Source organism: Streptomyces sp. NPDC006516, assembly GCF_040611875.1.
In the GTDB taxonomy this organism is placed as follows: Bacteria; Actinomycetota; Actinomycetes; order Streptomycetales; family Streptomycetaceae; genus Streptomyces.
In genome coordinates, this window is the sequence record NZ_JBEXPD010000004.1 from 394321 (window position 1) to 451000 (window position 56680).

Below are 56680 nucleotides of genomic sequence, written 5' to 3' on the forward strand. Positions count from 1 at the left end.
TTCCAGGACCTCTGCAGAGCATGGTCTTCAGGAGCGCTGATCTGCCCGCACTCTTCCACCACACGGACGCCGTCGCCGTCGCACGTCAGCGTGAGGCGGTCAACACCACCCGTGGCCAGCTCGCCCTGCTCGTCCTGGGCACCGTACCCGCCGCCCTGCCGTGGCACATCACCGTCGGGGCCGACGTACAACTCCTCGATGGCATCGCGGTGTTGGCGTATCTCGGTGTCCTGATCACGACCTACCTGGCCACCCGGCGCAAAGCAAAGTCGCATTGGCAACTCAACCGCTCCGCAGCGGAGTTCATCAAGTCCAACTGCTGGCGCTACGCCGTGCACGGTTCCCCCTTCGACACCGGCACCCAGCACCCGGAGGCGGTGTTCGCCAGCCGACTGGAGGAAGGGCTCCAGGAGTTACGGAAGGTGGGGTGGGAGGACCCCAGGGAGGACATGGCGGACTCGGGCGGCGGTCTCATCACCGCGTCCATGCGTGAGCTGCGGGACAAGGCCTTCACCGTACGCAAGGAGACGTACATCCGGGACCGGCTGATCGAGCAGCGGCGCTGGTACCGCAGGCGCAGGCTGGTGTCGCGGCGTGGGGCGCTCGTGTGGTCGAGCACCATCGCCGCACTGACGCTCCCCGCGCTCGTCCTCGCCGTGCTGCAGACCTTCGGCAGCGCGGGTTCGTTCGGGCTGACGGGCACGCTGTCCGCCGCCGCCGCCGCGTGCCTCGCCTGGAACGAGATGCGCCGTCACCATCCCCTGGTGACCGCCCACTCGCTGGTCGAGGACGACCTGGAGAACATGCAGGCCGCGATGGAGACGACCCTGACCGAGCGTCAGTGGTCCGCGGCCGTCTTCGAGACCGAGCGGATCGTCTCACCGGAGCACACGGACTGGCTGGTCAGGCACCGGATGTGAGCGCCCTGGGGCTCAGCGCTCCACTCCGTCGAGCCAGATGACGGTGACCGGCCGTCCGACGCTGCGGGCGTAGGTCACGATGTCGCCCGTGCCGCCGAGTCCCCGTGCGGGTCGGCCGTCCCACACCGCGATCAGCCGGTCGCAGTGGTCGGCGATGTAGGTGCCCGCCGCGTAGTACGCCTCGTCGGTGGAGTGCGGGAAGTCCAGCAGGACCTCTCGGGCCGCGCGGGCCTTGAGCTTCCGGTAGCGGACGAGCTCCCTCTCGTCGAAGCCCGCCTCGTAGTCACCGCTGGGGATGACCACCGTCAGCTCGGCTCCGTGGGCCAGCGCGAGGTCGGCGAAGAGCTGGTCGGCGCCGACCGCCAGACTGGAGAGCGCCTCCAGAGAGCCTTCGTGGCCGCACAGAGCCGCCTGCAGCCCTTCCAGCACATGGGCCTGTGCTTCATGGGGGATGGAACGGTGACCGGTCACTCCGATGCGTTTCACGGACCTGGGACCCCCTGGTGTCGACGGGGGTCCCGGAGGGCGCCCCTCCGGACCGGCGCAGCGTCCGCCCCCCGTGATTCCTCTGCGACCGACCGTCCTGACATTCTCTCAAGAGCTGTGGTCCGAACGGGAGCCCCCGCCGGGGATCGGCGGGGGCTCACGGGAGTGCGGCGGTGTCCGTCCGGGTCAGAACACGCTGACGCCGTACGCGCTCAGTGCTTCGGTGACCGGCTGGAAGAAGGTCGTCCCGCCGGTGGTGCAGTTGCCGCTGCCGCCCGAGGTGAGGCCGATCGCCCGGGTGCCGGAGTAGAGCGGGCCGCCGGAGTCGCCGGGCTCGGCGCACACGTTGGTGCGGATCATGCCGTAGACGATGTCCCCGCCGCCGTAGTTGACGGTGGCGTTGAGGCCGGTGACGGAGCCGCTGTGGGTGCCCGTGGTGGAGCCCCTGCGGGTGACGGACATGCCGACGGTGGCGTCGGCCGCGCTGGTGATGTCCTGGCTGCCGACGGTGCCGGACTTGGCGACGGAGGTGTTGGTGTAGCGGACGATGCCGTAGTCGTTGGTCGGGAAGCTGGAACCCGTGGTGGTGCCGAGCACCGTGCTGTGGGCCGAGTTGGACCACCAGGTGCCGGCTCCGTCGGTGCAGTGACCGGCGGTCAGGAAGTAGTAGGTGCTGCCGCTGCGGACGTTGAAGCCGAGGGAGCAGCGCCAGCTGGAGGCGTAGATCGCGTCGCCGCCGGAGATGAGCTTGCTGAACTTCCCGGAGGTCCGCTCGATGCGCAGAGCGCCCGCGTCGGCCCCCGCGGACTGCTTGATCTCGTCGATCTCGGCCTGGGAGACGGTGCTGTCCACCGTGACCACGAGCCGCCCGCTCGCGGGGTCGACGTTCCAGGCGGTGCCGGCGACGTCGGCCTCGAGCACGGCCGCTCCCGCCGCGGTGAGCTGGTCCGCGCTGAACGTTCGGGCCTGATCGGCGTTGGCCGCGGGGACGGCGAGGGCCGCGACGGCCACGAGTCCTGCGGTGACAGCTGTGACACGGCTACGTCTCGCCGAGCCACCGTTGCGGGGGTTGGTGCGCTTGATCCTCACTTTTCGTTCCTCCCGAGGGGAATCGGGGGCCCGCCTGTGGGGTGGCCGGACCCGTGAGGCGCGGTCGGGGACACGCCGCTCACCGGAAGGTGCTCCCATTCCGGATGCGTCGTGGGGTCCTGACGAGCGCTGCTCGGGAGTATTCGGGCCGTCAACCGGCCGCACAAGGGCGCATTTCGGCCGGGTGGGCACGGCTCGGGGCGCCGCCCCGACAGCCCTGATGCTGGTGGGGCTGCCGGGGCCGGCGCCGCGTGCCCGGGTTCCGGTGGGGCGGTGGCCGGATCGCCGCCTGCCGGACGGCGGGCGGGGCGGGTCACCGTGGCGGGCAGGGCGGCGCGTGTCCGGGGCGGGGCGGGTCAGCCGTCGATCCGGTTCCGCTCCCCCGCCGGGACGGCCACCGTCAGGGTGTTCCCGGGGGGCGGGAAGGGGCAGATGAAGTGATCGGCGAACGCGCACGGGGGCAGCAGCGCCCGGTTGAAGTCGACCCGGACCCTGCCCTCGGCGTCGGGCGCCTCGGGCCGCAGGAAGCGGAAGCGGTAGCTGCTGTCCCCGCTGGTGGCGTCGGCGAAGACGGCCCAGAGCGAGCCGTCGGGCTCGACCGCCACCTGGAGCGTGTGCTCGGCTCCGTCCACGGTGAAGGCGATCTCGCCGGCGAGTCCCAGGCCGCGCTCGCGGCCGTCGGCGTTGGCGACACGGATGTTCCGGTCGCTCTCGTACGGCCGGAAGGTCCCCTCCAGCGTCCAGCGCGGGTCGTACGGGGTGGCGTCGATGGTCCTGAAGGCGTTCCGGGCCGGGGACCGGGGGTCGAAGTCCCGTACCGCCCACAGGCCTTCGCGGCTCAACACGACCAGTCGGCGCTCCCCCCGGGCCACCCGGGACGTGTCGACGGGACCCCGGTCGGCGCCGAGGCGGACCTCGCCGTCCAGCGGCTTCGCGTCGACGGTCAGCCCGTCCTCGGGGCCGGCGGTGAGCACCACCTCCCCGCCCTCCTCGCGCCACAGCCCCGGCACGGCCGGAATTCGACCCTCCGGGTGGTCGGCGAGCCAGTGGGTGCCGGTGAGGGAGAGCGGGCCGTGCGGCGCGGCCACGGCGACGATGCGTCCCTCGTGCCAGCGCTGCCAGGCGTGGAACTCCTCGCTGTCCTGCTGTGCGTCCGTGCTCATGCGGTCAACCTTTCCATACCGGCTCGGCCAGGCCGAGGTGCGACCTCAGCGTGGAACCGGCGTATTCGGAGCGGAAGGCTCCGTGCTCCTGAAGGAGCGGGACGACCCGGTCGACGAAGTCGTCGAGGCCGCCCGGGGTGAGATGCGGTACGAGGATGAAGCCGTCGGCGGCCTCCGTGTCGACGAACATCTCCAGTTCGGCCGCGACCGTCTCCGGCGAGCCGATGAAGGACTGCCGGGCCGTGGACTCGATGGCCGTCTGGCGGATGGACAGCCCCTTGGCCTCCGCGAGCGCCCGCCACTTCGCGGCCACGGCGAGCGGGTCGGCGACCCGCACCCGGCCCTGGACCAGGTCCGAGCCGGGATCCGGGTCGACGTCGGGCAGCGGCCCGTCGGGGTCGCAGGAGGAGAGGTCGCGGCCCCAGACCTGTTCGAGAGCGAGGATGGCGTTCTGCGGGGAGACCTGTTGCCGGCGGATCTCGGCGGCCTTCTCCTGGGCCTCCGCGTCCGTGTCACCGACGACGACCGTGACCCCGGGCATGATCTTCAGGTCTCCGGGCTGTCTGCCGTACTTCTCCAGGCGTGCCTTGACGTCGGCGTAGAAGGTGCGGCCCGCTTCCAGGGTGCCGTGCCGGGTGAAGATGACGTCGGCGGCCGACGCGGCGAATTCCCTGCCCTCGTCGGAGTCCCCGGCCTGGATGACGACGGGGTGCCCCTGGGGCGAGCGGGGGACGCTGAACTCTCCCGAGATCTCGAAGTGCCGCCCGGAGTGCGCGAAGGGCCGCGATTCGCCGTCCGGCGTCCAGGAGTCCCACAGCTCACGGGCGGTGGCGACGAATTCCGCGGCCCGGGTGTACCGGTCGGCCCTGTCGAGATAGCCGCCGCGGCGGAAGTTCTCGCCGGTGAAGGCGTCCGATGAGGTCACCACGTTCCAAGCGGCCCGGCCCGCGCTGAGGTGGTCGAGCGTGGCGAGACGGCGGGCGAGTTCGTAGGGCTCGTTGAAGGTGGCGTTGACCGTGGCGGCGAGCCCGAGCCGGTCGGTGACGGCGGCGAGCGCGTTGAGGAGGGTGAGGGACTCGGGGCGGCCCACCACGTCCAGGTCGTGGATGCGGCCGTTGTGCTCACGCAGCCGCAGTCCTTCCGCGAGGAAGAAGAAGTCGAACTTCCCGCGCTCGGCGGTCCTGGCCAGGTGCTCGAAGGAGGTGAAGTCGATCTGGCTCCGCGAGCGGGGATCGGTCCACACGGTGGTGCTGTTGACGCCCGGGAAGTGGGCGGCGAGGTGCATCTGTTTCATGACTGGGCCCCTGAGGTGTCTGCGAGCGCGTAGCGGTTGGCCGGCCGGCCGAGGCCGAGGTGCTCGCGGAGCGTGCCGCCCGGGTAGAAGGTCCGGAACAGGCTGCGGTGCTGGAGCAGGGCCACGGTGCCGTTGACGATCCGTTCGAGGTCGCGCTCCGGTGTGATGGGGGTGAGGTGGAAGCCGTCCACGGCCCCTCCCCGGTGCCATTGGATGACGAGTTCGGCGAGGTCCACGGGCCCGCCCCGGAAGTAGGTCCCCCGTCCGGCGAGCTGCGGGCCGCTCTCCAGCCCTGGTTCCGGGGCGGTCTCGGCGTCACCGAGGTCGACGGTCAGGGCGACCAGGACCCGCAGGCTGTCGGGGTCCCGGCCGTGGGCGGCGGCGCGGCGGCGCAGCTCGTCGGCGAGCGAGGCCGCCTGCTCGGGGGACGTGGCCCGCACGTGGACGACGTCAGCGTGCCGGGCGGCCGGCTCGCGGGCGGGACCGCTCGTGCCGTCGATGACGGTGACGGGCCGGCCCTGCGGGGGCCGGGGCACGATGGCCGGGCCCCGGACGGAGAAGGTGCTGCCCTCGAAGTCGACGTAGTGCAGTTTGTCGCGGTCGATGAAGCGGCCGGTGGCGGCGTCCCTGATCTCCGCGTCGTCCTCCCAGCTGTCCCACAGCCGTGCTCCGGCGTCGGCTGCCTCCCCCGCTTCCCGCCACAGCGCGGTGGCGGGTGCGGCCGGGCGCCGGCCGAACAGCCGGGCCTCGGCCTCGGTGCTCGACACGTCGGCCTGCCAGCCGGCCCGGCCCTTGCTGACCCAGTCGAGGGTGGCGACGGCGGAGGAGACGTGGAAGGGCTCGGTGTGGGTGGTGGTGACCGTCGGCACGAGGCCGATCCGGGTGGTGGCCGGGGCGACCCGGGCCAGTACGGCGAGCGCGTCGGGGCCCGGGCGCGCGAAGGAGTCGTTCAGGGTGACGTAGTCGAGCGCCCCTCCTTCGGCGAGGCGGGCCAGAGCGACGTGGGAGCCGGCGTCGTAGCGCGGCGGGCCGCCGATCTCGGCGGCGAGGTGGAGGGGCCTGGTGGAGGACATGCGGACCTCTCGGGTCAGTTCTCGGTCTTGGGGAGGCCGGGCGGGTTGATCTCGGACTTCTCGACGGCCTCGTTGGTCAGACCCCAGCGCTTCAGCACCTCGGCGTACGAGCCGTCCTGGATGATGTGGTCGATCGCGGCGCCGTACGCCTCGACCAGGCCGCTGTCCTTCTTGGTGGTGGCGGCGATCTTGCCCTGGACACCGTCACCGCCGCCGGAGAGCGTGCCGACGATCTCGGACTGCCCGGCCGACGCGACGTGGTAGTTGACGGAGGGGCTCGGGCCCAGGTAGGCGTCGATGCGGCCCGACTGGAGGGCCAGGTAGTAGTCGGTGTCCTTCTGGAAGTACTTGATCTCCACCGGTTCGCGTCCGGCCTTGACGTTCTCCTCGCTCCAGTCGACGAGGATCTTCTCCTGGTTGGTGCCGGAGGCGACGGACACCGTCTTTCCCGCGACGTCCGCAGGGCCCTTCACCTTCCAGCCGGAGCCCTTCTTCGCCTCGAAGGCGATGTTGTCGAGCCGGTAGGTCGCGAAGTCGTACTTCTCCTTGCGCTCCTCGGTCACCGTGACGTTGGACAGGACCCCGTCGAACTTCGAGCTGTCCAGGCCGACGAAGAGGTTCTCCCAGGAGACCTCCTCGAACTCGGGCTTCAGACCGAGGGTGTCCGCGATGAGGGTCGCGAGGTCGATCTCGCTGCCGATGCGGGTCTTGTCGTCGGTCGCGTAGAAGCCGAGTGGCGGTGAGGCGTCGGCGCTCGCACCGAACCGGAGGGTGCCGCGTTCGCGGATCGCGGCAGGCACCTCGGCGGCGATCTCCTCCACCTTCTCGCCCCTGATCCTCTTCTGGTCGGGGCCGATGTTGATCCCGGTGTCCTTCCGGCCCTCGGGTCGGATCACGTCCTCGGTGGCGCCGCTGGTGCCGCACGCGGTGAGCAGCCCTGCGGCGGTGAGGGTGACGAGGGCGGCGGTGAGGGTGCGGTGGACGGGCACGTGACTGCTCCTTGATCGCGGGGACATGCTCAGAGGACCTTGGAAAGAAAGGCGCGGGTGCGCTCCTGGACCGGGTGGTCGAGGACGTCGGCGGGCGGGCCCTGCTCGACGATCCGTCCCTCGTCCATGAAGACGACGGTGTCGGCGACTTCACGGGCGAAGCCGATCTCGTGCGTGACGACGATCATCGTGGTGCCCCCCTGGGCCAGGTCCTTGATGACGTCGAGGACCTCCCCGACCAGCTCGGGGTCGAGGGCCGAGGTCGGCTCGTCGAAGAGCAGCAGTTTCGGCTCCAGGGCGAGGGCGCGGGCGATCGCGACGCGCTGCTGCTGGCCGCCGGAGAGCTGCTTGGGGTAGGCCCCGGCCTTGTCCGCGAGCCCGACCCGTGCCAGCAGTTTCCCGGCCGCGGCGACGGCGGCCTTGCGGGGACGGCCGAGCGCGGCGATCGGGGCCTCGATGACGTTCTCGAGGACGGTGAGGTGCGGGAAGAGGTTGAAGTTCTGGAAGACGAAGCCGATCGCGGTGCGCTGGCGCAGGACCTCTCGCTCGCGCAGCTCGTACAGCTTGTCGCCGGACCTGCGGTAGCCGACCAGGGTGCCGTCGACGCTGATCCAGCCCTGGTCGACCTTCTCCAGGTGGTTGATGGTGCGCAGCAGGGTGGACTTCCCCGACCCGGAGGGGCCGATGATCACGGTGACCGCCCCCGCGCGTACGGTCAGGTCGACGCCGCGGAGCACGTCGAGCTGACCGAAGCTCTTGTGGACGGCCCTGATCTCGACCATGGCGTCGGTCCCGGTGGCTTCTTCCGTGGCTGCGCTCATCGCACTGCTCCCTTGGCGTAGTGACGTTCGACGTAGTGCTGGAGAACGGAGAGCGCGGTGGTCAGGAGGATGTACCAGACCGTGGCGACCATGAGCAGGGGCACCACCCGCCCGTTGCGTCCGTAGACGACCTGGACCTGGTAGAAGAGTTCACCGATCGCCATCACGGAGACGATCGAGGTGCCCTTGAAGAGGGAGATGATCTCGTTGGCGGCGTTCGGCAGGATGGAGCGCATGGCCTGCGGGAGGACGATGCGCCGCAGTTGCCGCAGCCGCGGGATCCCGAGAGCCGCCGCGGCCTCCGACTGACCGCTGTCCACGGCCAGTACGCCACCCCGCACGATCTCCGCCGCGTACGCGGCCTGGTGCAGGGCGAGCCCGAGAACGGCGGCACTCATCGCGCCGACGAGGTTCATCGTGTCGAAGGAGACGAATCCGGGTCCGAAGGGGATGCCGAACTGCACCTCCTTGTAGAGGTAGGCCAGGTTGAACCAGAACAGCAGCTGGACGATGAGCGGGATCGAGCGGAACGCCCAGATGTACGCGTACGAGACCGCCCTGAGGAACGGGCTGGCGGACAGCCGCATGAAAGCCAGGACGATGCCGAGCGCGAAGCCGAGGACCGTGCCGTAGAAGGTCAGCTGGAGCGTGACCCACACGGCGCGCAGGATGGTCTCGGTGGTGACGAACCGGGCGAAGACGTCCCACTCCCAGCCGGGGTTGGTGATCAGGCCGTTCAGGAACTGTGCGAGCAGCACCGCCGTGGCGGCGACGGCCACCCACCGCCACGGATGGCGTACGGGGACGACGGTCAGGGCCGCGTAGGCGTCGGCGGACGTCTCCTCGCGGGAGCCGGCTTCGGCCGGTGAGTGGACGGGTGGATCGCTGGTGAGCGACATGGCGGGGTTCCTTCTGCGACGGGGGTGCGGTACGGGTTGCCGTGCTCAGACGGTGAGGCGGTCCCGACAGGAGAGGTCGCGCAGGAACACGAGCGCCGTGCGCGCGGTGGCGTCGTTCTGGCGGAAGGCGGGACCGCCGGTGCGGGGCCGGGTGAACGCACCGCTGGAGCGCGCGGTGGTGTACGGGCCGAGCGCGAAGCGGCGCGGGTGGGGGCGGCCGTCGCGGTACAGGACACGGCCGTCGGCGGGGTCGACGGAGAGCAGCCCCGTCCCGGTGCCGGCCGCGCCGTCCTCGTACAGCCCGGTCAGCAGCGCGCTGCGCGTCCTGCGCAGCGAGGGGTCGGGCAGCCGGGCCTCGACGAGTGCGCGGGCTTCGACGGCCGCGCCCGGGACGGTGGTGCTGCGGGCCCGGAAGACGCCCTGGGCCTCGTCGGACTCCACGGTCATTCCGGCTCCGGCGAAGCGGACGACTCCGGCCCTTGACAGGGCGAGCAGCTGGCGCAGCCTGGGGCCGGGAGGGCCCGATGCGAGATAGCTGAAGAAGCCATGCCACTGCTCCCCGATGTCGCCGAAGCGGGTCAACTGCCCGTAGACGGACAGCAGTCCGAGGAAGACGGCGAGGTCGGGGCTGTGGCGGGGGTCGTGCCGTCGTTCGAGGTCGGCGGTGATGTAGGCGCGCAGCCCGTCCTGCAGGGAGTCGTACGAGGCGTAACGCACCCCGTCGAGCGGGCGGTCGAGGGCGTCGAGGTCGAGCCGGTCCGCGGGGTCGGGGACGGCCGATGCGACGAGTGCCGCGAGCTCGGGGCTGCCGGGCTCGGTGACGGCGTACTTCTCCTCGAAGTCACGCCGGTCGACCGCGGTGCGCTCCGGGTGGGCGGTGAAGAGCCGGTGGTAGTGGGCATGGCCCAGCTCCCTGGCGACCAGCGGCCACAGATCGCGCCGGAAGTCCACGGGGCCGGGGCGGTTCAGGATCTCCTCGGCCTGGGCGGTCGCGAAGTGGTGGGGCAGCGGCGGGCGTTCACCTTGCCAGGTGTAGCCGATCTTCGAGTGGTACGGGACGCCACGCCGCGAGCCGACGTACAGGACCGGCTCCCTGCCGGACGGGATGTAGATGCCGTCCTCGTGGCGCCCGCCACGTCCCTCGGTGAGCAGCACCATCAGGTCGATGAAGGCCAGCCCGAAGCCCCGGACGAGGACGGGTTCGCCGGCCGGGAGCGCCGTCAGGTCGGTGTCGGCGGTGAAGTCGGGCGGCAGGTGGACCAGTCCGTGGCGTGCGGCGAAGGCGCTGAGCTCCTTCTGCTCCGCGTCCGGTTCGGCGTCGAGGTGGCCGACGGTGAGGACGACGAGGTCGGCGACGAGCGGCTCGGCGCGCCCCTCGATCCGGACGCGCTGGCGGCCGTCGCGGGGCCCGGAGACCCGCAGGGCGTGGCCGGTGTGTTCGTGGACGGTGATGCCGGGCGGGAGCGCGGCGAGTGTCTGCTCGTACACCCAGCGGAGATAGGCGCTCTGGAGTCGCCGGCTGGGGAAGTCCTGGTCCCCGAGGCCGTGGATCTCCTCCAGGACGGCCGGGTCGCCGAGGACGCGGGTGCGCCCCTCGCGGACGTCCGCTGCCCAGGTGTGCAGGGCGGGTCCGGGGCGGACCGGGCCGTCCAGTGGGACCGTCTCGTCGGTGAACATGGTGACGTCCTCCGCCATGGAGTTCATCCACAGCAGCGGGGACTGGTCCTGCCGCCAGATCCGGCCGCCGCCCGGCGGGTGGGGATCGACGAGGTGGATGTCCAGGGGGAGGCCGTCGTACAGCTCGGCGGCGTTGGCCGCGATGCGTTCGAGGACCCCGGTGCCGCGGGGTCCGGCGCCTATGACGACGAGTGCCGGTGTACCGCTCATCGGGGGCCCGCCGTGCCGCGCGCGTAGTGGCGTTCGACGTAGTACTGGCCGATGGACAGGAGCGAGGTCACGGCCGCGTACCAGAGGGTGGCGACCAGCAGGAGCGGGATGACCTCGTACGTGCGGTGGTAGACGAGCTGCACCGAGTACAGCAGGTCCCGGACGGCGATGATGCTGACGATCGAGGTGCCCTTCAACGTCCCGATCAGCATGTTCCCGGCCGGCGGGACGATGGAGCGCATGGCCTGCGGCAGCACGATCCGCCGCAGCCGCCGCCAGGGGCCGAGGCCCAGCGACTGGGCCGCCTCCAACTGTCCGCGCTCCACGGAGAGGATGCCGCCGCGGACCACCTCGGCGGCGTACGCGGCCTCGTGGAGCGTCAGCCCGATGACGGCGACGACGACGGGGCTGAGGAGGTCGACCGTCCGGACGCCGAGGATTTGGGGGTAGAGGGCGCCGATGTTGAACCAGAAGAGCAGCTGGACCAGGATCGGCGTGGACCTGAACAGCCAGATGTATCCCCAGCCGACCGCCTTCAGCACGGGGTTGCCGGAGAGCCGGAACACCGCGAGGAGGGTACCGAGCGCGAAGCCCAGCACCATGACGAGGCCGGTGAGCCACAGTGTCAGGCCGAGCCCTCGCAGCACGGAGTCGGTCGTGAGGTAGGCGCCCACGACGTCCCATTGGAAGGCGTCGTTGCGCACGACGGACACCAGCGCCCCCGCCAGGAGCAGCAGGACGGCAACGGCCGCTGTCCAGCGGCCTGTTCGGCGTACGGGGACGATGCGCGGGACCGGGCCCCCGGCGTCCTTGCGGGGCGGGGCGGTGATGACGGGGGAAGGGCTGTCTGTCTGCGCGGACATGCGAAGGCTCCGTGGATGCAGAGATCGAACACGGGGCGTGCCTTCAGCGCGAACACAACGTGGACCGGGCCCCTCAGCGCCGGTCCGCTCCTGAGAAAAGCCCCAACCGGCCTGTGTTGTCAAGCGTGTCCACAGTGTGAGCCGTACGTCTCACTTCGGTTGACGTGCAACCGGATGCCTGTTCCACTTGGGCCATGTATTCGCAGCAGTGGCTGGTCACCCGCTCCCACATCGACTTCGGTCGCGTGTGGTCCTCCTCCTGTTGAGCTGACCCCCCTGCGTTTCTCTCTCCACCCGCTCGCGCCCTTCCGGCGCTGGAGCATCCTCCGCAGCGTTCCTTCGCGTACACGACACCGCTCGGCCCTCCCCTCGTACCGCTGATCTCCCGCCCCGCCGCTCCGTGCCCTTGCGCACGGGAGCGCGGTCGACGAATCCGGAGAAACTTTGTCATGCCCCGAACCCGGCACACCGCTGCCTTCGCACTGATCACCGTCGCCGCGCTCACGCTGACCGCCTGCGGATCGGGTGATCCGGCGACCGCCCCGGCCGGGGCCGGGTCCGCCGCCAGAGGGAAGACGCCGACGACCGACGTGGTCTCCGCGGTGAAGAGGAACGACGCCGCGGCGAAGCTGCTGCCCGCAGGAGTCCGCACCTCGGGAACCCTCTCCCTCGCGTCCAGCGTGGGCGCGCCACCGGGGGCGTTCTACGAGGAGGACGGAAAGACGCTCGCGGGCGCGGACATCGACTTCGCCGACGCGGTGGCCCGGGCGCTCGGGCTGAAGCTGAAGCGCGAGGTGGCCTCCTTCGAGGCGATCCTGCCGGCGCTCGGCAGCGGGAAGTACGACGTGGGGACCGGCAACTTCGGCGTGACCGACGAGCGCCGGAAGACGATCGACTTCGTGACGTACATCAACGACGGTCAGGGTTTCGCCGTCCGCGACGACAGCGATCTGAAGGAGGTCACCGACCTCACACAGCTCTGCGGCCTGACCGTCGGCACCGCCGCCGGGACCACCTTCGAGGCGACCCTGGAGGAGAACCGGCATGTGTGCGGCGAGGCGGGCAAGAAGGCGTACGAGGTCCGGACGTACGCCGATCAGGCCGCCGTATGGAGCTCGCTCCAGCAGGGGCGCAGCGATGTCCTGATGTCCACGATCAACGGGCTGCGCTACGCCGTCACCCAGATGGAGGGGCTGCGCTTCCTCAACGAGTTCAAGCGGCTCGACGTCGGTTTCGCCTTCAAGAAGGGCACCCCGCTGGCGCCCGCCTTCCAGGCGGCGGTCAACGGCCTCGTCGCGGACGGGACGTACGACCGCATCCTGAAGAAGTGGGGCACCACCAAGTCGGCGATCAAGGCCTCACGGATCTCACCGCCCGAGATCAGGTGAGTCCGCGGCGGTGCTCCCCGGTGCGCCGGTGAGCACCGCTGCGCCACTGCGCGCCGGTGGGCCGCCCGCGCACCGCTCTCTCAGCAGTCGCACCCGCAGTCGCAGTCGCAGCAGCCGCCGTCCTCGCCGCCGCAGCAGTTGCTGCAGCAGTCACAGCCTTCGCAGCAGTCACCACAGTCGCACTTGTGGCAGAGCCCTTCCCGCTCCTGACCGCTCCAGGGGTCGTTGAAGTTACTGGCACAGCACATCTGGCAGGTGCAGGCGAGCCCCGCCCAGACCAGGCACCCGGCGATGAGGCCGCGCCGGTTGCGGGGCGGCTCGGGCGGCAGGGGCGGCCCGAAAGGGCCTCCCGGACCACTGGGTGCGTACGGGTTGCCGGGCGGCGGACCGAAGGACCCCGAGAGCCCGCCGTCCGGCTGGTGCGAGCAGGAGGACGAGCCGAAGGCCCGGTCCACGGACCGCCGCAGCTCGTGGACCAGGAGCACGTGGGCCAGCGTACTGTCGGTGAACTCCGCGTCCCGCATCGCGAGACGCACACCGTGCAGCGCGTCGTCGCACAGCCGGCGGGCCTCGGCGAGGGACGTGCCGGTGGCGGTGAGGGGGTTCCAGGCACCCGACGCGGCGTCGGTCTCCCTGTCCTCCACGGCGTCCAGGAGGTGGGCGAGCCTGCCGAAGAGCCGTCCCGCCTCGGCGAGCGCCTCGGCGTTCTGCGGCTTGCCCGCGAGTACGGCGGTGTGCGCGAAGGCCGCCGCCGTGGCGGTCTCGGTGGGCTCGGTGACCGTCAGCAGGGAGGTGCCGGGCCCGGCTGTGGACTCGATCCCGGTCTGCCGGTCGACGGCGTCGACCAGGACCGCCGTGTCGAAGCCGAGCTCGGCCCCGGTCCGCGCCCCCGCCCTGTCCCAGCCCGCCGCGACCCTGCGCGCCGCCGCGGCGACCGGGCGCCGCTTCAACAGTCCGTCCCGGTCGGCCACATGGTCGCGGACCTTCGCGGACGCCAGCACGAGCGACACGGCGGCGGCCAGCCTGGCGCCCTCGCCGCGCGCGACCGGAGCCGTCCGCATCGAGCGCAGCGGGCAGGGGCCGGCGGTGCGCCGTTGTGCGCCGGTCCGCTCGGACTGAGCCTCCGTCAGGACCGAGACGATCAGGCCGTCGTAGTTCGTCACCACCCGTGCGAACTGCCCGTGGTCCGCGCGCAGCGCGAGACAGAGCCCGCAGAGATGGGCCATCCACTCGGTCTTGAGTCCTTCGGACAGCCGATGGGTGCAGGGCCTGACGATTCCGAACACGACGATCCCCCGGTAGCCGTTCACCTGATACGCCGCGCTCGTGCGCCCGCGCGGCGTGCATCGTATCGACCATCCCGTTCACCCGTACGCACGCCATGTCACCCGGACGGCCCGGAGCATCATATTTTCCTTTTGCAACCCCCCTTATACGGGAGGAACCCTGACGAATCGCCACATGCTCTGCACCAGTAGCGTCACGAATCGCCTGCGCGCCGACTATCCCCTTGGCGCTGTATCCGCATCATGGACGACCATAGGGATAGGAAAGAGATGCGGAACACCAACGAACCGCGGTGAGAGGAGGCGTCCATGGGATCGGTGCGCAAGGCAAGTGCCTGGCTGGGCCTCGTGGAGGACAACGACAACGACGAGCGGTACTACGACGACGAGTACTCCGAGGATGCGGAGACCGGCACCGGCCAGCCATGGGTGACCGACCCCCGCGTGCAGGTGGCTTCCGAGAAGGCCGAGGACACGGGGCGCAGGATCGCCACCGTCACCCCGGACAGCTTCCGGGACGCGCGTGGGATCGGTGAGCTCTTCCGGGACGGCGTCCCGGTGATCGTCAACCTCACGGCCATGGACCCCTCGGACGCGAAGCGCGTCGTGGACTTCGCCGCGGGACTGACCTTCGGCCTGCGCGGCTCCATCGAGCGTGTGGCGACCAGAGTCTTCCTGCTGACCCCCGCTCACACCCAGGTGGTGAACGGCGAAGCCGCCGGCCGGCCCGCCGACGGCTTCTTCAACCAGAGCTGAGCGGGGCGCTCGCCGCAGAGCCCTACCGGAAAGCGTCCAGTCCGGTGAGCGCCTTGCCCAGTACCAGCTGGTGCATCTCCACGGTTCCCTCGTAGGTGAGCACCGACTCCAGATTCGTCGCGTGCCGCATCACCGGATACTCCAGCGAGATCCCGTTGGCACCGAGGATCGTCCTCGATGTGCGGCAGATCTCGATCGCCTCACGCACGTTGTTGAGCTTGCCGAAGCTGACCTGCTCGGGACGGAGCCTGCCCGCGTCCAGCCTGCGGCCCAGGTGATGGGCGAGCAGGACGCCCTTGTGGAGTTCCAGGGCCATGTCGGCGAGCTTGGCCTGGGTGAGCTGGAACCCGCCGATCGGCCTGCCGAACTGCTCACGGGACTTCGCGTAGTCCAGCGCCGCCTCGAAGCTCGCGCGCGCCGCGCCCATGGCTCCCCAGACGATGCCGTAGCGGGCGTGACTCAGGCAGCTGAGCGGGCCGCGCAGACCGGTGACGCCGGGCAGGACGGCGTCCGCGGGCAGCCGTACGCCGTCCATGACCAGTTCGCTGGTGACCGAGGCGCGCAGCGACCACTTGTGCCTGATCTCCGGCGCGGAGAAACCGGGGCTGTCCGTCGGCACCACGAACCCGCGGATGCCGGTTCCGCCGCCCGCCTCGTCGGTCTGCGCCCACACGACGGCGACCCCGGCGACCGATCCGTTGGTGATCCACATCTTGCGGCCGGTGAGGACCCAGTCGTCACCGTCCCGCTCGGCGTACGTCCGCATCCCCGCCGGGTCCGAGCCGTGGTCGGGCTCGGTGAGGCCGAAGCAGCCGATGATCTCGCCCGCCGCCATGCCGGGCAGCCACCGCTGCTTCTGCTCATCCGAGCCGAAGCGGTGGATGGCGTACATGGCGAGGGAACCCTGGACGGAGACCAGGGAGCGGATCCCGGAGTCGGCGGCCTCCAGCTCCAGGCAGGCCAGGCCGTACTGCACGGCGCTCGCCCCCGCACAGCCGTAGCCCTTCAGCGACATGCCGAGCGCCCCGAGCGATCCGAGTTCGCGGGCCAGCTCGCGGATGCCGGGGAGCTCACCCTTCTCGTACCACCCGGCGATGTGCGGGAGGACCCGGTCGGTGGCCCAGGCGCGCACGGTGTCCCGGATCGCGAGGTCCTCCGGCCCGAGGAGGTCGTCGATGCCGATGGGGTCGCACGGGTCGAAGGGCGGGAGCTTCGACGGCTTCGCTGAATCGGTGGTGGACATGGGTGCCTCCGGCGGCTCGCACGGTTCGGAAACGCGCCACCGTACTGAAACTAGCAGTGATAGTTATGGCGCCCCGGCGACGTTACGGCTCAGAGTGCGGCCCGTCCAGAGCCGGTGGCCTCGGCGGGTTCGCGCCGGACGGGACCCGGCAGCCGCTCCCCGCGGGCCTCCGGTACGGCCGGGGTCCGCGATCCGCCACGGGTCGCCGACGTGCCGGAATCCCGCCCGCTCGCCTGCTCCGGCAGCTCGACGGTCTGCTCCCGGCAGCCCTTCGCGACCGGCGGGCAGTCCATGACCGGCGGCAGACGCAGCGCCGCCAGCGCGCCGAGCAGCAGGAGCCCCGCGCTGACCAGCAGCGTGATGTGGAGTCCGTCGACGAAGGCGTGCCGCGCCGTGTTCCGCAGCAGGTCCCCCATGGGGCCGCCCAGCCTGCCCGCCACCTGGTAGGCCTCACCCAGCGAGTGCGAGGCCGCCGACCCGGCGGCCGCGGGGACTCCCTCCTCGTGCAGCCGGGAGAGTCCGGGGGCGTAGGCCGCGTTCATGACGCTGCCCAGCAGCGCGATCCCCAGGCCCGCGCCCAGCTGGTAGGAGGTCTCGCCGATCGCGGCGGCTCCGCCGGCGCGTTCGGCGGGCACCTCGCTCAGCATCGACTCGTAGGCCCCGAACAGCGTGGACTGGAGCCCGAAACCCAGCAGCACGAACCCTGCGGTGAGCAGGACGGGCCGGTCGTGCTGGCCCATGAGGGTCAGCAGGAGCACGGAGGCGGCCGTCAGCACGAAGCCCCATCCGACCATCCGGCGGGGCCCCATCCGGCTGAGGGTGTACGAACCGGTGGCGCCGGCTGCCATCGCCGCGAAGGTCAGCGGCAGCAGCCGCAGTCCGGTCTCCAGCGGGCTGAGGTCCAGGACCAGCTGGAGGTACTGGACGGCGATCAGCTCCAGGCCGACCAGGGCGAGCATGGCGAGCACGATGCAGCCGACGGCCGTGGTGAAGGCGGGCCGGGAGAACATCGCGATGTCGATCAGCGGGTGCGTGCGCCGCCGCTGCCTGCGGACGAAGAGGACGAGCAGGAGGATCCCGGCGAGCAGCGGGCCCAGGGTGGCGAGGGTCAGGAGCCCTCCGTCGCCGCCGATCCGCTTGATGCCGAGGACGACCCCGAGCACACCGGCCGCGGCGGTCAGAGCGCCGAGCACGTCCCAGGGGCCGTCGCTCCCGCCACGTGACTCGGGCAGCAGCCAGCGCCCCACGGGGAGGATCACGGCCATGAGCGGGATGTTGATCAGGAAGACCGAGCCCCACCAGTAGTGCTCGACGAGGAACCCGCCGATGACCGGACCGGTCGCGGCGCCCACCGCGGCGACCGCGGTCCAGATCCCGATGGCCAGGGCCCGCTCGCGCCGGTCGGGGAAGACCTGCCGGAGTATCGACAGCGTGGCCGGCATGATCATCGCGCCGCCCACGCCGAGCAGCGCGCGCGCCGCGATCAGCATGCCCGGGCTGTCGGCCACCGCCGCGAGCGCCGAGGCGATCCCGAAGAGCGCGTAACCCCCGAGGAGGACCCGCCGTCTGCCGATCCGGTCACCGAGCGTGCCGAAGAGGATCAGCAGGGAGGCGCAGACCAGCGGGTAGGCGTCCACGATCCACAGCAGGCCCACGGCGCTGGGCCGCAGATCCTCGGTGACGGCGGGAACGGCGACGTGCAGCACGGTCGCGTCCAGCGCGACCAGAAGAAGACTGAGGCAGAGGACGACCAGGACGACCCAGCGGTTGGCACCGTCGGCTGCTGCGCGCAGCCTGCTCACGGCCGTGGACGTCCCAGTCATGTACGTACCTCCCACAATGAGTCCCTCGCGCTCGGCAGACCCGCTGGGGATCCGGCTTCGGCGTCCCCCGGGCCCGGCATCGACGGGCGAGTGAGCCGTCAGCGTACGCGAGTTCCACGTGGTCACGCGTGGTCCAGCTCATACGTTCACCGGCCACCGGGTGTGGCGTACACCACTTCACCCGGTACACGGGGTGACGGCCTCGCCGCCGCGCCGGCCCGGCCGCGCCCCGCGGCTGCCCCGAATGGACCCGCGCATACGCGTCACGGTCACGCCGCATCACTTTCTTCGGTGATCAAACATTTCTACGAATAACGCCGGGAGCGAATAGCCGAGGCGCCCGAATCCATTCATCGGCACACCGGTAATGGAGACCTGCCTGAGACAAAGTCCACATCACATCGTCATCACAAAGACGCGGGATCGGCCGGATCGCACACTCACTCGCTGTAACGTCCATTGCGTGCGTACCGACATCTTTGCCCGTCTGGACCGGGAGCCGGAACCGCCGAAGATAGAGACCCCGCGGATGAGCCGTCACCGCATCGCTCTCTTCGGCGGGACTTTGGCGTTCTATGTCGCCATCGTCGTCGCTGTGCTCGTCTCGTCCTGGCTGGTGGCTCTCGACTGGAAGGTCATGCTGTTCCGGCCCTATCAGCAGTGGCCCGGACTCCACGCCTTCCTCGACTACTACGTCGTGCTCGGCCAGCGTGGCCCCACGGCCGTGATGGTCGCCTCCTGGCTCGGCTGGCGCTCCTGGCGCCAGCACACGCTGCGGCCTCTCCTCACCCTGGGCACCTCGCTGCTGCTGCTCAACGTGTCGGTGGGCGCCGTCAAGCTCGGGCTCGGGCGGCTGGGCCCGCACTACGCCACCCAGATCGGCTCGGCCGAGCTCTTCGCCGGCGGCGATATATTTCCTTCCGGGCACACCGCCAACGCCGTGGTGACCTGGGGCATCCTCGCCTATCTGGCCACCACCCCGCGGGCGCGGCGCTACCTGTCGGCCCTGTCGGCGTTCGTCTCGCTCGGCGTGGGGCTCACCACCGTCTACATCGGCACCCACTGGCTCAGCGACGTCCTGCTGGGCTGGGCGGCCGGCCTGCTGATCCTGCTGGCCCTGCCGTGGTTCGAGCCGCTCGTCACCCGCGCCGAGGTCCTCATCCTCTCGGTGCGGGAGCAGTGGCGGGCCCGCCGTCGGCTGCGGACGTCCGCCCCGTCGGCTCCGGCTGCTCCGGAGCCAGTGCTGCTGCCGCAGGCACTGGGTGGCGGGAAGGGCGCCGAGGCTGCCCAGGAGGCCGCGAGCATGGTGGCGGTGCCCGATTCCCCGGCGGCGGCCGGACACCCGGGGGCGGGTGCTCGCGCCCGCGCGCACCAGACGCACCCGGTCCGCTCGGAGCGGACGCCCGTCACCCCGGCGGGCTCACGCCGCCCGCCGCACGCGGATCGCGCCCCGCGGAGCGGCGGATCTCCGGCCCGTCCGGTGACAGGCGGATCGGTAGCTCCCTGACCTGACCTGCGGGGACCACGCACTTCCCCGGCTCCGCGCATGACGAAGGCCCCGGCAGATGCCGGGGCCTTCGTCATGCGCGGAGCCGGGCCTCAGCCGACCCAGCAGCGGATCACCTTCGCGGCGTCCACCTCGAAGTTGATGCGTCCGCCACGGAACTCCATGGTGATGATGCTGCCCGGCGGGAGGGCTCGGACCGTGCTCCAGCCTCGGGCTCTGGCCTGTCGTTCCGCGGCCTCGGCGTCGAGGCCGAGGTACGAATCGGGAGCGTCGTCCGGCTGGGCGGGAGGGGTCGGTACAGGTGCCATACCTCTCACCGTAGGCCGTCGCACGGCGAGGCGGAAGCGGTGGCGAGGGACGCACCGGGCGCGACCGTATGTACCTCGCCGGTCACGCTTGTGTCACAGGATCCCCACGCGGCTTCACCCGGGTCCGCACCGTCGGAAGAGGCGGCCGCACGGCGTGTGACCTGCATTTCGCGGGCGCCCGGAATTCCTTCCGGACATCGTTCACGAGGAAATCACAGGCCGCCGGAGCGCATGCGTCGCGTGTTTCCCACGGCTGCGGAATGCGGAATACGTGACCGCGCAACCTGGAATTCACTCCCCCTTATGACACCCTTACTTTCCCCTCGCACCGACCCTGCCCGACCCCGGTCGCGGAGCCTCCGCACCCGTCACGCCATCCGGAATGAAACGGTCCGGGACGCGGCCGCCGGAGGCGCCCGGACAGGTGTCCGGGCGCCTCCTCTCACCCCCGTCCCCGGCGGATCGCCGACGACGCCGCGTGACGCAGCGCGTACGCCCCGTCCAGCACTCCGCCCCGGGACCGGTGCACGGCGTTGCGCAGCGTGCTCTGCGAACGGCCCTTGGATCCCCGTGCCGCCAGCTCGCGGAAGAGCTTCTCGTGCCGTTCCGCGATCGGCGCCGGATCGAACCGTGCCGCGGAGACCCGCGCGGCGCGGCCCATCCTGTGCCGCAGCTCGTCGTCGTCGATCAGGCCGAGCAGGGCCTTGGTGAACGCTCCGGTGTCCCCGAGCGGTACGAGCCTGCCGTCCGCCCCGTCGCGGATGATCTCGGCGGGTCCGTGCGGGCAGTCGGTGGCCACCACCGGCACCCCGCAGCGCATCGCCTCCACGATGGTCATGCCGAACGACTCCCGCTCCGAGGTCACGGCGGCGATGGAGGCCTTGGGCCACTCCTCCTCCATGGGGTCGGCGGATCCCATGAGCAGCACCCGTTCCCTGAGCCCGAGCTCCTCGACGAGGGCACGCAGGGGCCGCTGCTCGTTGCCGGACGCGTCCCCCGCGCCGTAGATCCGCAGCCGCCAGTCCGGCCTCACCGCCGCGACACCGGCGAAGGCCCGGATCAGCACGTCGTACCGCTTGACCCGGTGCAGCCGGCCCGCCGCCACGATCCATCTGGCGTCGCAGTCGGCGGGCGGCCCGCTCGGCTCGGGCACACTGTTCGGGATCGACTCCACACGCACTCCCGGCAGCCGCAGCCCTGTCCGGTAGTCCCGGGCGTCGGCCTCGGTGACGGTCGTGACGGCGTCCAGCAGCGCGTACCGGTGCCTTATCTCTCGGCGGAGCCGGTAGCTGTGGCTCTCCAGGGTGAGGTGCTCCTGGCCGACGCGCACCGGCCCGCACCGGGCCTGCCTGCTGATGTGGACGTTGAGTCCCGGACGTGTACCGACGACGACATCGGCCTCCAGCGCCCCGAGATGGGCGGCGAGACGGCTGTCGGTGAGCTTGCTGTACTGCCGGTACCTGGTGTCGCCGCGCGGGAACACCGAAGCGGATCTCGCGTGTTCGGCGTCGTTCCCCTCGAAGTCCGGAGCCGATCTGCGCAGGTCGACGAGGTGGCTCATCCGCACACCGGCGGGTGCGCCGAGCGCAGGGTCCTCGCGGTGCCGGAAGACGGAGACGATCTCGACGTCGTGCTGTTCCGCCAGGGTCCTCGCGAGCGTGAAGGTCGTACGGATCGTTCCCCCGATGCCGTACGCATTGTGGAGCAGAAATGAAATGTGCATTACGTAGTCGTTTCCCCTGTTCGACTGGTCCGCATCGGACCTTACGTGTCGTCAGAAGAGGTCATGGCTTTCCCACAGGAGTCGCACAGAGCCGTGACATTTCGAACTGGCGCACGCACCTGGGAGGGCTATAGGCGGAATGCCTGACTCCGCATTTCTTTCACGATCTGACGGTGCGCCGGGTCATCGACTCCCCCGCTTTAATCTCCCGATTCGCGCGTGACCCCGGCCCCGGGTCGTCCGTTGTCTCTTCATGAGCCGGGAACCGCCCGGCACACGCACCGAGTTCGAGGAGCCACCCGTGCCGCGCATGCTCGACGTCAGCCAGGACGTACGCGCCGAGATCGGCGACGCCGAAGCCGACCGGCTGCTCGTCGGCGACAGCGCCCCAGGCAGTTACGACTGCACCTCCTGCCGCACGCCCGGCGACTCCGACCAGGAACGCACCAGCACGGTGCTGTTCGTGGGCGAGGAGACAGCCGTGCTCGCCTTCGCCCACGCGACCTGCATCCCCTCGCAGGTCGTCCAGGTCGCGGAGGACCAGCTCCAGGGCGCCGTGCGGTCCATCACCGGCAGCGAGCCGGAGAATCCGGAGGGCCTCATGCCCGAACAGGCTGTTCTCGGCATCACCAGCGGTCTCGTCCTGATCGAGGACGATCTGCGCCCGGCCCTGGTCGTCGAACCGACCGGGCCGATCGCCCGGCCCGGCACGGACGGCAGCGGCGGGGACCAGTTCCTCCAGCTGCTGCTGGAGCAGGGCTTCCAGCCCACGCCGCATCTGAACCGGCTGCCCGGCGTGCTTCCCGGCTGGTCCGTCCTGCTGGCCATGGGCCAGCTGCACGCGGTGCTCCAGCCCGGTGCCGGCGGCGGCAGCCCGGTCGCCTGGTGGCAGGCTCACCAGCCGCTCCAGGTCACGGAGGGCTGGCGTACGGCGGCGAACAAGTCGCAGAGCGTGCTTGTCTTCGCCGCGCCCGCGGGTTCCATCGGCCAGCAGCCGCGTGAAGACCTGCTCCGTGACGCGCTGGACAAGGCCGCGGTGAACGGTCTGCTGGTCGCCGCCACGATGCCGCTGGCCGGGACCTGACCGTGCCGGCTGCGCACTCCCCCGCCCGCCGGACATCGTTTTCTCCGTCCGGCCCGCATCCGACGGGCGGCGAGGTCGTTGGCACCTACGTGCACTCATACGACCCTTCTCGCCAGCAGCAGACCCCGATCCCGGCCATGCGCCCCTCACGGGACCCGTCGGGCGGCAGGTCCGCCACCCCGATCTACGACGCGCTGTACGCCGAGTACCGCCGATCGTTCCGGGCGCTTCCGGGCGATCGCACCGGCGAGGAGAATCTCGGCTTCAGGACGTTCGGTATCGGGATGTTCGGCAGCCGTGCACCTCTGAGCGGCCGCACGGCGGCGAACGCCCAGGGCAGCAACAGCGCGTCGGGGGGCAACCCCGGTTCCTGGCAGCGGGTCGGACGGCATGCCGGACGAGCCAGGCCGGCGGCGCTGCCTCCCGGGCCGACGGACACCTGAGGGTCTACGGCGAAGCCCCGGACCACCCCGCCTGAGCGGGGTGGTCCGGGGCTTCGCCGTAAGGGCTTTCAGGTCACTTCTTGCGGCCGCGCTTCTCACGCACCCGCACCGAGATGTGCAGCGGCGTGCCCTCGAAGCCGAACTCCTCGCGCAGACGGCGCTCGACGAAGCGCCGGTAGCCGTGCTCCAGGAAGCCGGACGCGAAGAGCACGAACCGCGGGGGCTTGGTGCCCGCCTGCGTGCCGAAGAGGATGCGGGGCTGCTTGCCGCCACGCACGGGGTGGGGGTGGGAGGCGACGATCTCACCGAGGAAGGCGTTGAGCCTGCCGGTGGGGACGCGGGTCTCCCAGCCCTCGATCGCGGTCTCGATCGCCGGGACGAGCTTCTCCATGTGCCGGCCGGTGACCGCCGAGACGTTGACGCGCGGGGCCCAGGCGATCTGGGCGAGCTCCGTCTCGATCTCGCGCTCGAGGTAGTAACGGCGCTCCTCGTCGAGGGTGTCCCACTTGTTGAAGGCGACGACGACGGCGCGGCCGGCCTCCACCGCCATGGTGACGATGCGCTGGTCCTGCACGCTGATCGACTCGCTCGCGTCGATCAGGATGACGGCGACCTCCGCCTTCTCGACGGCGGCGGCGGTACGCAGCGAGGCGTAGTAGTCCGCGCCCTCCTGGAGGTGGACCTTGCGCCGGATGCCCGCCGTGTCGATGAACTTCCAGGTGGTCCCGCCGAGCTGGATCAGTTCGTCGACCGGGTCGCGGGTGGTGCCGGCCAGGGCGTTGACGACGACGCGGTCCTCGCCGGCGACCTTGTTCAGCAGGGAGGACTTGCCGACGTTGGGACGGCCGATGAGCGCGATGCGGCGCGGGCCGCCGAGCGCGGTGCCGAACGTCTGCGCGGGGGCCTCGGGCAGGGCCTCCAGCACGGCGTCGAGCATGTCGCCGGTGCCACGGCCGTGCAGCGAGGAGACCGGGTGCGGCTGCCCGAGGCCCAGCGACCAGAGCGCGGTGGCGTCGGCCTCGCCGCTCTGCCCGTCGACCTTGTTGGCGCACAGGACGACGGGCTTGCCTGCCCGGCGCAGCAGCTTGACGACCGCCTCGTCGGTGTCGGTGGCGCCGACGGTGGCGTCGACCACGAAGACGACCGCGTCGGCCGTCTCGATGGCGTACTCGGCCTGGGCGGCGACGGAGGCGTCGAGCCCCAGTACGTCCTGCTCCCAGCCGCCGGTGTCGACGACCTTGAAGCGGCGCCCGGCCCACTCGGCCTCGTAGCTGACACGGTCACGGGTGACGCCCGGCTTGTCCTGGACGACGGCCTCGCGACGGCCGATGATCCGGTTCACCAGGGTCGACTTGCCGACATTCGGGCGGCCGACGACGGCGAGCACGGGGAGCGGTCCGTGACCGGCCTCACCGATCGCGCCCTCGACGTCCTCGGGGTCGAACCCCTCCTGCGCGGCGAGCTCCATGAACTCCGCGTACTCGGCGTCGCCAAGTGCTCCGTGCTCGTGGTCCGAGCCGTCGGAGTGAATCTGGTCGTTCATGAAGTCCGTTCCTCTTTGCATCATCATCGATGGGCCACGATCGCGCGGCCCACTACTCAGGTCTTGACCGGGCGCCCGGTGAGGCGCCTGGCGTCTTCCAGGTGCGCGGTCAGCCTGCCCTGGATCAGCAGTGTCGCCTCGTCCAGCGCCTTCCTGGTCCGCCGGCCACTGCCGTCACCCGCCTGGAAGGCGTCGCCGAAGACGACGTCCACCCGGCTGCGCAGCGGAGGCAGTGCTGATATCAACCGTCCGCGCCGCTCGGTGCTTCCCAGGACCGCGACGGGGACGATCGGCGCCCCGCCGCGTACGGCGAAGTACGCGAGCCCCGCACGCAGCGAGGCGAAGTCTCCCTCGCCCCTCGTGCCCTCGGGGAAGATCCCGAGGGCCCCGCCGTTCCCCAGCACGCCGAGTGCCTGCGTGATGGCGGTGCGGTCGACGGTCGTACGGTCCACCTTCAGCTGCCCGATTCCGCGCAGGAACGGGTCGAGGGGGCCGACGAACGCCTCCTTCTTGATGAGGAAGTGGACGGGCCGGGGCGCGGTGCCCATCAGCATCGGCCCGTCGATGTTGTGCGCGTGGTTCACGGCGAGTATGACGGGTCCCGACGCCGGGACCCGCCACGCGCCGAGCACGCGGGGCCTGAACAGCCCGTACATGAGCCCGATGCCGATTCCGCGCCCGACGGCCGCTCCGCGCAGCGTGGGCGCGGCGGTGGCTTCGGTCACTTCGCGGCCTGCTTCTCCCCGACGAGGGTGACGACGCACTCGATGACCTGCGTGAGGGTCAGCTCGGTGGTGTCCACCTCGACGGCGTCACCGGCCTTGGCCAGCGGCGAGGTCTTGCGTCCGGAGTCGGCCGCGTCGCGCTTGATCAGCGCCTCCTTGGTGGCGGCGAGATCGGAGCCCTTGACCTCACCACTGCGGCGCGCGGCGCGCGCCTCGGGGGAGGCGGTCAGGAAGATCTTGATGTCGGCGTCCGGCAGCACGGTGGTGCCGATGTCCCGGCCCTCGACGACGATGCCCCGCTCGGCCTCGGCGGCGATGGAGCGCTGCAGCTCGGTGATCCGGGTGCGCACCTCGGGGACGGCGCTGACGGCGCTGACCTTGGAGGTGACCTCCTGGGTACGGATCGGGCCGGAGGCGTCCTCACCGTCGACCGTGATCGTCGGGGCCGACGGGTCCGTACCGGAGACGATGACCGGCTTGGCGGCGGCCGTGGCGATCTCCGCCGGGTTCTCCACGTCGATGCCGTTGTTCAGCATCCACCAGGTGATCGCGCGGTACTGGGCGCCGGTGTCCAGGTAGCTCAGGCCGAGCTGGGCGGCGACGGCCTTGGAGGTGCTCGACTTGCCCGTGCCGGAGGGGCCGTCGATGGCGACGATCACTGCGGCCGGAGCGGTCCGGGCGGCGGCGCTTACGGTTTCCACGGTGGTGGACACCTTCCTGGTACACGGGGGCGGGCGGAGCGGGGCCACACAACGGCCTCCCCCAAGGTTACCGATTGCGCGAAGCGCCTTTGTACCCCTGTCCCGGGCCGCCCCCGGCCGCCGCTACGGGCGGATCGACCAGCCGCGTTCCTTGAGGGACGCGCTCAGCCCGGGTGCGGCGCTCGGCTCGACCATCAGCTGCACGAGCCCGGCCTGCTGGCCGGTGGCGTGCTCGATGCGGACGTCCTCGATGTTCACCCCGGCCCGCCCGGCGTCGGCGAAGATCCCCGCCAGCTCGCCCGGCCGGTCGCTGATGAGCACGGCCACGACCTCGTACGCCGCCGGGGCCGCCCCGTGCTTGCCGGGCACCCTGACGCGGCCCGCGTTGCCGCGGCGCAGGACGTCCTCGATGCCTTCGGTGCCCGTGCGGCGCTTGTCCTCGTCGGCGGACTGCAGGCCGCGGAGCGCCCGTACCGTCTCGTCCAGGTCGGCGGCGACGCCCGCCAGCACGTCGGCGACGGGGCCGGGGTTGGCGGAGAGGATCTCCACCCACATCCGGGGGTCGGACGCGGCGATGCGGGTGACGTCCCTGATCCCCTGTCCGCACAGGCGCACGGCGGTCTCGTCGGCCTCCTCCAGCCGGGCCGCCACCATGGAGGAGATCAGCTGCGGGGTGTGGGAGACCAGGGCGACAGCCCGGTCGTGGGCGTCGGCGTCCATGACCACCGGGACGGCGCGGCAGAGCGCGACGAGCTCCAGGGCGAGGTTGAGGACCTCGGTGTCGGTCTCCCGGGTCGGGGTGAGGACCCAGGGCCGTCCCTCGAAGAGGTCGGCGGTGGCGGCGAGGGGACCGGAGCGCTCCTTCCCGGCCATGGGGTGCGTGCCGATGTACGGCGTGAGGTCGACGCCGAGCGCCTCCAGCTCGCGGCGCGGGCCGCCCTTGACGCTGGCGACGTCGAGGTAGGCGCGGGCGATCCCGTCCCGCACGGCCGTGGCGAGCACGGATGCGGTGTGGGCCGGCGGCACGGCCACGATCGCCAGGTCGACGGGTCCTTCGGGGGCCTCGGCCGTGCCGGCGCCGAGCGCGGCGGCGGTGTGTGCCGACGACGGGTCGCGGTCGACGAGGTGCACCTGGACGCCGCGCCCCGCGAGGGCGAGGGCGGCGGAGGTCCCGACCAGGCCGGTTCCGATGACGAGGGCTGTTCTCACTGGGCGATGTCCTTGCGCAGGGCACCGGTGGCGCCGAGGTAGACGTGACTGATCTCGGACTTGGAGAGATACGTCTCCACGTGGGCCAGGACGCGGACCACGCGGGGCATGGCCCCGGTGATGTCGAGCTCCTGGGCGCAGATCAGCGGCACGTCGACGATACCGAGGCCCCGGGCGGCGGCCGCGGGGAAGTCGCTGTGCAGATCGGGGGTGGCCGTGAACCAGACGCTGATCAGGTCGTCGGCGACGAGCTGATTGCGCTCCAGGACCGCGGTGAGGAGTTCGCTCACCCGCTCGTCCATGTGTCCGGCCTCGTCCCGCTCCAGCTGGACAGCTCCACGGACCGCTCGTACCGCCACGTCGTACCTCTCGTCGCCTCGTGCTGCGTGCCTTCTCAGCCTAGAGGGGCGCGTGGGCAGGTGGTCGCCCCTGCTCTGTCCGTGAGACACGACGTCGGCGCGGGCGCGCCCGCCCGGCAGCGTGGAGCCCTCCCTGCGCCCACGCGGGGTGTCCGGAGGGGGCCGGTCCCGATCCTTGGGCGCGGTTGCTTCGCCGGGGCGGCCGGCGGCGTCACGATGCCTCTGAGCGACCACCACGCGAGGAGAGCCATGAACGCACGACGAAGGGCGGTCCTGACCGCGGGGGCCGCCGGAGCCGCGGCACTGGCGGCCGGCTGTGGCTCGTCGGACGGCGAGGGGGACGGGAGCGACGAGAGCTCCGCATCGGCCTCCGCCGGCGCGGAGCTGGCCAGGACCTCCGAGGTCCCGGCCGGTGGCGGCACGATCTTCAAGGACCGGAAGATCGTGGTGACCCAGCCTGCCGAAGGCGAGTTCAGGGCCTTCTCCGCGGTGTGCACCCATGCGGGCTGCATCGTCGCGTCCGTCGGCGACGGCACCATCAACTGCGCGTGCCACGGCAGCCGGTTCAGCATCGGGGACGGAGCGGTGGAGGAGGGTCCGGCCACCCGCCCGCTGCCCGCCGAGCGGATCACGGTCGACGGGGACGTCATCCGCCAGGCCTGAAATCCCTTTCCCGGCGCTCACCCCGCCCGCGTACGCTCACCGGGATGATCACCCCTGACGGCGCACGGCTCGTGCGGGACCACACCGTGTACTCGTGCGTGATGGGCTCCCGTGCCTTCGGGCTGGCCACCGAGGACAGCGATACGGACCGACGCGGAGTCTTCCTCGCGCCCACACCGCTCTTCTGGGGCTTCGCCAAACCCCCGACCCATGTCGAGGGGCCTGCGGACGAGCAGTTCTCCTGGGAGCTGGAACGCTTCTGCGAGCTCGCGCTGCGGGCGAATCCCAATGTGCTGGAGTGCCTGCACTCGCCGCTGGTGGAGCACGCCGACGCCTCGGGCCGTGAGCTCGTCGCTCTGCGCGCGGCCTTCCTGTCACGTCAGGCCCACACCACGTTCGTGCGCTACGCGCTGGGCCAGCGGCGGAAGCTGGAGGCGGATGTCCGCCTCCACGGCGAGCCGCGCTGGAAGCACGCTATGCACCTGCTGCGGCTGCTGGAGAGCTGCCGGGACCTGCTGCGTACGGGCGAGCTGGTGATCGACGTGGGCGACCGGCGGGAGGGTCTGCTGGCGGTGAAACGGGGCGAGGTCCCGTGGGACGAGGTGGAGCGCGCGATGGCGCGGCTGGCGGACGAGAGCGACCGGGCCGTCACCCGCTCCCCGCTGCCTCCGGAGCCGGACCGGGAGCGCGTGGAGGCCTTCCTGGTCCGCACCCGGAGGGCGTCGGCGGGGTAGGTCAGCCCGCGTCCGCCGGGCGGCGGGCCAGCCAGAGCCGGCGCGTGGAGCGGACGACGAGGTCGTCGCGGTGGCGCACGTCCTGCGGGCCGCCGTCGAGGAGGGCGCCGAGCGCGGCGAGGTCCGCGGGCTCGGCCACGCCGTCGAGTGCCCCGCGGATGCGGCCGAGCACGACGTGGGCGTACCGGCCTGCGGAGGGCGGAAGCGGGGCCCGCACCTCCAGCGGCTCCATGTGCTCCTGCTCGACCGTGAGGCCGGCGGCGGCCAGCAGGGCGCCCCAGTCTGCGCCCAGGTGCGGCACCTGTCGCGCGTGCAGCCCGTCCAGCGCCTCACGGCAGCGCGCCTCCAGTCCCGGGCGGCCGGGCGCCGCGTCCTCGGGCAGGAAACGTGGCATCCCGTCCATCTCGGCGACGGCCAGCACGCCGCCGGGGCGCAGCGCGGCGCGGACCCCCGCGAGCGCCGCGGCGGGGTCGTCCACGTGGTGCAGGGAGGCCGAGGCCCAGACGAGGTCCGCGTCCTCGATGCCGGCGAGCCCGGCACCGGCGTCCGTCTCCAGGGTGCGCACCCGGTCGCCCAGGCCCTTGGCACGGGCGGTCTCCTCGATCAGGGCCAGCATCTCCGGGGAGTTGTCGACGGCGGTCACCCGGGCGCCGGGAAACCGCTCCAGCAGCGCGAAGGTGCCGGTTCCGGTGCCCGCGCCGAGGTCCACGACGTGGGCGACCCCGGGCCCCGCCGCGTCGGCGACCCGGGCGGTCACCGAGGTGAGGTACGGGGCGAACAGCTCCGCGTCGAGATCGAGCACTGCGGCGAGGGCGTCCTGTGCGCCGGAGGTCCCGTGATCGTGGCCGTGATCGTGGTGGTCGCCGTGGCCGTGACCGTGGTGCTCGTCGTGGCCGTGCTGTGCGCCGTGGGCGTGCGGGGCGGCGCCGTGCTGTCCCGGGGCGTGAGGGTGGGAAGGGGTGCGAGTCATGCGACCGAGCTTACGAAGTGTTGCTTCCAGCGCATACCGTCTTGCCCATGACGCAAGAAGGCAGTGACCTCGACAGCCTCGTACGCAAACGGGTCCGCGCCCTGCGGGCCGCGCACGGCTGGTCGCTCGACGACCTCGCAGCCCGCTGCCACCTCAGCCCTTCCACACTGAGCCGGATCGAGACCGGCCATCGCAGGATCGCGCTGGACCAGCTCACCGCGATCGCCCGGGCCCTCGGCACCTCGCTCGACCAGCTCGTCGAGTCGGCGCCCGACGACGTGGTGACGAACCCCACCCTCATCCCGGCGCGCGGTCTGACGCAGTGGGCGATGCGCGGCGAACCCGGGGTCACCGTGGCCCGGATGCGACTGACCGGCCCGCCGCCGGAGGGACCGTCGGCGCTTAAGGCGCACCCCGGGCGGGAGTGGTTCACGGTGCTTTCGGGCACGGTCGTGCTGCTGCTGGGCGACCGGCGGCTGCGCGTGGAGGAGGGCCAGGCGGCGGAGTTCACCACGATGCTTCCGCACGCGCTGGGCGCGGTCGGCGGCCCGGCCGAGGTCCTCGGAATCTTCGACCGCGAGGGCCACCGCTCCCACCTGCGCGAAGGCGGGTGAGAGGGCGGCCCGGCACCGTCAGGACGTGACGCGCTCCCCCAGGCGCACCCGGACGACGAGATCGTGCAGGGCGTCGAACCCCGAGGGTCTCTCCGCGAGCCGTGAGGCGGCCTGCGCCTCGTCGAGCACGGCGTGGAGCGACTCGACGTCACGCGCGGCAGACGGGCCGTCGACCATGTGCGCCGCCCCGTGCTCGGCCTCCGTCTTCGCGTCGATCAGCTCGGGCAGGCAGGCCGGGGCCGTCACTTCGCCGAGCAGGGTGGGCAGATGGGCCACCAGCGTGCCGGTGCGCATCAGATGGATGCCGGTGAGCAGCGCCCGGAAGGTGTACAGGAGCGGCTTGAGCTCGCCGGTCCTCTCGAACAGCCGCCACTGCGTACCGGCGAACCCTCTGTAGTGGTGCGCGTGGTTGCGGGTCACCACCGCCGGTGCCAGCGCCGCGAGTTCCGCGTGCGGGGCCGTGGTGTGCACGACGAGCGGGGACAGCAGCTGCTCCAGCACGTAGCCGTTGGGCTTGAGCATGAGACGTACGAACTTGCGGAGGTCGTGGGTGACGAGGTCCATCTCGGCCCCGTCGTGGTCCCACATCCGCGAACGTGTCTCCTCCGGCTCCCGCAGCCCGACGAGATCCTCGGCGGGCAGGACGTGGACCCCCCGCAGGTCCACGTCCGAGTCGCGCGAGGGGAAGCCGTAGAGGTGCGCGCCCGAGACGGTGGCGAACAGGATCGGGCAGGGCTCCTCGGCGATTACCGGGGCCAGGTCGGTGACCGGCAGCCCGGCCCGCGCGAGGAGCGCCGTATCGGTGTGCATGGGTCAAGCGTCCCAGAGCGCGGCCAGCGACAGCAGGTCGCTGCGGTACTCGATGCGCTCCGACCACTCCTTGGGCCACGCCCCCGCGCCGAGGTGGGCTCCCGCCAGCGCGCCCGTCAGGCAGCCCAGCGAGTCGGAGTCCCCTCCGGTGCAGGCTGCGCGGCGCAGGGCGGTGACGGGTTCCTCCGGGAAGAGCAGGAAGCAGTGCAGGGCCGTGGCGAGGGCCTCCTCCGCGATCCAGCCGTCACCGGTGGCCTCGCAGGGGTCGGTCTCCGGGGACGGGTCACGCAGGGCGTCCTGGACCCGGGCGAGGGCGACGAGGCACTCGTCCCAGCCGTGCCGGATGTACGCCTCGGGCGAGGACGCGCCCGCGTAGCGCCACAGGTCGCCCAGCCAGCGCTCGTGGTAGCGGCTTCCGTTCTCGTACGCGTAGCTGCGCAACCGGCCCACGAGGCCCATCGGTTCGGATCCCTGCGCGAGCAGGAAGACGGCGCGGGCCATCAGGTCGGACGCGGCGAGCGCGGTGGGGTGGCCGTGGGTGAGGGCGGCCTGGAGCTGGGCCGCCCCCGCGCGCTGTTCCTCGCTGAGGCCGGGTACGAGGCCGACGGGTGCGACCCGCATGTTGGCGCCGCAGCCCTTCGAGCCGGTCTGGCTCGCCTCCTGCCAGGGGCGTTCGCTGTCGAGCAGCCGGCAGGCGGTCATGCAGGTGCGGCCGGGGGCGCGGTTGTTGTCCGGGGAGTGGTACCAGTCGACGAACTCCTCACGTACGGGTCGCACCAGCCGCAGGGGGGTGAGCAGCCCGCGGTCCATCGCGGTACGTATCCCGCGTCCCAGCGCGAGCGTCATCTGGGTGTCGTCGGTGACGAAGGCGGGCTTGGGCAGCCGCATCTGCCGCCACGGTCCGCACTTCGCGAGGATCGCCGGAACGTTGTCGAACTCGGTGGGGAAGCCCAGCGCGTCGCCGAGCGCCAGCCCGGTCAGCGCGCCCGTGGCGGCCTGTTTGGTGAGGGTTCTCGTCGGGATCATGTCGTCCGTCCTTTCGGGCGTCCTTCCGGGCGCAGCAGTGGAGGGTGCAGGGCGGTAGCGGCACCCGCCTTGTAGAGGGCGGCCGGTTTGCCCCGTCCGCCGGTGCGGCGCGGCGGTCCTTCCACGGCCTGGACGAAGCCGGGCGTGGTGAGGACCTTGCGCCTGAAGTTGGGCCGGTCGAGCTCGACGCCCCAGACGGTCTCGTAGACCTGCTGGAGCTCCCCGAGCGTGAACTCGGCGGGGCAGAACGCGGTGGCCAGACAGGAGTACTCCAGCCTGGCGCCGATCCGGTCGTGCGCGTCGGCCAGGATGCGGTCGTGGTCGAAGGCGAGCGGCTCCGTGCCGCCCGCCTCCCACCACTGGGCGTGCGCCGCGTCCCCGCCGCCCCGCGGTTCCGGCAGGTCGGGGACGAGTGCGGCGTACGCGACGGAGACGACCCGCATCCTGGGGTCGCGGTCCGGATCGCTGTAGGTGCGCAGCTGTTCGAGGTGGAAGCCGCACACCGTGTTCTGGGTGAGGCCGGTCTCCTCGGCGAGCTCGCGGCGCGCGGCCTCCTCGGCGGATTCGCGGGGCAGGACGAATCCGCCGGGCAGCGCCCAGCGGCCTTTGTACGGTTCCTCGCCACGCGTCACGAGCAGGACGTGGAGCCGGCCTTCGCGCACGGTGAACACGGCCAGGTCGACGGTGACGGCGAAGGGGGTGAAGGCATGCGGGTCGTAGCCCTCGGGGACGGTGCTCATCGGCGCTCCGGGAGGGGCGCGGTGAAGTGCGGCCCGGCGGCGAGGAGTGCGTCCACGGCGGCGACCGCGGTGGCCAGACGCTCCTGCCGACTGCCGGTGATCTCGATGAACTCGCGTCCGGTGCGGGTGAGTTCGGCACGGAACCGGCCGGTCATCCAGGGCCGCAGCTCCTCGCCGTCCCGCAGCCCGTCGTCCTCGAAGGCGACGCCCTCGTGGTCGGTGAGCAACCACAGGTGGTGGCGGTTGCGGTCGGCGATCTTCTCGACGAGCGGGTTGCGTCCGCCGATGTACCGCTCGTGCCAGACCGTGGTGGCGAAGGAGTCGGTGTCGCAGAAGAGCACCGGGGAGCCGAGCCGCGCGGCGGCGTCCTCCCGCGCGTTCTGGGTCTCGGCGATGAGCGGGAAGTCGTCGGTGGTGAAGGTGACGTCCTCCCACTGGGCACCGGGCCAGCGCGCGCGCAGGGAGGCGAGCTTCCCCTCGCTGAACTCCCGGCCGTACTCGGCGACGTACCCCGTCCGGGCCCACACGCCGCCGCGCGCGCGGTAGTGCTCGGCCAGCGCGCGGGCCAGGGTCGTGGTCCCGGTGGACTCGGCGCCGAGGACGACGACCCGGCGGGTGAGGGCCGCCCGCACCGGCGGTTCGAGGAAGTCCCAGCAGCCGGCCGGATCGGCACGGACCGCCGTGCCGGAGACGGGGAAGACGGTGCGGCCGGGGTCGACGAGGACGGACTCGGCTCCGAAGCGCCGGGCCAGCTCGTCGCCGTACTCCTCCGAGGTGAACACGGCGTCGACGGGTTCGGGCACGGCTCCGGTGAAGACGGCCATGTGCGCGTCCCAGACGGCGGGGTCGGCGAGGTCCATGGGTATGTCGTCGACGGCGCCCACCACCCGTACGTCCGGGTGCACTTCACGCATCCAGGCGACCCGGTCGGCGAGCGGGACCGATTCGACGGACGCGGCGCAGACCAGGACGGTGAGCCGCTCGCAGCGGTCCCGGGCGGTGCGTACGAGATGGTGGTGGCCTGCGTGCGGCGGATAGAACTTGCCGAGGACGAGGCCGTGTCCGTGACGCTTCACGCCGGCACCACCACTGCGGCCCGGCGGCCTCGCTCGAGCTCGAGGTACCGGCTCCAGTTGCGCAGCCCGATGAGGCAGAGCGTGAGGAAGCCCAGGTACAGCAGGGAGGTGAGGTAGAGCTCCTTGTAGGCGTAGAGCGGGATGTAGACCACGTCGGCGGCGATCCACAGCCACCAGGACTCGACGCGCTTGCGGCACTGTCCGTACGTCGCCATGAGCGACAGCGAGGTGGTCAGGGCGTCCCAGAACGGCACGGTCGAGTCCGTGGCCCGGGACAGCAGGAGCGTGAGCCCGAGTGTCCCCGCCGCCCCCGCCGCGAGCAGCCAGGCCCATTCGGTGCGGGTCGTGCTCCGCACCGGCAGGACGGATGTACCCGGTCCACCCCCGTGGGTCCAGGTCCACCAGCCGTACGCGGCGAGGGCGATGAAGACGATCTGCAGGCCGGCGTCGGCGTACAGACCGGACTGGGCGAACAGCAGGATGAAGAACAGGTTGTTCGCGATGCCGATCGGCCAGTTGGCGAGGTGCTGGCGGGCCACGAGCCAGACGCACAGCGCGCCGCTGCCGAAGCCGAGCACCTCGGTCCAGCTGACCGGGGTGTCGAGGACGGTCACCAGGGGCTGTTGCAGGGGATCGAGTATGTCCGCGAGCGTCACTGCGCCTCGCCTCCTTCTTAATGGTCACTCTGACTATAAAGAAGAAACCGCGACGGCAAAAGGCCCGCGGCCGGTTCCCGTCCGGAAAACTGGACGAGGAACCGGCCGCGGGCCGTTCGGGGAGGGGCGTGGACTACAGGCCGACCTCGCGCATCAGCATGCCCACCTCGGTGTTGGTCAGGCGACGCAGCCAGCCCGACTTCTGGTCACCCAGCGGGATGGGCCCGAAGGAGGTGCGCACCAGACGCTCGACCGGGAAGCCGGCCTCGGCCAGCATCCGGCGGACGATGTGCTTGCGGCCCTCGTGGAGGGTGACCTCGACCAGGTAGTTCTTGCCGGTGTTCTCGACGACACGGAAGTGGTCGGCGCGGGCGTAGCCGTCCTCCAGCTGGATGCCGTCCTTGAGGCGCTTGCCGAGGTCACGCGGCAGCGGACCCTGGATGGCGGCCAGGTAGGTCTTCTTCACCCCGTACTTGGGGTGCGTCAGACGGTGGGCCAGCTCACCGTGGTTGGTGAGCAGGATGATGCCCTCGGTCTCGGTGTCGAGGCGTCCGACGTGGAACAGCCGCGTCTCGCGGTTGGTGACGTAGTCACCGAGGTTCTGGCGGCCGTCCGGGTCACCCATGGTGGAGACGACACCGGCGGGCTTGTTCAGCGCGAAGAAGAGGTACGACTGGGTCGCGACGGTCAGGCCGTCGACCTTGATCTCGTCCTTCTGCGGGTCCACGCGCATGCCCTGCTCGAGGACGATCTCTCCGTTGACCTCGACCCTGGCCTGCTCGATCAGCTCCTCGCAGGCGCGGCGCGAGCCCATGCCGGCCCGGGCGAGGATCTTCTGCAGCCGCTCGCCCTCCTGCTCGGCGCCCGGGTGGGTCTTGGGCAACTTGATGTCGGGCTTCTCGGCGTACCGGTCGCGGTTGCGCTGCTCGATCTTGGCGTCGAGCTCCCGGGGGCGGGACGGGGCGCCCTGGCGGCGACCGCCCTTGCTCACGTTCTGGGCCGGCTTCGGGCCGCCCTTGGCGCCGCCGCGGGCCGCCGCGCCGCGGCCCTTGCGGGGGCCTCCGTCGCCGCCCGGCTTGTCGGAGCCCACGTCGTAGCGGCGCTCCTCGGGACGGGGACGGCGGGGGCGCTGCTCCTGCTTGTCGTCACGCCCGCCCGCGGCCCTGGGGCGTCCGGAGCTGCCCGAGCCGCCCCGGGGGTTCCGGTTGCCGCCGCTCTTGCCGCTGCCGCTTCCGTTGTTGCTGCCACTGCTTCGCATCAAAATTCCGTCTTGTCGTCTGCGTGAGTTTCCGGGGTGTCCGGTGCGTCCGGATCGAACGACGGCACACCCTCTAGCGTCTCAGCCTCGATCGCGTCCGCCTCCGGGAGGAAGGGCGCGAGCTCCGGGAGCTCGTCCAGGCCTCGCAGGCCCATGCGCTCCAGAAAGTAGTTCGTCGTCCTGTACAGGATCGCACCTGTTTCGGGTTCCGCGCCCGCCTCCTCGACCAGACCCCTCTGGAGCAGGGTCCGCATGACGCCGTCGCAGTTCACTCCGCGCACCGCCGAGACCCTCGACCGGCTCACCGGCTGGCGGTACGCGACCACCGCGAGGGTCTCCAGCGCCGCCTGGGTGAGCCGGGCGTGCTGGCCGTCCAGGACGAAGCCCTCGACCGCCGGCGCGTACTCCGGCCGGGTGTAGAAGCGCCAGCCCCCGGCGACGAGCCTCAGGTCGAACCCGCGGCGCTGGACGGTGTACTCGTCGGAGAGGGCACGCAGGGCGTCCGCCACGGCTCTGCGGGGCCGCTGGAGGACCTTGGCGAGGTGCTCCTCGGTGGCCGGCTCGTCGACGACCATGAGGACCGCCTCCAGCGCCGGCTTGAGGTCGAGCCCGGCAACCGTGCCGTCGTGCCCGTCGTCGTCCGTCGTCATGCCTGTGCTTCCTCCTGCGGCTCGCGCACCTCTTGGTCGAACTCGTCCGTGACCACGGGCTCGGCGTCCTCTCCCCCGGCCCAGCGGACCATGAGGTCGCCGAGCGCCTCCTCCTGGTCGAGCGCGACCGCCTTCTCGCGGTAGAGCTCCAGGAGCGCCAGGAACCGGGCGACGACCGTGAGGGTGTCCGCCGCGTCGCCGGTGAGGTCCGCGAAGCTGATCTCACCCTCCGCGCGCAGCCGGGCCACGACGATCTCGGCCTGTTCGCGGACGCTGACCAGCGGGGCGTGGATGTGGTCGACGTACACCTGCGGCTTCGGCCTGGGCTGCATCGCCTTCACCGCTAGCCGGGCGAATCCCTCGGGGCCGATGCTGATCACGACCTCGGGCAGCAGCTCGGCGTGCTGGGGTTCCAGCCCCACGGTGCGGGGGTGGCGACGGGACTCGGACTCCAGGCGGTCGCTGAAGATCTCCGCGATCCGCTTGTACGCGCGGTACTGGAGCAGTCGCGCGAAGAGCAGGTCCCGCGCCTCCAGGAGGGCGAGGTCCGCCTCGTCCTCCACCTCGGCGGTGGGGAGCAGCCTGGCGGCCTTCAGGTCGAGGAGGGTCGCGGCGACGACGAGGAACTCGGTGGTCTGGTCGAGGTCCCAGTCGGGGCCCATGGCGCGGATGTGGGCCATGAACTCGTCGGTGACCTTCGACAGCGCCACTTCGGTCACGTCGAGCTTGTGCTTGGAGATCAGCTGGAGGAGCAGGTCGAAGGGGCCCTCGAAGTTGACCAGACGCACGGTGAACCGGCGGTCGTCGCCGGTTCCGGCGGCGGTTCCGGCGGGGCCTGTCTCCGCGGGGGCCGTCCCGGAGGGGCCGGTCTCTGTGCGGGCCGACTCTGCCGGGCCTGTCTCTGTCGGGGCTGGAGCCCGTACAGCCGTGGGCGTGCCCCCGCCCGCTCCCGGAGGGCTCTGGACGGGCCCCAGGGGGCCCTGGAGGGCTTGCGGGGCGTCTGCCGCCGTCTCCGGCCCGTTCTCCGGCCCGTGCGGGGCTCCAGGCGCCTCAGGGGGCGCCGAGGCCGCTGCGGGCTCCGCCGGAACCACAGGCGCCACAGGAACCTCGGAAACCCCAGGAGCCGCAGGAACCGCAGGAGCCGCACGAGGCGCCGCTGCCGGGCCGCCGGGAGAGTCCACGGGGTCCGCGGGAGCCGTCGCAGGCCGTATCCCCGGCCCGCGGCCGAGAGCACGGCGGGTCGGGCGGGGCGGGTCGTCGGCTGTCGGCATGTGCTGGGGTCCAGATGTCCGGCGGGGAGTCGGGCGGTGGCCCTGGGGCGGGGCCGCCCCTTCGGCGGCGTCCCTCCCCCGGCAGGCTACCGGCGCGGCGCCGGTCAGCGGCCCCGCAGCCTCCGCACGAGGATGCTCGCGTCGCCCCTCGACTCCAGGTCGGCGAGAACCACGGCGACCGCCTCGCGGACGATGCGCCCCCGGTCGACCGCCAGGCCGTGCTCACCGCGCAGCACGAGCCGCGCGTGTTCGAGGTCCATCAGTTCCTCGGCGGAGACGTAGACGGTGATCTTCTCGTCGTGCCGCTCCCGGCCGCTCGGCCGCCGGTTCGCTCCCCGCCCCTGCCCGCGCCCCCGCTGGGGCTGGACGGTGGGAGCGGCCGCCTCCTGTGCCGGTGCCGGTGCCGTACGGGGCGGGGCGGGCGCACCGCGCTCCTCCCCCTCGGCGCGACTGCGTGAGCCGCCGCTGTCCGCGTCCGCGGCGGAGTGCTCCTCGCGGGACGCCCCGGTGGCCAGGTCCCCGCCGCCGGCCGTGCCGCCCTGCTCCGCCGGATCGTTCGCCCCGGACGGCGCGGGCACCCGCGGTTCGCCGTTCGCCTTGCGTCGCCTCTCGGCAGGGGACGAGGCCTGCAGGCCCATGCCCCCGGTGGTGCGGAACAACTCGTCGGCCCCCGGCAGACTCACTCGGCGTGACACCGGGCGAGCACCTCCCTGGCGAGCTGACGATAGGCCGCGGCACCGACGGAGTTGGACGCGTACGTGGTGATGGGCTCACCGGCGACCGTGGTCTCCGGGAAGCGCACCGTACGCCCGATGACCGTGTGGTAGACGTGGTCGTCGAAGGCCTCGACGACGCGCGCGAGCACCTCACGGCTGTGCACCGTGCGGGAGTCGTACATGGTGGCGAGGATGCCGTCCAGTTCCAGCTCGGGGTTGAGCCGCTCCTGGACCTTCTCGATGGTCTCGGTGAGCAGTGCCACACCGCGCAGCGCGAAGAACTCGCACTCGAGCGGGACTATCACCTTGTGAGCCGCCGTCAGGGCGTTCACGGTGAGCAGACCGAGCGAGGGCTGACAGTCGATCACGATGTAGTCGTAGTCGGCCATCAGCGGCTTGAGGGCACGCTGCAGCGTCGACTCCCGGGCCACCTCGCTCACCAGCTGCACCTCGGCGGCCGAGAGGTCGATGTTGCTGGGGAGCAGGTCCATGTTGGGCACGGCGGTCTTCAGCAGGACCTCGTCCGCCGCCATGCCCCGCTCCATGAGCAGGTTGTAGACGGTGAGGTCGAGCTCCATCGGGTTGACCCCGAGGCCGACCGACAGGGCTCCCTGCGGGTCGAAGTCCACGAGCAGGACGCGCCGGCCGTACTCGGCGAGCGCGGCACCCAGGTTGATGGTCGACGTGGTCTTGCCCACGCCGCCCTTCTGGTTGCACATCGCGATGATCTTCGCGGGGCCGTGATCGGTCAGCGGACCGGGAATCGGGAAGTACGGCAGCGGCCGGCCGGTGGGGCCGATCCGCTCGCGGCGCTGGCGAGCGGCGTCGGGCGCGAGGGTGGCCGCGTACTCCGGATCGGGCTCGTATTCGGCATCGGGGTCGTAGAAGTGCCCCTCGGGCACCTCGGCGAAGTCGGCGAAGTGGGCGGTCTCTCGGCCACTTTCGTTGCCGGCCATGGCGTTCACGTGTAGGCCGTCCATCATCTGGGGGGCTGTCGTCATGTGCTGGTGGGTGGCGAAGGTGCGGACAGCGACGGAGCCGACAGCTTCGAGCCCGATCGGGCTCAGACCCCGCGCAGGCATCCCTGGTTGACCACCCCCGGGAGTAATTGTCGACTCATTCACAAGTCGTCTTACCTCCTTGGATGTGACCAGGAAACTTATCGATAGGTCAGCGTGGCACCATGCCGACGATTGGCGACTCTATGGCGTGTCACCGGTTCGCAGCAACACAATCCGCCGGACCCGGCCCGATGTGTCGGCAATCGAACACCCCGCTGTCAAGGGTGCGGGACGCCCGAGGCGCACCTTTCGCCGGGGTGCAAAAAGGGTAGAGGGTTACGTCTCCGGCGAGTTGCGCCGGGGCCCCTCATGCGTCCGGCCGGACCTTGCTGGGCAAGGTCCGGCCGGACGCATGAGGTTGACGGAAGGCGTTGACCGCTCAGCCGATGAGCGTGCTCAGTTCCACGTGGTCGAGCCCGTGCGCCTCGGCCACCTCGCGGTAAACCACCTGGCCGTCATGGGTGTTGAGACCCTTGGCCAGAGCGGCGTCACGGCGCAGGGCGTCGGCCCAGCCACGGTTCGCCAGCTCCAGGATGTAGGGCAGCGTGGCGTTCGTGAGCGCGTAGGTGGAGGTGTTCGGCACCGCGCCCGGCATGTTCGCGACACAGTAGAAGACCGAGTTGTGGACGGTGAAGGTCGGCTCGGCGTGCGTCGTCGGGTGCGAGTCCTCGAAGCACCCTCCCTGGTCGATCGCAATGTCGACAAGAACACTTCCGGGCTTCATCTTGGCGACCAGCTCGTTGGTGACCAGCTTCGGCGCCTTGGCGCCGGGGATCAGCACGGCACCCACGACGAGGTCGGCCTCGACGACGGCCTTCTCGAGTTCCAGCGCGTTGGAGACGACCGTCCGCACCCGGGTGCCGAAGATCCTGTCGGCCTCGCGGAGCTTGTTGATGTCCTTGTCGAGCAGCGTGACGTGGAAGCCGAGCCCGACGGCGATCTGCGTGGCGTTCCAGCCGGAGACACCGCCGCCGATGACGACGGCACGGGCCGATCCGGTACCGGGGACACCGCCGGGCAGCACACCGCGTCCGCCGACCGAGCGCATCAGGTGGTACGCGCCGACCTGCGGGGCGAGGCGGCCGGCGACCTCGGACATGGGGGCGAGCAGCGGCAGCGCGCGGTTCGCGGTCTCGACGGTCTCGTACGCGATGGCGGTCGTGCCGGACGCGAGCAGGGCGTCCGTGCACTCGCGGGATGCGGCGAGGTGGAGGTAGGTGAAGAGCGTCTGCCCCTTGCGGAGGCGGTGGTACTCCTCGGCGACCGGCTCCTTGACCTTCAGCAGGAGGTCGGCCTCCGCCCAGACCTCGTCGGCGGTGGGCAGGATCCGCGCGCCTGCGGCGACGTACTCGGTGTCCGGGATGGAGGACCCCTCCCCCGCGTGCTGCTCGACGAGGACCTGATGTCCGTGGCGTACGAGCTCATGCACTCCGGCAGGGGTGATCGCCACCCGGAACTCGTTGTTCTTGACTTCGCGGGGGATGCCGACCTTCACGTCGATCACGGTCCTTGACTCGGAGGCTGGCTGGGCGTAACGGGTCATACCCGTACGAACCAAGCATAAGGGGAGACACCGCAGAGATCTGCGGCAGAGCCATCATTAATGAAGGACTTCCCGCTGTCCAGCCTTACAAAGCATTAAGTTTCGATCGAAGTACTACGGATTTCGTAGGTCGAGCTCTCCTCGCCCAGCAATCTGTCGGCGGCCGAGCGGTGCAGCCTGGCCGCCGCCGGGTCTCCCAGCCGGTCCAGGGTGTCGGCCAGCCGGAGCTCCAGCGCCGCCTGGAGACGCACGTCACCCGCCCGGCGCGCCAGGTCGACCGCCTCACGGCAGGTGTGCAGACACTCACGCGGCCGGCCCGCGTACTCCTGGACCCGCGCGGCCTCGCCGAGCGCCCGCGCCTGGGCCGGCAGGTCCCCGAGCCTGCGGTGGCCCGCTGCCGCGGCCCGCCAGTTGCGCAAGGCCTCGCCGTACCGCCCGGTGTACGTGTGGACGGCTCCGAGGCGCCCGTACAGCCGCGCCGCCTCGGCCGCCTCGCCCTGCGTGAGCCGCTGGGCGAGGGCCCTGCCGTACCAGTCGGACGCCCGGTTGAAGTCACCCAGCTCCGCATAGGCACCGCCTGCGGATTCCATCGCCCGGCCGGTCGCGTAGAGGTCGTTCGCCGCGCGTCCGGCGTCGAGGGCGGCCCGGTAGCGGTTCAGGGCCTCTCGCGTACGGCCGGTCCTGGCGTCCAGATCGGCGAGGTTGAGCAGCGCCGCGGCCTTCTCCCTGGGCAGATCGCGGCGCTCCGCCACATCCAGGACCAGCCCGTGCAGCCCGTACAGCACGGGAGCGGCGTCCTCGGTGCCACGGTGCACGGCGAGGGCGCGGACGAGCGCGGCCACCAGCCGGCGGGCGAGGGTGTCCAGCTCGCCGTCCCGCACCGCGAGCCGGGCGGAGGCCAGCAGGGCGGGCTCACGGATCCGCAGCCACTCGGCGGCGGAGCCCGGGTCGGGGAAGCGCAACGAGCGCGGCAGCCCGGCGAGCCGGCGGCGGGCCGGGGAGTCCTCGGGGTCGGTGACGGCGCGGCACGCCTGGAGTCTGCGCACCGTCCGCTCCAGCATCCTGGCCCGCGCGAGCTGGATCTCGGCGGGCCTCTCCCGCTCCTCCAGCGCGGCGCGTACCAGCGGGGCCAGGGAGCCGGGCACCTCGTACTGCGGCTGTCGCGCGCCGTTCGTCCGCAGCAGCCCGAGGCGGACGAAGTCGTCCAGGGTGGTCTGCGCGGCCGACACGGAGCAGCCGGCGAGCGCGGACGCGGTGTGGGCGTCGGCCAGTCCTGCGGGCGCCAGGGCGAGCAGCCGCAGTATCCGGGCGGCGGCCGGCGGGAGCGACTCATGGGCCAGTCGGAAGGCGCGGGCCAACGGACGTGCCCCGGCGGGCTGTTCGGGGTCGTCCTGCTGGTCGAGCAGTTGCTTGGTGGCATCCGCGACCGACGCGCCGGGACGGGCGGCGAGCCACCCCGCGACCAGGGTCAGCGCGGCGGGCAGCCCGCCGCACTCCTCCGCGAGCGTCTCGGCGGCCCGCGGGTCGACGGTGATGCGGACCTGGCCGATGCTGCGGGCGAGCAACTGGACCGCGGAGCCCGCGTCGAGTCCGCCGAGGGTGCACGGACGGACTCCGGGGATGCCGGTGAGGGGGCCGGTGGAGGTGGCGACCACCAGGCAGTCCGGGTTGTCCGGCAGCAGCGGGTCGACCTGCTCGGCGTCCACCGCGTCGTCGAGCAGGATCAGGGCACGGCGTACCGCGAACGCCTCGCGGACCATCTCGGAGAGTTCGTCCTCGTCGGCGCCGGGCGGGGCGGCGATGTGGAGCAGGCCGAGCAGTTCGCGTGCGGTGCGTTCGGCGGGGACACGTTCCCCTCCCGGCTCCGTGAGCGAGATCCGGAAGACCCCGTCGGGGTGGTCGCCGGATTCGGCGACCCGCCGGGTGAGCTCGACGGCGAGGGCGGTGCGTCCGGATCCGGGCCGGCCGGCGATCAGCAGGACCCTGGCACGGGCCGCCTTGCGACCGGCCAGGGTGTCGAGACCGGCGCGCTCGATGTCGTCCTGAAGGGATTTCAACTCGCGTTCGCGGCCGAAGAACTGAGATGGAGTCAGGTCGGGCGGTCCCTCGGCTCCGGCTGTCCCCGCCGCTTCGGCCGGGCCGCTGGTGTCCACCGCCTGATCGGTCACGGGCCACGCTCCACTTCGCTGCACGCGGTTGCCCGCCGGAACTCCGGTCGGGGCCTTTCGAGCGTAGTTCAGTGGTGCGGGCGATCACGGCCGGGCGCGGCGGGTACATCCCCCGATCGGATCAGCATTTCGTACGATCTGGCGATGGTTCCGGCCGCCGGCCGGCCCGCCGCCGGTCGTCCGAGGAGGACGGACCGGCGACGGCAGAGCGGGAGCGGGCCGTCAGGCCTCGAACGGGCGCGCGGGCCACGGCGCCTCGGCCGGGCGCAGCGAGTCCACCCCGTCGCCCGCGAGCACCGCGGTGAGCGAGAGGACACCCACGACCAGGCAGTTGTTGTGCAGGTCTCCTGCGAGCACGCCCCGGACGAGCTCCTGCAGCGGCACCCTGGCCTGCTCCATGTCGGCCTCCTCCTCTGCGACCGCGAAGCGTTCGCCCTCGGCCTCGGAGAGGTTCCGGGCGAGGAAGATGCGCACGGCCTCGTCGCAGCCGCCGGGCGTGGTGTAGACGTCGGTCAGCACCCGCCAGTCCTCGGCCTTGACGTGGGCCTCCTCGTACAGCTCGCGCTGTGCCGCGTGCAGGGGGTTCTCGCCGGGGACGTCGAGCAGCCCGGCGGGGATCTCCCAGAGCTTGTGGCGCACCGGGTGGCGGTACTGCCGCAGGACGAGGACCCGGCCGTCCTCGTCGAGCGCGAGCACCGCGACGGAGCCGGGGTGGACCTGGTAGTCGCGGCTGTGGACGCTGCCGTCGGGCATCACGACGTCGTCGGTGCGGACGCTGGTCTTGTTACCGGTGAAGGGGGTCACCGACGCGGTGACCTGCCACTCCTCGGGCGTGTCCTGGAAACCCATCTACGTCCTCCCACGAACAAACAGAAACCGGGGCACGCATCCCGTGAAGGATCCGTACCCCGGTCAACCGTATCGCCTTACGCGTCGGCGCCCGTCCCCTGCGCGGCGACCTTGCGCTCCACGGCTGCCTTCACCAGGCCCGCGAAGAGCGGGTGAGGGCGCGTCGGGCGGGAGCGCAGCTCCGGGTGCGCCTGGGTGGCGACCAGGTAGGGGTGTGCCTCGCGCGGGTACTCGACGTACTCGACGAGCTTGTTGTCCGGGGAGGTGCCGGAGAAGACCAGTCCGGCCTTCTTCTCCAGCTCCGCGCGGTAGCCGTTGTTGACCTCGTAGCGGTGGCGGTGGCGCTCCTCGACGTACGGCTCGCCCGCGTAGGCCTCACGGACCAGGGAGCCCTCGGCGAGCTTGGCCGGGTAGAGGCCGAGCCGCATGGTGCCGCCCAGGTCGCCGGCGCCCTCGACGTAGGCGAGCTGCTCCTCCATCGTCGAGATGACGGGGTGGGAGGTGGCGGCGTCGAACTCGGTGGAGTTGGCGTCCGGAATGCCGGCGAGGTTCCGCGCGGCCTCGATCACGATGCACTGGAGGCCGAGGCACAGGCCGAGCAGCGGCACCTTGTTCTCGCGGGCGTACTGGATCGCGCCGACCTTGCCGATCACGCCGCGCTCGCCGAAGCCGCCGGGGATGCAGACGGCGTCGACGTCGCCGAGCTGCTTCGCGGCGCCCGCCGGGGTCTTGCAGTCGTCGGACGCGACCCACTTGACCTTCACGCGCGCCTTGTTGGCGAAGCCGCCGGCCCGGATGGCCTCGGTGACCGAGAGGTAGGCGTCCGGCAGGTCGATGTACTTGCCGACCAGGGCGACGGTGACCTCGTGGTCGGGGTTGTGGACGCGGTCCAGCAGGTCGTCCCAGGTGGTCCAGTCGACGTCGCGGAACGGCAGGTCGAGCTTGCGGACGACGTAGGCGTCGAGGCCCTCGGTGTGCAGCACCTTGGGGATGTCGTAGATCGACTTGGCGTCCACGCAGGCCACGACCGCGGCCTCGTCGACGTCGCACATCAGCGAGATCTTGCGCTTGATGGCGGTCGGGACGTCGCGGTCGGCGCGCAGGACGATGGCGTCGGGCTGGATGCCGATGTTGCGCAGGGCGGCGACGGAGTGCTGGGTGGGCTTGGTCTTCAGCTCACCGGACGGGCCGATGTAGGGCAGCAGTGAGATGTGCACGACGAAGACGTTGTCGCGGCCGACCTCGTGGCGGACCTGGCGGACCGTCTCCAGGAAGGGCAGCGACTCGATGTCGCCCACCGTGCCGCCGACCTCGGTGATGACGACGTCCACGTCGTCGGTCGCCATACGGCGGATGCGGTGCTTGATCTCGTTGGTGATGTGCGGGATGACCTGGACGGTGTCGCCGAGGTACTCGCCGCGCCGCTCCTTGGCGATGACCTGCGAGTAGACCTGGCCGGTGGTGACGTTGGCCGAGCCGTCGAGGTCGACGTCGAGGAAGCGCTCGTAGTGGCCGATGTCCAGGTCGGTCTCGGCGCCGTCGTTGGTGACGAACACCTCACCGTGCTGGAAGGGATTCATCGTGCCGGGGTCGACGTTGAGATAGGGGTCGAGCTTCTGCATGGTGACCCGCAGGCCACGTGCCTTGAGCAGGGCACCCAGGCTGGAGGCAGTCAGACCCTTGCCGAGGGAGGAGGCGACACCCCCGGTGACGAAGATGTGCTTGGTCGTCGTGGATGTGGGCTGCATAGCCAAAGGGGGCTCCCGTGGTCGCGATCGTGAGGTGCGTGCCGGCGTGCCGTCCGGAGGTTTCCGGAGGCGCCGTCGCTGCGGTTCGGGGGCCTCGTCCACTGTCGGGACGACCACCGGTCCACGGGCTACCAGGGTAACAGCGACGAAGGGAGGCTGCTTCCGGCCATGCCCCGCCCGGCGTGGGCACAAGATCACCACAGTCGTCGCAGAGCCCACCCATTCCTGATGACAGGGGGCGGACAACCTGCAGACAGTCGCGCGGATCTCCCAGGTGCGTCGTATCCTGCTCGGACACTCGCTGCCGAGTTGGCCGGCCCAGCGGCTCCACCCCAGCCCGCTCACCCGTGCAAGAGCTCGTCGGTTCTATTACAACGACCCCTTGACCAGCAGTTAGCGCCCTGCGGGGCGACATGGCCGTTCGACTGGAGAAGCACGTGGCCGGGCGCATCGAGGATTACGCACTCATCGGAGACATGCAGACCGCTGCCCTGGTCTGCCGGGACGGCACAGCGGACTGGCTGTGTCTTCCCCGCTTCGACTCCCATGCAATTTTTGCCGGACTTCTCGGCACCGAGGAGAACGGTTTCTGGCGGATCGGTCCCGCCCGCCCCGAGGGGGCGGAGCCCCCGCCGGCGGACCGGCGCCGTTATCGCGGCGACTCACTCGTCCTGGAATCGGAGTGGGACACCGACCGCGGCACGGTCCGCGTGACGGATTTCATGCCGCCGCGTGACGGCGCGCCGCAGCTCATCCGCATCGTGGAGGGCGTGAGCGGCCGGGTTCCGATGCGCTCCGAGCTCCGGATGCGTTTCAGTTACGGACGCGTCACCCCGTGGGTCCACAAGGTCGACGGCCGCACGGTGGCCGTCGCGGGCCCCGACTCGGTGTGGCTGGACACCGACGCGGAGACGTACGGCCAGAATCTGACCACGTACTCCGACTTCGCCGTGTCGCCGGGCGACCGGATCGCCTTCACGATCAGCTGGCAGCCCTCGCACCACGAGCCGCCCGCCATGCCGGAGCCGGAGAGCTCCCTGGAGGCCACGGAGAACTTCTGGCGCGAGTGGGTCGAGCACTGCACGTACCACGGCCCCTACCGTGAGGCGGTCGTCCGCTCGCTGATCACCCTGAAGGCGCTCACCTACGCCCCGACCGGGGGCATCGTCGCCGCCCCGACCACCTCGCTCCCCGAGGACATCGGCGGCTCGCGCAACTGGGACTACCGCTACACCTGGCTGCGCGACGCGGCGATCACGCTCTCGTCCCTGCTGCGCACGGGTTACCGCGAGGAGGCCCGCGCCTGGCGCGAGTGGCTGCTGCGGGCCGTGGCGGGCGACCCGGAGAACCTTCAGATCATGTACGGCATCGCGGGCGAGCGGGAGCTCGGCGAGGCGGAGCTGGACTGGCTTCCGGGTTACGAGAACTCCGGCCCGGTCCGGGTCGGGAACGGCGCGGCGAACCAGCTCCAGCTCGACGTCTACGGCGAGGTCACCGAGGCCCTGCACCTGGCGCACATGACGGGTCTGACCCGCAACGACTACGCCATGGGCCTCCAGCTCAAGCTGATCAGCTACCTGGAGAAGCACTGGGACGAGCCCGACGAGGGCATCTGGGAGGTGCGCGGCCCTCGCCGGCACTTCGTGCACTCCAAGGTCATGGCCTGGGTCGCCGTGGACCGGACGATCAAGCTGATCGAGTCCGGGGACACGGAGGGCCCGCTGGAGCGGTGGTACCAGCTGCGGGACGACATCCATCGCGATGTCTGCGAGCGGGGCTACGACCCTGAGCGCAACACCTTCACACAGTCCTACGGCTCCAAGGAGCTGGACGCGTCGCTGCTGCTGATCCCGCAGATGGGCTTCCTGCCTCCGGACGACAAGCGGGTCATCGGCACGATCGAGGCGATCCAGCGCGAACTGTCCACGGAGGACGGTTTCGTCCTGCGGTACCCGACCGAGGGTGAGGACGCGGGTGTGGACGGCCTGGAGGGCGACGAGGGCGCGTTCCTGGCCTGCTCGTTCTGGCTGGCGGACGACCTGGCGATGATCGGCCGGGTCGACGAGGCCCGCCGGCTCTTCGAGAAGCTGCTGTCCCTCCGCAACGACCTCGGCCTGCTGGCCGAGGAGTGGGACTCACGTCTCCAGCGCCAGGTGGGCAACTTCCCGCAGGCGTTCAGCCATGTGCCGCTGATCGACACGGCGCTCCGGCTGACGGCGAGCGGGGCGTACGCCGGCTGACCCCGCAGGGGTGTCACGGGACTCTTCCTGTGACACCCCGCAGGGGTATGACGGGACCGACCCCTGTGGAACGGCCGATGTCCGTGGCCGGGCCTACGATGGGAAGGTCCTGTTCAGGCCCTGCGAAGGGGGCACCACATGACACCCCCCACTCCTTTGACGGACGCCGCCCTGACCGGCTTGCGCTCCGGCTTCTCCGGTGACGTCCACGCCCCCGGCGACCCGGGCTACGACGAGGCGCGCACCGTGTTCAACAGCATGATCGACCGCAGACCCGCGGTGGTCGCCCAGTGCGCGGACGAGCCGGATGTCGCGCGGGCTCTGCGCTTCGCGCGCGACCACGAGCTGGAGGTCGCCGTGCGCGGGGGCGGCCACAGCGTGGCGGGCATGGCTCTGAGCGAGGGCGGTCTGGTGATCGACCTGCGCCGGATGAGCGGAGTCGCTGTGGACCGGGACGCCATGTCCGCCCGCGTCGGCGGAGGCGCCGTCATGAGCGATCTCGACCGTGCCACCCAGCCCTTCGCCCTGGCGACCACGGGTGGCCGGGTCTCCACCACCGGGGTCGGCGGCTTCACCCTGGGCGGCGGCTCGGGCTGGCTGGAGCGCAGGTTCGGCCTGGCCTGCGACAACCTGCTGGCCGCCGATGTCGTGACGGCGGACGGCACCACGGTCCGCGCCGGCGCGGACGAGAATCCGGAGCTGTTCTGGGCCCTGCACGGCGGTGGCGGGAACTTCGGCGTGGTCACCTCGCTCACGCTGCGGCTGCACGACCTGCCCGCGATGAACATGGCGCTGCTCCTCTTCCGGCCGGAGAGGGGCCCCGAGGTGGTCCGTACGTACCGGGACGTGATGGAGTCCGCCCCTGACGCCGCGGGCGGCGGCTGCATCTATCTCACCGGCCCCCCGGAGGAGTGGGTGCCCGAGGCCATGGTGGGCCGTCTCGCCTGCGCGGTGCTGCTCACCTACGCCGGCCCGGAGGCGGAGGCACGCGACGTGGCGGCGCCTCTGCGCGCGCTGGGGCCCGACGCCGAGGTGATCGACGCGGTCGCGTACGCGGATCTGCAGTGCATGCTCGACGACCCGCCCGGGATGCGGAACTACTGGTCTGCCGAGTATCTGCGCGGCATGCCCGACGAGGCGGCGGCAGCCTTCTGCGCCGGCGCCGAGACGATGCCCGTCCCCACCGGCACGCAGCACGTGCTCTTCCCGATGGGCGGGGCGGTGGCCCGGGGGCCCGCGGACTACCCGCTGCCCTGGCGCACCTCCCCGTGGGCCGTACATCCGTTCGGCGTGTGGGAGAGCCCGGCCGACGACGAGCGGGCCAAGCGGTGGGTACGCGAGGTGCGGGCCGCTGTGATGCCGTGGGCCAGCGGGGACGTCTACCTCAACTTCATCGGGCGCGAAGGGCAGGAGCGGGTGGTCGCCGGCTTCGGGGAGCAGGCCTACGAGCGGCTGTCCCGCGTCAAGGCGCGCTACGACCCCGACAACGTGTTCCACCTGAACCACAACGTGAAGCCCGCCGTCGCCCTGGTGTGACGTGCCGGGCCGGGCCCGGTAGCTTCCTGACCGGGGCGTTCGCCCCGTCACGGGCGAGCGGGAACACGAGGCCGGATCAGTGGGCGCAGAGGGCGGCACAGAAGGCGGGATCACCGTACGGCGGGCGCTCGGGCTGCCGGGGCTGCGGGCCGGCCTCCCCGAGGTCCTGACGTGTGAGGACCGCCTGGACCGCGCGGTGCGCTGGGTGCACGCCGGTGAGGCACCCAATCTCCCGGCCCTACTCAAGGGCGGGGAGCTGCTGCTCACGACCGGGCTCGGGATCGGGTCCCGGCCCGCCGAGCAGCGTGCCTTCGTCCGCAGGCTGGCCGACAGCGGCATCGCGGCGCTGGTGGTGGAGCTCGGCCCGCGCTTCAGCCGCCTCCCCGCGGCGATCGTGGAGGCGGCGCGGACGGCGGGACTGCCGCTCGTGCAACTGCACCGTGAGGTGCCGTTCGTGGCGGTGACAGAGGCGATCCACACGGAGATCGTCAACGGCCACTACGCCCTCCTCCAGCGGGCCGAGGAGGTCCACCGCAGGTGCACGCAGGCGGTGCTGGGCGGCGGAGGCGTGCCGCAGGTCCTGGGGATCGTGGCGGACTTCGCCGCCAACCCGGTCTTCCTGGAGACCCCGGACGGCGGACTGCTGTTCGCCGCGGGACCCGGGACCGGGCCGGTGGGCGCCGATCCGCTCCAGGTCTGGGAGGGATTGCGCGGAGCCCGCGAGGCCCGGGAGACACCGTCGGCCGGGGCGGTCCTGGTGGACGTCCCGGGCGGCGGGCCGGGCACCGGTGCCGTGCGGGCCCGGCTGGTGCTGCTCCCGGTGTCGGGGCCGCTGGTGGCGGTGCACCGGATGGCCGCGGAGCGGGCGGCCGGCATCGTCGCCGTCGTGCTGATGCAGGCCCGCCAGGAGGAGGAGGTGGCGGCGCGGGGGCGCGGGGACTTCCTCACCGATCTCGCCGAGGGGCGGGTCGCCCCCGGTGACGCGCCCGCGCAGGCCGGGGTGCTGGGGTTCAGACCGGGTACGGATCAGCTGCTGCCGGTGGTGATGCGGCTCTCCCCCGGGTCGGCGCCCTCGGGCAGCTGGGCACTGCTGGCCCGCGCCGTGACGGAGGAACTCGCCGCGGTGGGCGTCCCGGTGCTGGTGGGGGTGCGGCCGGTCGAGGGCAGGGTTCCGCTGTTGCTGGCCCTGCGCCCCGGGACCGCGCGGCCGGCGCTGGCGGACCGGGTGGCGGCGGCGCTGCGGGCCGGCGCGCACCGGGCGGGGCTGGAGGGGGCCGGAGGCCGTACCCCGGTCGTCGTGGTGGTCGGCGCGCCGGGCGGGTGGGCGGCTGCCGGGGCGGGGCTGCGGCACGCGGCGGAGGCGGCGACGGCGGCGCAGGGACTCGGGGAGCGCCCCTGGTTCGACGCGCGAAGTCTGGACATCGACCTGTTGCTGTGGCGTCTGCGGGACCACCCGGACCTGGCGTCCTTCGTGGACCGGGCGATCGGGCCGCTGCGCGAGCACGACCGGACCTCGCGTCCCGAGCTGCTGCCCACGCTGGAGGCGTACCTCGCCCATGCGGGCCGCAAGGCGGAGGCGGCGCGGGATCTGCATCTGAACCGGCAGACCCTCTACAACAGGCTGGCGCGGATCGGCGAGCTGCTCGGCACCGATCTGGACGATCCGCAGTCGGTGCTCGCGCTCAGCCTGGCCCTGCGGGCACGCCGCCACACCGCCTGAGACGCCGTCACACCGCGGGAGGTGCGGGCACATCGCCCGAGCTGTCACACCGCCCGAGGCGGGGGCACACCGCCCGAGGCGGGGGCACACCGCCCGAGACACGTGCCCGTGGCCGCCGTCCCGGTCAGCCCTGCGGGGAGACCGCTCAGGTGCGGTCGACCGTGAAGGGCTGGGCCAACTCGTCGTAGACGGAGAGCACGTGGGCGATCGTGTCCTCCTCGGTGGGCCAGGCCGCGGCCTGGGCACGGCCCGCATCCGCGAGCCGTGCCCGCCGGCCGGGGTCGGCGAGGAGCTGTGCGACGGCGCCGGAGAGTGCCGGGGCGTCGCCGTACGCGACCAGGTCCGCCGCGTCGCCGACGAGGTCGGGCAATCCGTCGGAACGGGTGGCGACCAGCGGGACACCGAGCCGCAGCGCCTCCTGGGCGAGTGGCGGCCCGGCCGCCCCCCGGCCCGCCACGAGGGCGAGGTCGGCGGTGGAGAGGAGTTCGGCGAAGCCGTCCCGGGCGTCGGTGAAGACGACGGGCAGCCCCTCCTCCGCGACCCGGCTCCGCACGGCACCGGCTTCGGGGCCCTCCCCCGCCACGACCAGCAGGGGCGCGGGGTCGAGTGCCTGCCACTCGCGAGCGGCATCCAGCAGCGTGCCGTGGCCGGGCTGGGCCACCGTCACCAGCAACGGCCTCCCTACGGCCCCCAGTTCGGCGCGCAGCTTGCCGTCGTCCGCGGCACCCGGGAGGCGGCTCGCCGGGACCGGCGCCGGGGCGAGCCTGGCGTCCCTGGCTCCCCGGCGGCGGGCCCGGTCGACGAGGTCCCACGACGTAGCGAGCACGACGGCCGCCGCGCGGGCCGCCCTGCGCTCCAGCATCCGCTGGAGCCTGGCCCGGGCGCCCTCGACGTCGGCGCGGGTGTGCCAGGTGACGACCAGTGGGGTGCCCCGGCCACTGAGCGCGAGCCCGGCGCGCAGGGCCGCGTGGAGTCCATGGGCGTGGACGATGTCCGCGCCCGTGCACGCCGTACGGAGGGCGGCGACGGCCGCGGGGTCGCTGCGGCGGGGCACCGCGACGAAGCGGGCGCCGGTCGCGGGGAGGCCGTGGGCGCGGCCCGTACCGGCCGGGGCGCAGACGGTGACCTGCACCCCTCTGGCGATCAGACCCGCGGCGAGCGAACTGACATGAGCGCTGCTTCCGGCACCGCCGCCCAGTACTTGGACCGTACGCAGCTGTGACACGTTGATCGGCTCCCGGGGCTCCCGAGTCGGTGATATGTACAGCGCCAAGGATGCCAGTCCGTACGCACGTTCCGGGACCGACGAAACGTTCTTCCCGCCGTCACGGGGACAGCGAGCCGAGCCACCCCACTCGTACGAGTGAGTAGCGAGGCGTGGAGCTGACGCCGGCCCGCTATCCGTCGGCCCGCGCGGTCTCCAGCAGTTCCTCGGCGTGAGCCCTCGCCGTCTCGGAGTCCTCCTGGCCGGCCAGCATCCGGGACAGCTCCCGCACCCTGTCCTCGCCCTCCAGGACCGTGACACCGCTCCTGGTCACCGATCCGTCCACCGTCTTCTCGACCAGGAGCTGGCGGTCGGCGAAGGCCGCCACCTGCGGGAGGTGGGTGACCACGACGACCTGCGCGGACCTGGCGAGCTTGGCGAGCCGCCGGCCGACCTCGACCGCCGCCTTGCCGCCGACCCCCGCGTCGACCTCGTCGAAGAGATAGGTCGGCACGGGATCGGAGCCGGCGAAGACCACCTCGACGGCGAGCATCACCCGGGACAGCTCACCGCCGGAGGCGCCCTTGGCGATCGGCCGGGGCTGGGCACCGGGGTGCGGCGCCAGCAGGAGCTCGACCTCGTCCGCGCCGGAAGGCCCGTAGAGGACGCTCCGGCCGCCGATGTCGATGCCGGAGGCCTCGTCGGGCGCCTCCGTCTGCCCGATGGCGAAGGAGACCCGGGCGTGCGGCATCGCGAGCGAGGCCAGCTCCTCGGTGACGGCCGCCGCGAAGCGGGCCGCCGCCTCGGTCCGGGCGTCGGTCAGTTCCTGCCCGAGGACGGAGAGTTCCGCGCGCAGCGCGTCGCGCTCCGCGGTGAGCTCGCCGATCCGGTCGTCGTCGCCCTCCAGCTCGGTCAGCCGGGCGGCGCCCTCCTCGGCCCAGGCGAGCACGGCGGTGATGTCCTCGCCGTACTTGCGGGTGAGCGCGGTGAGCGCGGCACGGCGTTCCTCCACCGCGGCGAGGCGCAGCGGGTCGGCGTCCAGCTGGTCGGCGTACCCGGCGAGTTCCCCGGCCACGTCCCCGAGCAGGATCGAGATCTCCCCGATCCGGTCCGCGAGGGCGGCCAGCGCGGGGTCGTGCGCCCGTACGGCGTCCAGGGACCGGCCGGCTGCGGCCACCACGGTGGTGGCGTCCACGCCCTCCTGGTCCTCCGGGTCGCCCGCGAGCGCCGCGTGGGCGAGTGCGGCGGCGGAGGCGAGCGCCTCGGCGTGCCCGAGCCGCTCGGCCTCGGCCGCGAGCTCGGTGTCCTCGCCGGGCAGCGGCTCCACGGCGGCGACCTCGTCGAGGCCGAAACGCAGGAGGTCCGCTTCCTGGGCCCGCTCCCGGGCCCGCGTGGTCAGTTCGTCGAGCTCGGTGACGACCGCGCGCAGCCGGCGGTAGGCGGCGGCGTACTTGGTGTGCGGTACGTCCACACCGTCGCCCGCGTAGCGGTCCAGGGCCTGGCGCTGCCGCGCGGGCTTGAGCAGACCCTGCTGATCGGTCTGGCCGTGCACGGCTACGAGCTCGTCGGCGAGCTCGGCCAGCACGCCCACGGGCACGGATCTGCCCCCGAGATGCGCCCGCGAACGCCCTTCGGCCGAGACCGTACGGCTGACGAGCAGCGCACCGTCCTCGATCTCGCCCCCTGCCTCCTCGGCGCGTACAGCCACCGCGTCGCCCGGGGACACCGTGATCCGCCCCTCGACGACCGCGGCCTTGGCACCGATCCGCACCAGGGCGGGGTCGGCGCGCCCGCCGAGCAGCAGCCCGAGGCTGGTGACGACCATGGTCTTGCCCGCGCCGGTCTCACCCGTCACCGCGGTGAAACCGGGTGACAGCTCCACCACCGCGTCGTCGATGACTCCGAGCGACCGTATCCGCATCTCCTCCAACACGGACATGACCTTACGAGGTCCGGCGGCCGGTGTGCGACGGGCCCCGGTGTCCGATTCACTCCCGCGGGTGTGGACACGGCCCGCGACAGCCGTCCCGCGCATCAGTGCGGGGCGCCCCGCCAGCCCTGCACCGGCAGCGCGAACTTGGCCACGAGACGGTCGGTGAACGAGGCCTGGTGCAGCCGGGCGAGGCGTACGGGCACGGCGCCGCGCCGCACCTCGACCCTGCCCCCGGCGGGCAGCTCGACCGTCCGGCGCCCGTCGCACCACAGCACCCCGTGCGGCGTGTGCGGCTGGACCTCCACGGCCAGGACCGAGGTGGGCGAGGTCACGAGCGGCTTGGCGAAGAGCGCGTGGGCGCTGATCGGCACCATCAGCAGGGCCTCGACCTCGGGCCACACGACGGGGCCGCCGGCCGAGAAGGCGTAGGCGGTCGAGCCGGTCGGCGTGGCGCAGACGATGCCGTCGCAGCCGAACCCGGTCACCGGACGGCCGTCGATCTCCAGCACGACCTCAAGCATCCGTTCGGGCGAGACTTTCTGCACGGCGGCCTCGTTGAGCGCCCAGTCGGTGTGCACGATGTCTCCGTTGCTGCGTACGACGACATCGAGCGTCATCCGCTCCTCGACCTGGTACGCGCGGCTGACGACGCGCTCGACGACCTGGTCCAGGTCGTCACGCTCCGCCTCGGCGAGGAATCCCACCCGTCCGAGGTTGACGCCGAGCATCGGCACCCCGGAGGCGCGGGAGATCTCGGCGCCGCGCAGCAGAGTCCCGTCCCCGCCGAGCACGATCAGCAGCTCGCAGCCGTCCACGGCGTCAGGGGTCGCGTCCGTGACCGTCTCCACGGCCGGCGGCAACGGCAGGTCCTGTGCCTCCGCTGCCAGCACCCGGACGCCGAGGCCGTTGCGCAGCAGGCCCTGGACGACGAGCTCGGCACTGCGGATCGCGGCCGGACGGCCGGTGTGCGCGAGCAGGAAGACGGTGCGTTCCGCGTTCCCGGGCTGTTCGGCGCTCCCGGGTCGCTCCGCTCTCCCGGGCTCTTCCACGTTCCCGGGCTCTTCCACGTTCCCGGTCTGTGCCGCATGCGTCGTCAACGGGGCCCCTCCGCCACTGCACGGTCGACATCCGCGGGATCCAGCTCAGGTGCTCCGGCCCGCAGCCACAGAAAGTACTCGACATTCCCCGACGGCCCGGGAAGCGGGCTCGCCGTCACCCCCTGCACGCCGAGGCCCAGCAGACCGGCCCGGCGCGCCACCTCCCGTACCGCTTCGGCCCGCAGCTCGGGGCTGCGGACCACACCGCCGCTGCCGAGGCGCTCCTTGCCCACCTCGAACTGCGGCTTGACCATGAGCACCAGGTCGGCGTCGGGCGCCGCGCAGCGCGCGAGCGCGGGCAGCACGAGACCGAGCGGAATGAAGGACAGGTCCCCGACCACCAGATCCACCGCCTTCCCGTCGATCTGCTCCAGCGTCAACTCTCGTACGTTGGTACGGTCCTTGACGGTGACACGTTCATCCGACTGCAGGGACCAGGCGAGCTGGCCGTAGCCGACGTCCACGGCCACGACGTGTCCGGCTCCGGCCCGCAGCAGCACATCGGTGAAGCCGCCCGTCGAGGCCCCGGCGTCCAGCGCCCGCCGTCCTTCGACCCTCAGCCCGAGCGGGCCGAACGCTGCGAGGGCGCCGGCGAGTTTGTGCCCGCCGCGCGAGACGTACTCCGGGTCGCTGTCGTCCTTGACGACGACGACGGCGGCGCTCGTCTCGACCTGGGTGGCGGGTTTGGTCGCGGTGTTGCCGCCTACGGTCACCCGCCCCGCTGCGATCAGCTGGCTCGCGTGCTCACGCGAGCGGGCGAGCTTGCGGCGTACCAGCTCGGCGTCGAGGCGGCGACGTGCCACTCCTGCCACGTT

At 71.8% G+C, this 56680-nt stretch carries 51 protein-coding genes; 12 read left to right on the forward strand and 39 right to left on the reverse strand.

Annotated features, from left to right (window positions below):
- Positions 1–20: 20 nt before the first annotated feature.
- On the forward strand, positions 21–920 hold the full coding sequence (locus ABZY45_RS16140; protein ID WP_356740326.1) for a DUF4231 domain-containing protein: 900 nt from the start codon (positions 21–23) through the stop codon (positions 918–920).
- A gap of 12 nt (positions 921–932) precedes the next feature.
- On the opposite strand, the gene ABZY45_RS16145 is transcribed toward ABZY45_RS16140, so the two are convergent.
- The 10 genes from ABZY45_RS16145 to ABZY45_RS16190 form a co-directional block, all read right to left on the reverse strand.
- Positions 933–1406, reverse strand: a complete 474-nt coding sequence (locus tag ABZY45_RS16145; RefSeq protein ID WP_356740328.1) for a hypothetical protein — start codon at positions 1404–1406, stop codon at positions 933–935.
- A gap of 186 nt (positions 1407–1592) precedes the next feature.
- Positions 1593–2495 carry a S1 family peptidase gene (locus tag ABZY45_RS16150; protein WP_356740330.1) on the reverse strand — a complete coding sequence of 301 codons (903 nt, stop codon included), beginning with the start codon at positions 2493–2495 and terminating at the stop codon, positions 1593–1595.
- A 356-nt stretch (positions 2496–2851) separates the two neighbouring features.
- On the reverse strand, positions 2852–3658 hold the full coding sequence (locus tag ABZY45_RS16155; RefSeq protein WP_356740332.1) for a DUF1684 domain-containing protein: 807 nt from the start codon (positions 3656–3658) through the stop codon (positions 2852–2854).
- Between the two features lie 4 nt (positions 3659–3662).
- Positions 3663–4943, reverse strand: coding sequence for an NtaA/DmoA family FMN-dependent monooxygenase (locus ABZY45_RS16160; RefSeq protein ID WP_356740451.1), 1281 nt, complete (start codon positions 4941–4943; stop codon positions 3663–3665).
- Between the two features lie 5 nt (positions 4944–4948).
- Positions 4949–6025 (reverse strand): LLM class flavin-dependent oxidoreductase, encoded by a 1077-nt coding sequence (locus ABZY45_RS16165; RefSeq protein ID WP_356740334.1) that lies wholly within the window; start codon positions 6023–6025, stop codon positions 4949–4951.
- Between the two features lie 14 nt (positions 6026–6039).
- Positions 6040–7014, reverse strand: a complete 975-nt coding sequence (locus tag ABZY45_RS16170) for an ABC transporter substrate-binding protein (RefSeq protein WP_356740336.1) — start codon at positions 7012–7014, stop codon at positions 6040–6042.
- 29 nt (positions 7015–7043) lie between these two features.
- Positions 7044–7796, reverse strand: a complete 753-nt coding sequence (locus ABZY45_RS16175) for an amino acid ABC transporter ATP-binding protein (protein ID WP_356740453.1) — start codon at positions 7794–7796, stop codon at positions 7044–7046.
- Positions 7797–7831: 35 nt separating this feature from the next.
- The gene (locus ABZY45_RS16180; RefSeq protein ID WP_356740338.1) at positions 7832–8734 is read right to left on the reverse strand and encodes an amino acid ABC transporter permease; all 903 of its coding nucleotides are present in this window, start codon (positions 8732–8734) and stop codon (positions 7832–7834) included.
- 45 nt (positions 8735–8779) lie between these two features.
- Positions 8780–10621, reverse strand: coding sequence for an FAD/NAD(P)-binding protein (locus ABZY45_RS16185; protein WP_356740340.1), 1842 nt, complete (start codon positions 10619–10621; stop codon positions 8780–8782).
- Positions 10618–11484 (reverse strand): amino acid ABC transporter permease, encoded by an 867-nt coding sequence (locus ABZY45_RS16190; RefSeq protein ID WP_356740342.1) that lies wholly within the window; start codon positions 11482–11484, stop codon positions 10618–10620. Before ABZY45_RS16190 ends, ABZY45_RS16185 begins: the two co-directional genes overlap by 4 nt.
- A gap of 449 nt (positions 11485–11933) precedes the next feature.
- On the opposite strand from ABZY45_RS16190, the gene ABZY45_RS16195 reads away from it, so the two are divergent.
- On the forward strand, positions 11934–12872 hold the full coding sequence (locus ABZY45_RS16195; protein WP_356740344.1) for an ABC transporter substrate-binding protein: 939 nt from the start codon (positions 11934–11936) through the stop codon (positions 12870–12872).
- Between the two features lie 80 nt (positions 12873–12952).
- On the opposite strand, the gene ABZY45_RS16200 is transcribed toward ABZY45_RS16195, so the two are convergent.
- Positions 12953–14158 carry a DUF5685 family protein gene (locus ABZY45_RS16200; protein WP_356740346.1) on the reverse strand — a complete coding sequence of 402 codons (1206 nt, stop codon included), beginning with the start codon at positions 14156–14158 and terminating at the stop codon, positions 12953–12955.
- Between the two features lie 309 nt (positions 14159–14467).
- On the opposite strand from ABZY45_RS16200, the gene ABZY45_RS16205 reads away from it, so the two are divergent.
- Positions 14468–14914 carry a cell division protein SepF gene (locus ABZY45_RS16205; RefSeq protein ID WP_356740348.1) on the forward strand — a complete coding sequence of 149 codons (447 nt, stop codon included), beginning with the start codon at positions 14468–14470 and terminating at the stop codon, positions 14912–14914.
- 22 nt (positions 14915–14936) lie between these two features.
- On the opposite strand, the gene ABZY45_RS16210 is transcribed toward ABZY45_RS16205, so the two are convergent.
- Positions 14937–16157 (reverse strand): acyl-CoA dehydrogenase family protein, encoded by a 1221-nt coding sequence (locus tag ABZY45_RS16210; protein ID WP_356740350.1) that lies wholly within the window; start codon positions 16155–16157, stop codon positions 14937–14939.
- A gap of 89 nt (positions 16158–16246) precedes the next feature.
- Positions 16247–17980 carry an MFS transporter gene (locus tag ABZY45_RS16215; RefSeq protein WP_356740352.1) on the reverse strand — a complete coding sequence of 578 codons (1734 nt, stop codon included), beginning with the start codon at positions 17978–17980 and terminating at the stop codon, positions 16247–16249.
- Positions 17981–18443: 463 nt separating this feature from the next.
- Between ABZY45_RS16215 and ABZY45_RS16220 the strand changes: the two genes are divergently transcribed.
- Positions 18444–19487, forward strand: coding sequence for a phosphatase PAP2 family protein (locus ABZY45_RS16220; protein WP_356740354.1), 1044 nt, complete (start codon positions 18444–18446; stop codon positions 19485–19487).
- 92 nt (positions 19488–19579) lie between these two features.
- Here the strand turns inward: ABZY45_RS16220 and ABZY45_RS16225 are convergent, their stop codons facing one another.
- Together ABZY45_RS16225 and ABZY45_RS16230 are read right to left on the reverse strand one after the other, a co-directional pair.
- Complete coding sequence (locus ABZY45_RS16225; protein WP_356740356.1) at positions 19580–19795, reverse strand: I78 family peptidase inhibitor; 216 nt, start codon at positions 19793–19795, stop codon at positions 19580–19582.
- Between the two features lie 442 nt (positions 19796–20237).
- Entirely contained in the window at positions 20238–21518 is a 1281-nt protein-coding gene (locus ABZY45_RS16230; RefSeq protein ID WP_356740358.1) for a glycosyltransferase family 4 protein, read from the reverse strand.
- A 301-nt stretch (positions 21519–21819) separates the two neighbouring features.
- Here ABZY45_RS16230 and ABZY45_RS16235 point away from each other — a divergent pair, with 301 nt between their 5' ends.
- Together ABZY45_RS16235 and ABZY45_RS16240 are read left to right on the forward strand one after the other, a co-directional pair.
- Positions 21820–22602, forward strand: coding sequence for a hypothetical protein (locus ABZY45_RS16235; protein ID WP_356740360.1), 783 nt, complete (start codon positions 21820–21822; stop codon positions 22600–22602).
- 137 nt (positions 22603–22739) lie between these two features.
- A complete protein-coding gene (locus ABZY45_RS16240) occupies positions 22740–23045 on the forward strand; it encodes a hypothetical protein (RefSeq protein WP_356740362.1) in 306 nt (101 codons plus the stop codon).
- 73 nt (positions 23046–23118) lie between these two features.
- On the opposite strand, the gene der is transcribed toward ABZY45_RS16240, so the two are convergent.
- The 5 genes from der to aroH form a co-directional block, all read right to left on the reverse strand.
- Complete coding sequence (der, locus tag ABZY45_RS16245; RefSeq protein WP_356740364.1) at positions 23119–24588, reverse strand: ribosome biogenesis GTPase Der; 1470 nt, start codon at positions 24586–24588, stop codon at positions 23119–23121.
- Between the two features lie 56 nt (positions 24589–24644).
- A complete protein-coding gene (locus ABZY45_RS16250; protein ID WP_356740366.1) occupies positions 24645–25313 on the reverse strand; it encodes a lysophospholipid acyltransferase family protein in 669 nt (222 codons plus the stop codon).
- Positions 25310–26026: a (d)CMP kinase gene (gene cmk, locus ABZY45_RS16255; protein WP_356740368.1), complete on the reverse strand. Its 717-nt coding sequence runs from the start codon at positions 26024–26026 to the stop codon at positions 25310–25312. The genes ABZY45_RS16250 and cmk overlap by 4 nt, the downstream gene beginning before the upstream one ends.
- A gap of 111 nt (positions 26027–26137) precedes the next feature.
- Positions 26138–27223, reverse strand: a complete 1086-nt coding sequence (locus tag ABZY45_RS16260; RefSeq protein ID WP_356740370.1) for a prephenate dehydrogenase — start codon at positions 27221–27223, stop codon at positions 26138–26140.
- The gene (gene aroH / locus ABZY45_RS16265; RefSeq protein ID WP_356740372.1) at positions 27220–27582 is read right to left on the reverse strand and encodes a chorismate mutase; all 363 of its coding nucleotides are present in this window, start codon (positions 27580–27582) and stop codon (positions 27220–27222) included. Before aroH ends, ABZY45_RS16260 begins: the two co-directional genes overlap by 4 nt.
- 249 nt (positions 27583–27831) lie before the next feature.
- Between aroH and ABZY45_RS16270 the strand changes: the two genes are divergently transcribed.
- Complete coding sequence (locus ABZY45_RS16270) at positions 27832–28245, forward strand: Rieske (2Fe-2S) protein (RefSeq protein WP_356740374.1); 414 nt, start codon at positions 27832–27834, stop codon at positions 28243–28245.
- A gap of 44 nt (positions 28246–28289) precedes the next feature.
- Complete coding sequence (locus ABZY45_RS16275) at positions 28290–28979, forward strand: nucleotidyltransferase domain-containing protein (RefSeq protein ID WP_356740376.1); 690 nt, start codon at positions 28290–28292, stop codon at positions 28977–28979.
- A gap of 1 nt (position 28980) precedes the next feature.
- On the opposite strand, the gene ABZY45_RS16280 is transcribed toward ABZY45_RS16275, so the two are convergent.
- Complete coding sequence (locus tag ABZY45_RS16280) at positions 28981–29949, reverse strand: class I SAM-dependent methyltransferase (protein WP_356740378.1); 969 nt, start codon at positions 29947–29949, stop codon at positions 28981–28983.
- A gap of 47 nt (positions 29950–29996) precedes the next feature.
- On the opposite strand from ABZY45_RS16280, the gene ABZY45_RS16285 reads away from it, so the two are divergent.
- On the forward strand, positions 29997–30563 hold the full coding sequence (locus ABZY45_RS16285) for an XRE family transcriptional regulator (protein WP_356740380.1): 567 nt from the start codon (positions 29997–29999) through the stop codon (positions 30561–30563).
- An 18-nt stretch (positions 30564–30581) separates the two neighbouring features.
- Here ABZY45_RS16285 and ABZY45_RS16290 read toward each other — a convergent pair whose 3' ends face one another.
- The 14 genes from ABZY45_RS16290 to ABZY45_RS16355 form a co-directional block, all read right to left on the reverse strand.
- On the reverse strand, positions 30582–31373 hold the full coding sequence (locus ABZY45_RS16290) for a nucleotidyltransferase domain-containing protein (protein ID WP_356740382.1): 792 nt from the start codon (positions 31371–31373) through the stop codon (positions 30582–30584).
- Positions 31374–31376: 3 nt separating this feature from the next.
- Positions 31377–32399 carry an ADP-ribosylglycohydrolase family protein gene (locus ABZY45_RS16295; protein ID WP_356740384.1) on the reverse strand — a complete coding sequence of 341 codons (1023 nt, stop codon included), beginning with the start codon at positions 32397–32399 and terminating at the stop codon, positions 31377–31379.
- Positions 32396–33139, reverse strand: a complete 744-nt coding sequence (locus tag ABZY45_RS16300; protein WP_356740386.1) for an NUDIX domain-containing protein — start codon at positions 33137–33139, stop codon at positions 32396–32398. The genes ABZY45_RS16295 and ABZY45_RS16300 overlap by 4 nt, the downstream gene beginning before the upstream one ends.
- A complete protein-coding gene (locus ABZY45_RS16305) occupies positions 33136–34215 on the reverse strand; it encodes an AAA family ATPase (RefSeq protein WP_356740388.1) in 1080 nt (359 codons plus the stop codon). Before ABZY45_RS16305 ends, ABZY45_RS16300 begins: the two co-directional genes overlap by 4 nt.
- A complete protein-coding gene (gene pnuC / locus ABZY45_RS16310) occupies positions 34212–34871 on the reverse strand; it encodes a nicotinamide riboside transporter PnuC (protein WP_356740390.1) in 660 nt (219 codons plus the stop codon). Before pnuC ends, ABZY45_RS16305 begins: the two co-directional genes overlap by 4 nt.
- Positions 34872–35004: 133 nt before the next feature.
- Positions 35005–36129: a pseudouridine synthase gene (locus ABZY45_RS16315; RefSeq protein ID WP_356740392.1), complete on the reverse strand. Its 1125-nt coding sequence runs from the start codon at positions 36127–36129 to the stop codon at positions 35005–35007.
- The gene (gene scpB, locus ABZY45_RS16320) at positions 36129–36779 is read right to left on the reverse strand and encodes an SMC-Scp complex subunit ScpB (RefSeq protein WP_356740394.1); all 651 of its coding nucleotides are present in this window, start codon (positions 36777–36779) and stop codon (positions 36129–36131) included. The genes ABZY45_RS16315 and scpB overlap by 1 nt, the downstream gene beginning before the upstream one ends.
- The gene (locus ABZY45_RS16325) at positions 36776–38050 is read right to left on the reverse strand and encodes a segregation/condensation protein A (RefSeq protein ID WP_356740396.1); all 1275 of its coding nucleotides are present in this window, start codon (positions 38048–38050) and stop codon (positions 36776–36778) included. The genes scpB and ABZY45_RS16325 overlap by 4 nt, the downstream gene beginning before the upstream one ends.
- Positions 38051–38154: 104 nt before the next feature.
- Positions 38155–38733, reverse strand: coding sequence for a hypothetical protein (locus ABZY45_RS16330; protein WP_356740455.1), 579 nt, complete (start codon positions 38731–38733; stop codon positions 38155–38157).
- On the reverse strand, positions 38730–39848 hold the full coding sequence (locus ABZY45_RS16335; protein ID WP_073751114.1) for a ParA family protein: 1119 nt from the start codon (positions 39846–39848) through the stop codon (positions 38730–38732). The genes ABZY45_RS16330 and ABZY45_RS16335 overlap by 4 nt, the downstream gene beginning before the upstream one ends.
- Before the next feature lie 358 nt (positions 39849–40206).
- A complete protein-coding gene (gene ald / locus ABZY45_RS16340; protein ID WP_356740457.1) occupies positions 40207–41322 on the reverse strand; it encodes an alanine dehydrogenase in 1116 nt (371 codons plus the stop codon).
- Positions 41323–41465: 143 nt separating this feature from the next.
- Complete coding sequence (locus tag ABZY45_RS16345; RefSeq protein ID WP_356740399.1) at positions 41466–43538, reverse strand: tetratricopeptide repeat protein; 2073 nt, start codon at positions 43536–43538, stop codon at positions 41466–41468.
- 222 nt (positions 43539–43760) lie between these two features.
- Positions 43761–44387, reverse strand: a complete 627-nt coding sequence (locus ABZY45_RS16350) for an NUDIX hydrolase (RefSeq protein ID WP_356740401.1) — start codon at positions 44385–44387, stop codon at positions 43761–43763.
- Positions 44388–44464: 77 nt separating this feature from the next.
- Positions 44465–46135 (reverse strand): CTP synthase, encoded by a 1671-nt coding sequence (locus ABZY45_RS16355; RefSeq protein ID WP_356740403.1) that lies wholly within the window; start codon positions 46133–46135, stop codon positions 44465–44467.
- A 437-nt stretch (positions 46136–46572) separates the two neighbouring features.
- Here ABZY45_RS16355 and ABZY45_RS16360 point away from each other — a divergent pair, with 437 nt between their 5' ends.
- The 3 genes from ABZY45_RS16360 (at position 46573) to ABZY45_RS16370 (ending at position 51631) form a co-directional block, all read left to right on the forward strand.
- Positions 46573–48375 carry a glycoside hydrolase family 15 protein gene (locus tag ABZY45_RS16360; protein ID WP_356740459.1) on the forward strand — a complete coding sequence of 601 codons (1803 nt, stop codon included), beginning with the start codon at positions 46573–46575 and terminating at the stop codon, positions 48373–48375.
- A gap of 138 nt (positions 48376–48513) precedes the next feature.
- Positions 48514–49911 (forward strand): FAD-binding oxidoreductase, encoded by a 1398-nt coding sequence (locus ABZY45_RS16365; protein ID WP_356740405.1) that lies wholly within the window; start codon positions 48514–48516, stop codon positions 49909–49911.
- Positions 49912–49990: 79 nt separating this feature from the next.
- The gene (locus tag ABZY45_RS16370) at positions 49991–51631 is read left to right on the forward strand and encodes a PucR family transcriptional regulator (RefSeq protein ID WP_356740407.1); all 1641 of its coding nucleotides are present in this window, start codon (positions 49991–49993) and stop codon (positions 51629–51631) included.
- Between the two features lie 145 nt (positions 51632–51776).
- On the opposite strand, the gene ABZY45_RS16375 is transcribed toward ABZY45_RS16370, so the two are convergent.
- The 4 genes from ABZY45_RS16375 to ABZY45_RS16390 all read right to left on the reverse strand — a co-directional run bounded on the left by ABZY45_RS16375 (position 51777) and on the right by ABZY45_RS16390 (position 56677).
- The gene (locus ABZY45_RS16375) at positions 51777–52856 is read right to left on the reverse strand and encodes a glycosyltransferase family 4 protein (protein ID WP_356740409.1); all 1080 of its coding nucleotides are present in this window, start codon (positions 52854–52856) and stop codon (positions 51777–51779) included.
- A gap of 172 nt (positions 52857–53028) precedes the next feature.
- A complete protein-coding gene (gene recN / locus ABZY45_RS16380) occupies positions 53029–54774 on the reverse strand; it encodes a DNA repair protein RecN (protein WP_356740411.1) in 1746 nt (581 codons plus the stop codon).
- Positions 54775–54869: 95 nt separating this feature from the next.
- Positions 54870–55817 (reverse strand): NAD kinase, encoded by a 948-nt coding sequence (locus ABZY45_RS16385; protein WP_356740461.1) that lies wholly within the window; start codon positions 55815–55817, stop codon positions 54870–54872.
- A gap of 44 nt (positions 55818–55861) precedes the next feature.
- Entirely contained in the window at positions 55862–56677 is an 816-nt protein-coding gene (locus ABZY45_RS16390; RefSeq protein ID WP_073751094.1) for a TlyA family RNA methyltransferase, read from the reverse strand.
- Between the last annotated feature and the right edge of the window lie 3 nt (positions 56678–56680).

What these genes read in the sequence shown, in the direction of transcription:
- ABZY45_RS16140 (WP_356740326.1), top strand. Translation starts at nt 21, where the DNA reads ATGGTCTTCAGGAGCGCTGATCTGCCCGCACTCTTCCACCACACGGAC.
- ABZY45_RS16155 (WP_356740332.1), bottom strand. Translation starts at nt 3,658, where the DNA reads ATGAGCACGGACGCACAGCAGGACAGCGAGGAGTTCCACGCCTGGCAG.
- ABZY45_RS16160 (WP_356740451.1), bottom strand. Translation starts at nt 4,943, where the DNA reads ATGCACCTCGCCGCCCACTTCCCGGGCGTCAACAGCACCACCGTGTGG.
- ABZY45_RS16165 (WP_356740334.1), bottom strand. Translation starts at nt 6,025, where the DNA reads ATGTCCTCCACCAGGCCCCTCCACCTCGCCGCCGAGATCGGCGGCCCG.
- ABZY45_RS16175 (WP_356740453.1), bottom strand. Translation starts at nt 7,796, where the DNA reads ATGGTCGAGATCAGGGCCGTCCACAAGAGCTTCGGTCAGCTCGACGTG.
- ABZY45_RS16180 (WP_356740338.1), bottom strand. Translation starts at nt 8,734, where the DNA reads ATGTCGCTCACCAGCGATCCACCCGTCCACTCACCGGCCGAAGCCGGC.
- ABZY45_RS16185 (WP_356740340.1), bottom strand. Translation starts at nt 10,621, where the DNA reads ATGAGCGGTACACCGGCACTCGTCGTCATAGGCGCCGGACCCCGCGGC.
- ABZY45_RS16190 (WP_356740342.1), bottom strand. Translation starts at nt 11,484, where the DNA reads ATGTCCGCGCAGACAGACAGCCCTTCCCCCGTCATCACCGCCCCGCCC.
- ABZY45_RS16195 (WP_356740344.1), top strand. Translation starts at nt 11,934, where the DNA reads ATGCCCCGAACCCGGCACACCGCTGCCTTCGCACTGATCACCGTCGCC.
- ABZY45_RS16205 (WP_356740348.1), top strand. Translation starts at nt 14,468, where the DNA reads ATGGGATCGGTGCGCAAGGCAAGTGCCTGGCTGGGCCTCGTGGAGGAC.
- ABZY45_RS16210 (WP_356740350.1), bottom strand. Translation starts at nt 16,157, where the DNA reads ATGTCCACCACCGATTCAGCGAAGCCGTCGAAGCTCCCGCCCTTCGAC.
- ABZY45_RS16215 (WP_356740352.1), bottom strand. Translation starts at nt 17,980, where the DNA reads ATGACTGGGACGTCCACGGCCGTGAGCAGGCTGCGCGCAGCAGCCGAC.
- ABZY45_RS16225 (WP_356740356.1), bottom strand. Translation starts at nt 19,795, where the DNA reads ATGGCACCTGTACCGACCCCTCCCGCCCAGCCGGACGACGCTCCCGAT.
- ABZY45_RS16230 (WP_356740358.1), bottom strand. Translation starts at nt 21,518, where the DNA reads ATGCACATTTCATTTCTGCTCCACAATGCGTACGGCATCGGGGGAACG.
- ABZY45_RS16240 (WP_356740362.1), top strand. Translation starts at nt 22,740, where the DNA reads ATGCGCCCCTCACGGGACCCGTCGGGCGGCAGGTCCGCCACCCCGATC.
- der (WP_356740364.1), bottom strand. Translation starts at nt 24,588, where the DNA reads ATGAACGACCAGATTCACTCCGACGGCTCGGACCACGAGCACGGAGCA.
- ABZY45_RS16270 (WP_356740374.1), top strand. Translation starts at nt 27,832, where the DNA reads ATGAACGCACGACGAAGGGCGGTCCTGACCGCGGGGGCCGCCGGAGCC.
- ABZY45_RS16275 (WP_356740376.1), top strand. Translation starts at nt 28,290, where the DNA reads ATGATCACCCCTGACGGCGCACGGCTCGTGCGGGACCACACCGTGTAC.
- ABZY45_RS16280 (WP_356740378.1), bottom strand. Translation starts at nt 29,949, where the DNA reads ATGACTCGCACCCCTTCCCACCCTCACGCCCCGGGACAGCACGGCGCC.
- ABZY45_RS16285 (WP_356740380.1), top strand. Translation starts at nt 29,997, where the DNA reads ATGACGCAAGAAGGCAGTGACCTCGACAGCCTCGTACGCAAACGGGTC.
- ABZY45_RS16290 (WP_356740382.1), bottom strand. Translation starts at nt 31,373, where the DNA reads ATGCACACCGATACGGCGCTCCTCGCGCGGGCCGGGCTGCCGGTCACC.
- ABZY45_RS16295 (WP_356740384.1), bottom strand. Translation starts at nt 32,399, where the DNA reads ATGATCCCGACGAGAACCCTCACCAAACAGGCCGCCACGGGCGCGCTG.
- ABZY45_RS16300 (WP_356740386.1), bottom strand. Translation starts at nt 33,139, where the DNA reads ATGAGCACCGTCCCCGAGGGCTACGACCCGCATGCCTTCACCCCCTTC.
- ABZY45_RS16315 (WP_356740392.1), bottom strand. Translation starts at nt 36,129, where the DNA reads ATGCGAAGCAGTGGCAGCAACAACGGAAGCGGCAGCGGCAAGAGCGGC.
- scpB (WP_356740394.1), bottom strand. Translation starts at nt 36,779, where the DNA reads ATGACGACGGACGACGACGGGCACGACGGCACGGTTGCCGGGCTCGAC.
- ABZY45_RS16325 (WP_356740396.1), bottom strand. Translation starts at nt 38,050, where the DNA reads ATGCCGACAGCCGACGACCCGCCCCGCCCGACCCGCCGTGCTCTCGGC.
- ABZY45_RS16335 (WP_073751114.1), bottom strand. Translation starts at nt 39,848, where the DNA reads ATGCCTGCGCGGGGTCTGAGCCCGATCGGGCTCGAAGCTGTCGGCTCC.
- ABZY45_RS16350 (WP_356740401.1), bottom strand. Translation starts at nt 44,387, where the DNA reads ATGGGTTTCCAGGACACGCCCGAGGAGTGGCAGGTCACCGCGTCGGTG.
- ABZY45_RS16355 (WP_356740403.1), bottom strand. Translation starts at nt 46,135, where the DNA reads ATGCAGCCCACATCCACGACGACCAAGCACATCTTCGTCACCGGGGGT.
- ABZY45_RS16365 (WP_356740405.1), top strand. Translation starts at nt 48,514, where the DNA reads ATGACACCCCCCACTCCTTTGACGGACGCCGCCCTGACCGGCTTGCGC.
- recN (WP_356740411.1), bottom strand. Translation starts at nt 54,774, where the DNA reads ATGTCCGTGTTGGAGGAGATGCGGATACGGTCGCTCGGAGTCATCGAC.